Source organism: Cohnella rhizosphaerae, assembly GCF_029525575.1.
GTDB classification, from domain to species: domain Bacteria; phylum Bacillota; class Bacilli; order Paenibacillales; family Paenibacillaceae; genus Cohnella; species Cohnella rhizosphaerae.
This window is the reverse complement of sequence record NZ_JAPDIA010000008.1, coordinates 1,036,512-1,094,182: the sequence shown is the minus strand read 5'-3', so window position 1 is coordinate 1,094,182 and position 57,671 is coordinate 1,036,512. Positions and strand designations below refer to the sequence as shown.

The 57,671-nt window shown below is 52.4% G+C and carries 50 protein-coding genes and 6 pseudogenes (2 of these 56 cut by a window edge); 29 read left to right on the top strand and 27 right to left on the bottom strand.

Annotated features, from left to right (window positions below):
- Positions 1-773, top strand: the 3' portion of a protein-coding gene (locus OMP40_RS28615; protein ID WP_277536431.1) for an MGDG synthase family glycosyltransferase. It extends 409 nt beyond the left edge of the window; the window shows 773 of its 1,182 coding nt (coding positions 410-1,182); its start codon lies beyond the left edge, outside the window; it ends in the stop codon at positions 771-773.
- Positions 774-913: 140 nt separating this feature from the next.
- Positions 914-1,277: pseudogene (locus OMP40_RS28610) on the top strand (glyoxalase superfamily protein).
- Here OMP40_RS28610 and OMP40_RS28605 read toward each other — a convergent pair.
- Positions 1,272-1,532 (bottom strand): hypothetical protein, encoded by a 261-nt coding sequence (locus OMP40_RS28605; protein WP_277536428.1) that lies wholly within the window; start codon positions 1,530-1,532, stop codon positions 1,272-1,274. The pseudogene OMP40_RS28610 and the gene OMP40_RS28605 overlap by 6 nt on opposite strands.
- Here OMP40_RS28605 and OMP40_RS28600 point away from each other — a divergent pair.
- Both OMP40_RS28600 and ribD read left to right on the top strand, forming a co-directional pair.
- The gene (locus OMP40_RS28600) at positions 1,515-2,276 is read left to right on the top strand and encodes a GTP cyclohydrolase II (protein WP_277536425.1); all 762 of its coding nucleotides are present in this window, start codon (positions 1,515-1,517) and stop codon (positions 2,274-2,276) included. The genes OMP40_RS28605 and OMP40_RS28600 overlap by 18 nt on opposite strands.
- 1 nt (position 2,277) lies before the next feature.
- Positions 2,278-3,378, top strand: a complete 1,101-nt coding sequence (gene ribD / locus OMP40_RS28595; RefSeq protein ID WP_277538088.1) for a bifunctional diaminohydroxyphosphoribosylaminopyrimidine deaminase/5-amino-6-(5-phosphoribosylamino)uracil reductase RibD — start codon at positions 2,278-2,280, stop codon at positions 3,376-3,378.
- Positions 3,379-3,462: 84 nt separating this feature from the next.
- On the opposite strand, the gene OMP40_RS28590 is transcribed toward ribD, so the two are convergent.
- Complete coding sequence (locus tag OMP40_RS28590) at positions 3,463-3,996, bottom strand: histidine phosphatase family protein (protein WP_277536422.1); 534 nt, start codon at positions 3,994-3,996, stop codon at positions 3,463-3,465.
- 237 nt (positions 3,997-4,233) lie between these two features.
- Between OMP40_RS28590 and OMP40_RS28585 the strand changes: the two genes are divergently transcribed.
- The 3 genes from OMP40_RS28585 to OMP40_RS28575 all read left to right on the top strand — a co-directional run bounded on the left by OMP40_RS28585 (position 4,234) and on the right by OMP40_RS28575 (position 7,926).
- Positions 4,234-4,809 carry a dihydrofolate reductase family protein gene (locus tag OMP40_RS28585; RefSeq protein WP_277536419.1) on the top strand — a complete coding sequence of 192 codons (576 nt, stop codon included), beginning with the start codon at positions 4,234-4,236 and terminating at the stop codon, positions 4,807-4,809.
- 199 nt (positions 4,810-5,008) lie between these two features.
- Entirely contained in the window at positions 5,009-7,699 is a 2,691-nt protein-coding gene (locus OMP40_RS28580; protein ID WP_420872090.1) for a Ger(x)C family spore germination protein, read from the top strand.
- A complete protein-coding gene (locus tag OMP40_RS28575) occupies positions 7,696-7,926 on the top strand; it encodes a hypothetical protein (RefSeq protein ID WP_277536414.1) in 231 nt (76 codons plus the stop codon). Before OMP40_RS28580 ends, OMP40_RS28575 begins: the two co-directional genes overlap by 4 nt.
- On the opposite strand, the gene OMP40_RS28570 is transcribed toward OMP40_RS28575, so the two are convergent.
- Positions 7,915-9,018: a GerAB/ArcD/ProY family transporter gene (locus OMP40_RS28570; protein WP_277536411.1), complete on the bottom strand. Its 1,104-nt coding sequence runs from the start codon at positions 9,016-9,018 to the stop codon at positions 7,915-7,917. The two genes, OMP40_RS28575 and OMP40_RS28570, sit on opposite strands and share 12 nt — an antisense overlap.
- 195 nt (positions 9,019-9,213) lie before the next feature.
- Here OMP40_RS28570 and OMP40_RS28565 point away from each other — a divergent pair, with 195 nt between their 5' ends.
- The 9 genes from OMP40_RS28565 to OMP40_RS28525 all read left to right on the top strand — a co-directional run bounded on the left by OMP40_RS28565 (position 9,214) and on the right by OMP40_RS28525 (position 20,316).
- The gene (locus OMP40_RS28565; RefSeq protein ID WP_338131254.1) at positions 9,214-9,852 is read left to right on the top strand and encodes a DeoR/GlpR family DNA-binding transcription regulator; all 639 of its coding nucleotides are present in this window, start codon (positions 9,214-9,216) and stop codon (positions 9,850-9,852) included.
- Between the two features lie 249 nt (positions 9,853-10,101).
- The gene (locus tag OMP40_RS28560; RefSeq protein ID WP_277536408.1) at positions 10,102-10,440 is read left to right on the top strand and encodes a hypothetical protein; all 339 of its coding nucleotides are present in this window, start codon (positions 10,102-10,104) and stop codon (positions 10,438-10,440) included.
- Positions 10,425-10,952 (top strand): GRP family sugar transporter, encoded by a 528-nt coding sequence (locus tag OMP40_RS28555; RefSeq protein WP_277536406.1) that lies wholly within the window; start codon positions 10,425-10,427, stop codon positions 10,950-10,952. Before OMP40_RS28560 ends, OMP40_RS28555 begins: the two co-directional genes overlap by 16 nt.
- A gap of 37 nt (positions 10,953-10,989) precedes the next feature.
- Positions 10,990-11,520, top strand: a complete 531-nt coding sequence (locus OMP40_RS28550; RefSeq protein ID WP_277536404.1) for a metallophosphoesterase — start codon at positions 10,990-10,992, stop codon at positions 11,518-11,520.
- Positions 11,521-11,527: 7 nt separating this feature from the next.
- Positions 11,528-11,734, top strand: a complete 207-nt coding sequence (locus tag OMP40_RS28545) for a hypothetical protein (RefSeq protein WP_277536402.1) — start codon at positions 11,528-11,530, stop codon at positions 11,732-11,734.
- An 11-nt stretch (positions 11,735-11,745) separates the two neighbouring features.
- Positions 11,746-12,054, top strand: a complete 309-nt coding sequence (locus OMP40_RS28540; RefSeq protein WP_277536399.1) for a hypothetical protein — start codon at positions 11,746-11,748, stop codon at positions 12,052-12,054.
- A 358-nt stretch (positions 12,055-12,412) separates the two neighbouring features.
- Positions 12,413-14,464, top strand: coding sequence for a right-handed parallel beta-helix repeat-containing protein (locus tag OMP40_RS28535; protein ID WP_277536396.1), 2,052 nt, complete (start codon positions 12,413-12,415; stop codon positions 14,462-14,464).
- Positions 14,412-15,803, top strand: coding sequence for an Ig-like domain-containing protein (locus OMP40_RS28530; RefSeq protein ID WP_277536393.1), 1,392 nt, complete (start codon positions 14,412-14,414; stop codon positions 15,801-15,803). Before OMP40_RS28535 ends, OMP40_RS28530 begins: the two co-directional genes overlap by 53 nt.
- 133 nt (positions 15,804-15,936) lie before the next feature.
- Entirely contained in the window at positions 15,937-20,316 is a 4,380-nt protein-coding gene (locus tag OMP40_RS28525; RefSeq protein WP_338131333.1) for a right-handed parallel beta-helix repeat-containing protein, read from the top strand.
- 167 nt (positions 20,317-20,483) lie between these two features.
- Here OMP40_RS28525 and OMP40_RS28520 read toward each other — a convergent pair whose 3' ends face one another.
- Positions 20,484-20,885, bottom strand: coding sequence for a GNAT family N-acetyltransferase (locus OMP40_RS28520; protein ID WP_277536392.1), 402 nt, complete (start codon positions 20,883-20,885; stop codon positions 20,484-20,486).
- A 143-nt stretch (positions 20,886-21,028) separates the two neighbouring features.
- On the opposite strand from OMP40_RS28520, the pseudogene OMP40_RS28515 reads away from it, so the two are divergent.
- The 12 genes and pseudogenes from OMP40_RS28515 (at position 21,029) to OMP40_RS28460 (ending at position 35,333) form a co-directional block, all read left to right on the top strand.
- A pseudogene (locus tag OMP40_RS28515) lies at positions 21,029-22,824 on the top strand (glycoside hydrolase family 35 protein).
- Positions 22,825-23,200: 376 nt separating this feature from the next.
- Complete coding sequence (locus tag OMP40_RS42425) at positions 23,201-24,808, top strand: ABC transporter permease subunit (RefSeq protein ID WP_420872089.1); 1,608 nt, start codon at positions 23,201-23,203, stop codon at positions 24,806-24,808.
- Between the two features lie 360 nt (positions 24,809-25,168).
- Positions 25,169-25,498, top strand: a complete 330-nt coding sequence (locus tag OMP40_RS42420; RefSeq protein ID WP_420872088.1) for an extracellular solute-binding protein — start codon at positions 25,169-25,171, stop codon at positions 25,496-25,498.
- Positions 25,386-26,492, top strand: a complete 1,107-nt coding sequence (locus OMP40_RS28500) for an extracellular solute-binding protein (RefSeq protein ID WP_277536389.1) — start codon at positions 25,386-25,388, stop codon at positions 26,490-26,492. Before OMP40_RS42420 ends, OMP40_RS28500 begins: the two co-directional genes overlap by 113 nt.
- A 194-nt stretch (positions 26,493-26,686) precedes the next feature.
- Entirely contained in the window at positions 26,687-28,420 is a 1,734-nt protein-coding gene (locus OMP40_RS28495; RefSeq protein ID WP_420872087.1) for a sensor histidine kinase, read from the top strand.
- Complete coding sequence (locus OMP40_RS28490) at positions 28,381-30,822, top strand: response regulator (RefSeq protein WP_277536384.1); 2,442 nt, start codon at positions 28,381-28,383, stop codon at positions 30,820-30,822. Before OMP40_RS28495 ends, OMP40_RS28490 begins: the two co-directional genes overlap by 40 nt.
- Positions 30,823-31,021: 199 nt before the next feature.
- Complete coding sequence (locus tag OMP40_RS28485; protein ID WP_277538084.1) at positions 31,022-31,588, top strand: sulfurtransferase TusA family protein; 567 nt, start codon at positions 31,022-31,024, stop codon at positions 31,586-31,588.
- Between the two features lie 29 nt (positions 31,589-31,617).
- Positions 31,618-32,767 (top strand): annotated as a pseudogene (locus OMP40_RS28480) (MBL fold metallo-hydrolase).
- A 49-nt stretch (positions 32,768-32,816) separates the two neighbouring features.
- Positions 32,817-33,608: a sulfite exporter TauE/SafE family protein gene (locus OMP40_RS28475; protein ID WP_277536382.1), complete on the top strand. Its 792-nt coding sequence runs from the start codon at positions 32,817-32,819 to the stop codon at positions 33,606-33,608.
- 90 nt (positions 33,609-33,698) lie between these two features.
- Positions 33,699-34,173: pseudogene (locus OMP40_RS28470) on the top strand (DsrE/DsrF/DrsH-like family protein).
- A 70-nt stretch (positions 34,174-34,243) separates the two neighbouring features.
- A complete protein-coding gene (locus OMP40_RS28465; RefSeq protein ID WP_277536378.1) occupies positions 34,244-34,513 on the top strand; it encodes a metal-sensitive transcriptional regulator in 270 nt (89 codons plus the stop codon).
- Positions 34,514-34,604: 91 nt separating this feature from the next.
- On the top strand, positions 34,605-35,333 hold the full coding sequence (locus tag OMP40_RS28460) for a rhodanese-like domain-containing protein (RefSeq protein WP_277536377.1): 729 nt from the start codon (positions 34,605-34,607) through the stop codon (positions 35,331-35,333).
- Between the two features lie 289 nt (positions 35,334-35,622).
- On the opposite strand, the pseudogene OMP40_RS28455 reads toward OMP40_RS28460, so the two are convergent.
- The 22 genes and pseudogenes from OMP40_RS28455 to OMP40_RS28350 form a co-directional block, all read right to left on the bottom strand.
- Positions 35,623-36,124, bottom strand: a pseudogene (locus OMP40_RS28455) (UxaA family hydrolase); the annotation flags it as partial.
- Between the two features lie 62 nt (positions 36,125-36,186).
- Positions 36,187-36,525, bottom strand: coding sequence for an SDR family NAD(P)-dependent oxidoreductase (locus OMP40_RS28450; protein ID WP_277536374.1), 339 nt, complete (start codon positions 36,523-36,525; stop codon positions 36,187-36,189).
- Positions 36,425-36,676 (bottom strand): SDR family NAD(P)-dependent oxidoreductase, encoded by a 252-nt coding sequence (locus tag OMP40_RS42415; RefSeq protein ID WP_277536371.1) that lies wholly within the window; start codon positions 36,674-36,676, stop codon positions 36,425-36,427. Before OMP40_RS42415 ends, OMP40_RS28450 begins: the two co-directional genes overlap by 101 nt.
- On the bottom strand, positions 36,643-37,467 hold the full coding sequence (locus tag OMP40_RS28440; protein WP_277536367.1) for an oxidoreductase: 825 nt from the start codon (positions 37,465-37,467) through the stop codon (positions 36,643-36,645). The genes OMP40_RS42415 and OMP40_RS28440 overlap by 34 nt, the downstream gene beginning before the upstream one ends.
- 197 nt (positions 37,468-37,664) lie before the next feature.
- Positions 37,665-39,095: an aldehyde dehydrogenase family protein gene (locus OMP40_RS28435; protein WP_277536365.1), complete on the bottom strand. Its 1,431-nt coding sequence runs from the start codon at positions 39,093-39,095 to the stop codon at positions 37,665-37,667.
- Positions 39,096-39,114: 19 nt separating this feature from the next.
- The gene (locus tag OMP40_RS28430; RefSeq protein WP_277538082.1) at positions 39,115-40,224 is read right to left on the bottom strand and encodes an MFS transporter; all 1,110 of its coding nucleotides are present in this window, start codon (positions 40,222-40,224) and stop codon (positions 39,115-39,117) included.
- Between the two features lie 103 nt (positions 40,225-40,327).
- Complete coding sequence (locus OMP40_RS28425) at positions 40,328-41,152, bottom strand: oxidoreductase (protein ID WP_277536363.1); 825 nt, start codon at positions 41,150-41,152, stop codon at positions 40,328-40,330.
- Positions 41,153-41,407: 255 nt separating this feature from the next.
- Positions 41,408-41,779: a hypothetical protein gene (locus OMP40_RS28420; protein ID WP_277536361.1), complete on the bottom strand. Its 372-nt coding sequence runs from the start codon at positions 41,777-41,779 to the stop codon at positions 41,408-41,410.
- A complete protein-coding gene (locus OMP40_RS28415) occupies positions 41,733-41,972 on the bottom strand; it encodes a TetR/AcrR family transcriptional regulator (protein ID WP_277536360.1) in 240 nt (79 codons plus the stop codon). The genes OMP40_RS28420 and OMP40_RS28415 overlap by 47 nt, the downstream gene beginning before the upstream one ends.
- Before the next feature lie 112 nt (positions 41,973-42,084).
- Positions 42,085-43,512, bottom strand: coding sequence for an aldehyde dehydrogenase (locus OMP40_RS28410; RefSeq protein WP_277536357.1), 1,428 nt, complete (start codon positions 43,510-43,512; stop codon positions 42,085-42,087).
- Between the two features lie 406 nt (positions 43,513-43,918).
- Complete coding sequence (locus OMP40_RS28405) at positions 43,919-44,047, bottom strand: hypothetical protein (protein WP_277536355.1); 129 nt, start codon at positions 44,045-44,047, stop codon at positions 43,919-43,921.
- A gap of 78 nt (positions 44,048-44,125) precedes the next feature.
- Positions 44,126-44,455, bottom strand: a complete 330-nt coding sequence (locus OMP40_RS28400; RefSeq protein WP_277536354.1) for an antibiotic biosynthesis monooxygenase family protein — start codon at positions 44,453-44,455, stop codon at positions 44,126-44,128.
- A 396-nt stretch (positions 44,456-44,851) separates the two neighbouring features.
- Positions 44,852-45,193, bottom strand: a complete 342-nt coding sequence (locus OMP40_RS28395) for a hypothetical protein (protein WP_277538079.1) — start codon at positions 45,191-45,193, stop codon at positions 44,852-44,854.
- A gap of 19 nt (positions 45,194-45,212) precedes the next feature.
- Positions 45,213-45,416 carry a TetR/AcrR family transcriptional regulator gene (locus OMP40_RS28390; RefSeq protein ID WP_277536353.1) on the bottom strand — a complete coding sequence of 68 codons (204 nt, stop codon included), beginning with the start codon at positions 45,414-45,416 and terminating at the stop codon, positions 45,213-45,215.
- Positions 45,417-45,840: 424 nt separating this feature from the next.
- Positions 45,841-46,830: a copper amine oxidase N-terminal domain-containing protein gene (locus OMP40_RS28385; RefSeq protein ID WP_277536352.1), complete on the bottom strand. Its 990-nt coding sequence runs from the start codon at positions 46,828-46,830 to the stop codon at positions 45,841-45,843.
- Between the two features lie 321 nt (positions 46,831-47,151).
- Positions 47,152-49,695 carry a discoidin domain-containing protein gene (locus tag OMP40_RS28380; protein WP_277536350.1) on the bottom strand — a complete coding sequence of 848 codons (2,544 nt, stop codon included), beginning with the start codon at positions 49,693-49,695 and terminating at the stop codon, positions 47,152-47,154.
- Between the two features lie 515 nt (positions 49,696-50,210).
- The gene (locus tag OMP40_RS28375) at positions 50,211-50,672 is read right to left on the bottom strand and encodes a GNAT family N-acetyltransferase (RefSeq protein ID WP_277536347.1); all 462 of its coding nucleotides are present in this window, start codon (positions 50,670-50,672) and stop codon (positions 50,211-50,213) included.
- 143 nt (positions 50,673-50,815) lie between these two features.
- Complete coding sequence (gene arfA / locus OMP40_RS28370; protein WP_277536345.1) at positions 50,816-52,324, bottom strand: arabinosylfuranosidase ArfA; 1,509 nt, start codon at positions 52,322-52,324, stop codon at positions 50,816-50,818.
- Between the two features lie 47 nt (positions 52,325-52,371).
- Positions 52,372-53,220 (bottom strand): carbohydrate ABC transporter permease, encoded by an 849-nt coding sequence (locus OMP40_RS28365; protein ID WP_277536344.1) that lies wholly within the window; start codon positions 53,218-53,220, stop codon positions 52,372-52,374.
- 3 nt (positions 53,221-53,223) lie between these two features.
- Positions 53,224-54,166: pseudogene (locus OMP40_RS28360) on the bottom strand (carbohydrate ABC transporter permease).
- Between the two features lie 70 nt (positions 54,167-54,236).
- Positions 54,237-54,584, bottom strand: coding sequence for a type 2 periplasmic-binding domain-containing protein (locus OMP40_RS28355; protein ID WP_277536341.1), 348 nt, complete (start codon positions 54,582-54,584; stop codon positions 54,237-54,239).
- 245 nt (positions 54,585-54,829) lie between these two features.
- The gene (locus tag OMP40_RS28350; RefSeq protein ID WP_277536339.1) at positions 54,830-55,573 is read right to left on the bottom strand and encodes an ABC transporter substrate-binding protein; all 744 of its coding nucleotides are present in this window, start codon (positions 55,571-55,573) and stop codon (positions 54,830-54,832) included.
- Between the two features lie 293 nt (positions 55,574-55,866).
- On the opposite strand from OMP40_RS28350, the gene OMP40_RS28345 reads away from it, so the two are divergent.
- The gene (locus tag OMP40_RS28345; protein ID WP_277536337.1) at positions 55,867-56,781 is read left to right on the top strand and encodes an ArsR/SmtB family transcription factor; all 915 of its coding nucleotides are present in this window, start codon (positions 55,867-55,869) and stop codon (positions 56,779-56,781) included.
- 109 nt (positions 56,782-56,890) lie between these two features.
- Here OMP40_RS28345 and OMP40_RS28340 read toward each other — a convergent pair whose 3' ends face one another.
- Positions 56,891-57,671 carry the 3' portion of an S-layer homology domain-containing protein gene (locus OMP40_RS28340; protein ID WP_277538077.1) on the bottom strand. The gene runs 206 nt beyond the window's last position, so the window shows 781 of its 987 coding nt (coding positions 207-987); its start codon lies beyond the right edge, outside the window; its stop codon occupies positions 56,891-56,893.

The window sequence follows — 57,671 nt, the reverse complement described above, 5'->3', positions numbered from 1 at the left end:
TTATAACGGATTACGAGCTCCATACCCGCTGGGTTCATCCCCGTACGGACGGCTACTTCGTGGCCGCGGACGAGTTGAAGACGCAGCTTGCGGGCATGGGCATCCGCGAAGATCGCATTCACGTCACGGGTATTCCGATCCGCGGGCAATTTCTGGACCAGCGCCGCTCCAGGCGCGACATTTGCGAGGAAAAGGGTCTCGATCCCGACCGGACCTACATCCTCGTCATGCTCGGCGCGCTGGCGGAGCCGGATCGTCTCGTTGCGTCGCTGTTCGCGCAGGCGCAGTCAGCCACGCTGCTGCTCGTCGCCGGTCGCGACGATAAGCTCTGCCGCAGGCTGGCCAAACGCTATGAACGCCAAACGCGCGTGCGCGTGATCGGATTCGCTGATCACATCGAAGCGTATATGTCCGTCGCGTCCTGCATCGTGACGAAGGCAGGGGCGGTGACGCTGACCGAGGCCCTCTCGCTGGGCGTGCCCGTCGTCGTATACAGACCGATACCTGGGCAGGAGCAAGGCAATGCGGAATATTGGCAACGAAGAAGCGCGCTGCGCATGGCGACGAATGCGTCGTCCCTGCGCGCTGCCGTCGACAGCGCGCTCCAAAGCGCCGCAAGCAAACCTGCTTGCCCGAATGCGCATGCGGACGCTTCGCGCGTCATCGTAGACGAGGTGCTGCGCGGCTGCGGTTCGCGCATCCGTTACGGCTCGGCGACGCTGACCGAACGCGCGCAAGCCGGCCGTTCCCGTCGCCGACCGATGCGGTCATGAGCAGGCAGGGGACCGTCTGCGCCAGCGTTTTGCTTCCGCTTGCGTGAGCGGCAAGCTGATCGCACAGGAAAAAACGGAGACGGCGGCGAATTACTCGAAGGTGAGCAAGCCAATTCGACACGTACGGAGGCCGGTCCATGATGCAATTTTCGCATGTCATTCCGATTCTGCGTATTTTCGACGAAGCCAAAGCAAGGACGTTTTACATCGACTTTCTCGGGTTCTCGGTGGACTGGGAGCATCGGTTCGAGCCGGAAATGCCGCTGTATATGCAGATATCCAAAGGCGGCATTCAGCTTCATCTGAGCGAGCATCATGGAGACTGCTGTCCCGGCGCAGGCATTCGCATCAATATGAACGGCGTGAGGGAGCTGCAAAAGGAACTCGTCGGCAAACAGTACGCATACGCCAGGCCCGGCTTGGAAAAAAAAGCCGTGGAATACCGAAGAATGCACGGTCACGGATCCTTTTGGCAATCGTCTTGTGTTTTGCGAATATTTATAAAACCGATGATAGCCGGGATCCAGGTGCATGCCTCATCGCTTCACGGCGGCCGGTTCGCTCGACTTGGCCCGCTTCGCGCAAGCGCCAGGCTTTATTGACAAGTCCGTTTTCGTCCATCAAAATGGCGTAGACCGGCAGCCTCGCGCTGGCGCGCCGGACATCCAAATTAAAAAAGCCGACATTTCGCGCAACATAAATCGAAGCTTCATCGGAAAACCATTCAAAGGAGTCCTTGACATGCCGGTCGCGCAGCATTTCGATTCCCAAGTTCTGTCCCTTCTGCAAGGCAAAGTGAAGCTGATCCACACCGATAAAGGCGCCATTTATTTGGTCGGGCCCATCAAGCTTCCCGTCAATCTGTTCGGGGAAACGGTCGAATTCAAATGGTATTGCTGGCTGAACTGCGAGGAAGTGGCGGACGACTTCGAACGCATCATCGCCAAGCTGTCTTCCGTCAATCTGGCGGAAATGCAGCAGTCGAGCGTGCTCGTGCACGGCGATTTCGAAAATGCCGAACACGCGCTCATCCGGTTCCACTCCATCTGCCATACCGGCGATATATTCGGCAGCAAGCGCTGCGACTGCGGCTACCAACTCAAGCAGTCGATGAAGCATGTCGCCGAGCACGGCAGCGGCGCGATTTTTTATTTGGCGAATCATGAAGGCCGCGGAATCGGCCTGTTCAGCAAGGCGCTCGCCTATATCCTTCAGGAAAACGGATACGACACGGTCGACGCCAATCTGCAGCTCGGCTTCGTGGACGATTCGCGCGATTACGGCGATGCGATCAAGGTGTTAAAGGCGCTTCGCGCCAAGCCGGTCACGCTGATCACGAACAATCCCAAGAAGCTCGAAGCGCTTCGCCAGGCCGGTCTTGACGTGGAGGATCGCGTACAACTGTGGGGAGACGTCTCCGAGTACAACGAGAAATATCTCAAAACGAAGATCGAACGCGCAGGACACTTGAACGAAGGCGAAGGCTGCTGCAACAATGACTAACATGACCAGCCACGAATTTTACATGCAGCTCGCCTTGCAAAATGCGTCGGCTATGAAGGGTCAGACGGACCCGAATCCGCTCGTCGGCTCCGTCATCGTGAACGACAACCGGATCGTCGGGGTCGGGGTCCATATGAAAGCCGGGGAGCCTCACGCCGAGATTCATGCGATTCGGATGGCGGGCGAGCATGCGCGCGGAGCGACGATCTACGTCACGCTCGAGCCCTGTTCGCACCACGGCAGGACGGGACCTTGCGCGGTGGCGATCGTGGAAGCGGGCATTCGGCGGGTCGTCGTCGCTACGCTCGACCCGAATCCCTTAGTGTCGGGCCGGGGCGTCGCCATATTGCGGGAAGCGGGCATCGAGGTCATCGTCGGCGTCTGCGAGGAGGCGTCGCGGCGGATGAACGAGGTATTCAACAAATTCATCGTCAGCGGACTTCCCTTCGTCACGCTCAAGTCCGCGATCACGATGGACGGCAAGACCGCAAGCCGCGTCTCCGACAGCAAATGGATCACTTCGGAGGCTGCGCGCGAAGACGTTCATCTGCTTCGCAATCAGAACGCCGCGATACTCGTCGGCGTCACGACGATCATCAAGGACGACTCCCAGTTGACGACCCGGCTGCCGAACGGAAGAAATCCGGTCCGCGTCATCCTGGATTCCACCTTGCGGCTGCCGCTGGACGCGCGGGTCGTCACGGACGGGGAGGCGCCGACCTGGGTGTTCACGACGCCCGCGTACGATCGCGAAAAAAAGAAGGCGCTGGAAGCGGCGGGGGTAGCCGTCTTCGTAACCTCGCAAAGCGGCAGAGTCGATCCCTCGGAAGTCGTCCGCACGCTGGGCGAACGGATGTTGTCTTCGCTTTTGATCGAGGGCGGCAGCGAGATCAACGCTTCCTTTTTCGAAAGCCGGCTCGTCGATAAAGTCGTGATCTATATCGCGCCCAAGTTGATCGGCGGCCGCGATGCGCCAACGTTTTTGGAAGGAACAGGCATTGACAAGATGAACGATGCCGTCGAGATTAACGACCTTGGCGTAGAGAAGCTGGGGAAGGACTTTAAATTTACCGGATATCCCGTCTATAAAGAAGGACGATAAGGCAAAGGCAGCCGGAATCGCGCCGCAGCATCGCAAGATAGAAGCAGGGAGCAGGGCGATTCCTGCTCCCTTTGCGTTGTATCCTTAGCCGCCGAGACGGTTAAATTCCTCCAGGGATAGCCTTGCGACCACATCGAACCCCTTTCCGCGGCCATGGGGTCTCACGACAACCGTTCCCATGTCGGGGATTGGACCGAGTCCCACGCCTGCCGGGAAGCTATGCGAAATGATTACTGTGTTGCTCCCCTCAGGCGGCTGCGCTTCCAACGTCTTGCCAAGGTCGTTTAATATGCGCGATCGTTCCATCTGATCCAAATTGCCGCTCAAACGATAGATATCGTAACCTAACGGATCGACTTTCATATTATCCGTTCGGAAGGCCAGCGCAGCGGTTTCGATTGCTCTGCAAAACGGACTGACCACAATGGGAAGCGATACGGGAATCCTTCGCCTCTTAAAGATATCTCCATACAACACAGCCTGCATTCTTCCCAATGCGGAGAGATTGCGTTGGGTCGTACAATCTTGAAAGCTTAAATTCGCCTGGTCCGAGCCTTCGGTCGCTTCCCCATGCCTGGAATAGAAAATGTAGCCTCCTTCTCGAAGCGAATCCAACAATCCCCGTTGAAAGGATCTTGTCCGTGGGACGCCATATGGGTCTGTCAACGTGTAGCCCCCCCCCTTAAATTGGCCGATTTAGGTGTTGTGACATCTATACGGTATGCGCCTTGACGCCGCGGGGTCATTTTTACGCTCGACATACGCGCAGGTCATATTAGCAATCCATAAGAAACAAGCCGAACGGAAATATCTTAAAATATCGTATAAGAACAGCGATTGGAGGGCGTTTTCGAAATGGCTAAACTGATCTACGTTGCTAATGTATCTTTGGACGGCTACATGGAGGACGAACGCGGCAATCTGGATTGGTCGATCTCGGATGACGAGGTATTTGCGTTCTGGACGGACTTCCAGCGGCCGATCGGAACTTACCTGTACGGGCGTCGCATGTACGAGTCGATGGTGTACTGGGAGACGGCGAACGTCAAATTGAACCCTTCCACCGGCGATCAACCCGATATGATGCGCGACTTCGCGCAGATTTGGCGAGCCGCCGGGAAGATCGTTTATTCCCGGACGCTTGAGTCGGTTTCCAGCGCCAGCACGAGGATTGAGCGCGAATTCGATCCCGACGCGATCCGCAGACTGAAGGCGTCGTCAGAAGCCGACTTGACGATCGGCGGCCCCGAGCTTGCCGGGCAAGCGATGAGCGCGGGACTGATCGACGAATGTCATCTGCTTCTTAATCCGATCGTCTTGGGCGGAGGCAAGCGAGCATTGCCGGACAACCTCCGCGTGCGGCTCGAGTTGCTCGGTGAGCGCCGCTTCCGATGCGGCGTCGTTCAGCTCCACTATCGCGTGATCGTCTGATACGAACCCTTCTGAATGAAATCCCTTGGCGCAAACGAGATCGTTCGTTCGCGTCAGGGGGATTTCGCTTTTTTGCGCATCGCATATTTTCACGCGGCGGTTGGGAAAGTATAGCTATCGCGGTTTTCTTTGGGGAGGGCCTCTCGGTTTGAAACGACTGAGAAAATGGATGCGTGGGAAACCGAAGCCGCTCGTCGTCATGGGAACCGAAGGCGCAGCGGGCGGGAAGCTGACGGAGTCGCTGGAGCAAAACGAGGCGTCGTTACGGGATATATTCAAGGACTGCTCGGATATGGTCTTCCGCAGCCTCGCGCGTACCGGAGAGGCGCGGCTTGCGGTTATTTATATTTCCAGTCTTGTTGATGAGACGATCGTCGACGAACATATTTTAAGGCCGCTGACGGCGCGCGGCGCCTTTCCGGCAGCCGGCCGCGAGACCGTCGGCGCGGAGCCGCTCGGGATTCAGCTGATCACGGCGGGTTCCGCGAAGCTGTCCTCGGACGTGGGCGAGATCGTGCGTCAGCTGTTGAACGGCCAGGCGCTCGTGCTTCAAGACGGCGACTGCGAGGGTTTGCTGGCGAAGGCGGACGGCGTCAAGCAGCGGAGTCTTGAAGAGCCCTCATCCGAACCGGTCATCCGAGGACCGAGAGACGGATTTATCGAGCGTATTTCCACGAACATGGGCTTGCTGCGCAACCGGCTGAAGACGCCCCGGCTGAAGCTGGAGTCGGTCGCGATCGGGGAGCTGTCCCGCACGGACGTCGTGCTCGCTTATATCGCGGGAATCGCGGCGGATTCGCTGGTCGGAGAGGTGCGAGAGAGAGTAAGACGCATTCGGATCGACGGCGTGATGGATTCCGGTTACCTCGAGGAGTTCATCGAGGACTTGCCGTACTCCCCGTTTCCCCAGACGCACAGCACCGAACGGCCCGACGTCGTCGCCGCCGAGCTGCTGGAGGGCAAGGTCGCGATATTGGTCGACAACTCGCCGTTCGCGCTGATCGTACCCATGACGTTTTGGACCGGCCTGCAGGCGAGCGAGGACTATTATACGCGCTGGCCCGTCGCCACCTTCGTGCGCTGGGTTCGCTTCTTGTTCATCTTTATCGCCATTTTCGCGCCTTCCTTGTATGTGGCAATCACCACTTTTCATCAGGAAATGATCCCGACGAACCTGGTGCTGAGCATCGCATCCGCCAGAGAGGCCGTCCCTTTCCCGGCTTTGTTCGAGGCGCTGTTGATGGAGATCGTCTTCGAGGCGTTGAGAGAGGCAGGCATCCGGCTCCCCAAACAAATCGGACAAGCGATCAGCATCGTCGGCGCGCTCGTCATCGGCCAGGCGGCCGTGCAGGCCGGCATCATCTCCGCGCCGGTCGTCATCATCGTATCGATCACGGGCATCGCTACGTTTACGATACCGCGGTACAGCTTCGCCAGCGGCGTACGGCTGCTCCGGTTTCCGATGCTATTCCTGGCAGGGACGCTCGGCTTGTACGGTATCGTGCTCGGATTTTTATGCATTGTCCTGCACCTGGTTTCTTTGCGCTCCTTCGGCGTTCCCTATCTGGCGCCGCTCGGTCCGATTCAGTCGAAGAGCTTGAAGGACATCCTCATACGGGCTCCGATCTGGGCGAAAAGACATCGTCCGCAAGCGACGGCGACGGCCGATCGGGTTCGCGAGCCGGCAGGACAGCAGCCGAATCCGTATCGGGGGGAACCGGTCGTGAGACGCGCGTTGCAGGCTAGCTGTCTGTTGTCCGCATGTTTGCTGAGCGGCTGCTGGGACCGTACGGAGATCAACGATCTGGCTTTTATAACCGGCAGCGCGTTCGATCTGACGGACAACGGCGACTATTTGCTGTCGCTTCAGATCGCCATACCTTCTTCGACGCCCGGCGGCGCTGGCGGCGGGCCGCAGCAAAAATTTTTCGTCGTATCGGCCGCCGGCAAAAACGCGAACGAAGCCTTCGAAAAGCTGCAGAAAAAAAGCTCGCGCAAGCTATTTACGGCTCATCGCAGCGTGATCCTCATCGGCGAAGCGCTGGGCCGGCGCGGAATCGAAGGCGTGATCGACGTGTTTGCGCACGATCCTCGCCAACGGTTGCGCACGTACATCATGGTCGTAAAGGGGGGACAAGCGAAGCAATTGCTGCAGACGAAGTATCCCTTCGACCAGGTACCGATGGAGGCGGTCAAGGAAATGGAAGGACAGCGCAGCGAGATCGCGGTTAACCTGAGAGATTTTTTCATAGCGTCTTCAAGCGAAGGTATCGACCCCGTCATGGGCGCCATCGAGGTTGAGCCTGAGGGAAACGATCCGGCGAAGAACGGCATGTTCAAGCTGGCGGGTTCCGCCGTTTTTAAAAAGACGAAAATGGTCGGAAAGCTGGACGAACGCGAGACGGACGGTTTGAACTGGGCGACCAACCATATGAAGGACAAAAGAATCAATGCGGCGCTGCCGGGCGGACAAGGGAACGTGGGCATGCTTGTCACGCACGCCGAGCGAAAAATCGCGGCCGACGCAAGCGGGGACCGCATCCGCTTCAAGATTCTGCTGCAAGGAAAGGGCGCTTTGTTCGAAAACAATACCCGTCTGGACGTCACGCGGCCGAAAAATATCGCCATCGCGAAGGCGGCGCTGGAAAAATCCGCGCGGAAGCAAGTGGCGGACGTCTTGCTCAAGCTGCAGAAGGAATACGGCGCGGATGTCGTCGGCTTCGGACGGCTGCTCCATCAGAACAAGCCGAAGCGATGGAAAGCGATCCAAAGCGAGTGGAACCGCAAATTCGTCGAGGCGGAGATCGCGGTCGATGTCCGCCTGGACATCAGCGGCGCGGGCATGGCGGGCCCGCCGTTGCAATGGAACCCAAAGGAGATCCGAAAATGATCGCTTACATCGCAGCATACGCATTAATCGGAACGATCTGGACGATCGTGCGTTTGACAGCGCTGCTGGAGGGCCGAAAAAACAAAGAAGCGGCCGTGTATGGCGGGACGATGGTCATCTCTCTCGTCATCGGTTCCTTGCTGCTTGCCCGAGTGAAGCTGCCGAGCTTTGCGATGGCCGCGCAATGGCTGCTTGCCCCCGTCGGGCACTTTTTGTTACGGCAATGAAGGGGCGGCCATTCGTTTGACGCCGTCCACGATCAGAAGCGCGAGCGGAATGAGACTCTGATTCAGAAAGGCCAGGACGGGGAACGTAAAGACGAGATAATCGAGCAGCGCGGCGGCGTTGGGGAATACCCAAACCGTTCCGATCAACGAAAGCAAGGTGAGCGGAAATACGAGGTCCCGGTAATTCCGGATTTCGAACAGGTGGCTGACGCATACGCTAAAAATAAACAGGGATACCGCGACTTTAATGAAGCAGCCGATCACCCATGTGGACACCGCGATCGCTTCCAGACGTTCGAACGAACCTTCGATTCCGATATACTGCACCACGCTCAAGAACGAATAAGTCAATTTTCCGGTTAGAGGACCGAGGATCATAAGCGTAAGCATGATCAGGCTGACGGACATCAGCGTTACGCCGGACAGCGCAAGCAGCGAAGCTTGGCGCGCCTTGGCGACCGAGGACCGGAAGTAAGGGAGGAGCCACCCTAGAATAAACACCTGGTTCATAAAGCCGCCTCCGGGATTAACCGCGCCTTGCAGAACCGGCAGCCATCCGTTTTCAAGAACCGGCTTGAGCAGATGGGCATCGGCTTCCGCGATCGTTAGCACCAACAGCGGAATAAAGAGTCCCAGCAGCAGCAGCGTAAGAAATTCGTTGGATCTCGAGATCACTTCGATGCCAAGCCAGGCGGCCGCGCCGCTCAAGGCAAGAAAGGTCAGGCTGATCACGAGGAAGGGACTTTCCGGAAGCAAAAGCGTGCTGATAAACCCCGTATGCTGCATCGTAATGGTCGTTATCGATATAAACCAATAATAGGCGTAGTTCGCCGACGTTAATTTACCGAGCCATTTCCCGACGATGCGGGCGCTGTATTGTTCGACGGACAGTCCGGGGTACCGCCTGGACAGCTCGCACATGACCCAAATGCCGACGAATCCGGTCGCGGACGCGAGCAGCTCCGAGATCCAGGCATCCTGCATCGCGAACATGACCGAGAGCGAAGGGACGGTCAACAAATTCGTCGATATGATAAACGTAAAAATTAAAAAACCGAGCTGCGTGCCGTCGATCTTTTCCGAATCTTGCATGCGAGAACTCCATTTCCTGGCAGATATGTTCCAAGTATTCGCCGTGCGGCCGACGTTTATACAATCTATCGGATATGTTAAACTGACACCAGGTAAACGAGAATGCGTAGGAGGCTCGGCATGCTGGCTCGCGAAAGGCATAATAAAATCGTTCAAATGCTGCATCGTCAGCAATTCGTCAAAGCGAACGATTTGATGAAGGCATTCGGCGTTTCCTTCGAGACGATAAGAAGAGATCTGGAGCGTCTGGAAAAGGAAAGATATTTGGTCAGAGTGCACGGCGGAGCAACGCTGCCGGACAATGAATATCGAAACGAGCTGCCCTTCACGGTTCGGGAACAAGAGCAGAAGCAGGAAAAGAGAGAACTGGCGACGACGGCATCCCGCTTCGTTAAGGAAGGCCAATCTCTCATTCTCGATGTCAGCACGACCAATACGGAATTTGCCAAGGTGTTGTGCGAGAAGTTCGAACGGCTCACGGTCATGACGAACTCATTTCCCATTGCCAATCTGTTGATGAACAAGCCGTCGTTTACGATTATTTTCGTAGGCGGCGTCGTACGCAATTCAGAGCAAAGCGTCGTAGGGGATTTTGCGGAATCGTTTGTCGCGCAGTTCCATGCGGATACGTTTTTTTATGAGCGCAAGCGGTATCTCTCTGTCGGAAGGAATCACGGATTACGGTATCGGGGAAATTCAGCTAAAGGCGAAAATGCTGCAACGCTCCAAAAAAAGTCATCGCGCTTGCGGACAGCAGCAAATTCGAAGTCGTCTCGCTATATCCGGTTTGCGCGCTTCGCGATATCGACAAAATCGTCACGGATTCCAGGGTAGCGCCGGATCTCGTTCGATTATATAAGGATAAAGGAATCGAAATCGTCTGTTCCTGAGCTTGCGCGTAGAAGCCGCTGCATCTGATTGCAGCGGCTTTATTATGTCTCGACCGACCTTCCGACACCCAAGTTCGCGATTAAAGGGAGCGAGACATTCAGGGTTGACGCTGATCTCGTACGATGATAATATTCATCGTGTTGTGTGAAATGTTGTGTTTGTGTGTAATAAATTGCGTATTGGGGTGGTTAATTGTCGATATGGTTCGTATTGGCCTCGGGAGCGGCGCATGCGACGTGGAATTTGCTCGCCAAGCGCAGCGGTCATAAACAAGTATTTTTGCTGCTCGTCCTTTTGCCGAGTACGCTGCTTTTATTGCCGGTTCTGGTTGCCGAATTGATCAGCAGAGGGATCGCCGGCCAAAGCGGATTGTTGTTGACGCTATCCATGGCTGCGCAAGCCGGATATGGGTATTTTTTTGTCCAAATCGCTGGAGCAAGGAGACGTCTCCCAGGTTTATCCGATGATGCGGGGAATGAACGCATTATTGCTTCCACTCATCGGAATCTTTTTTTTTGCATGAGACGTTGACGGGGTGGGGGTGGATCGGTCTGCTATGCATTGCGGCCGGGTTCTTTCTGTCCAGCGGCATCGGCGCCCGGAGGAACCGGCAAGCCGTTCCATTGAACGCCGTTCTTTACACGGTAGCGGTAAGCCTTTGCACGTTGTCTTACATATTGATCGACAAGCTGAACCTGCAGCACTATACGCCGCTCAGTCTGCTGGAGGTGTCCAATATCGGATTTTTGCTCGGTCTTATTCCATTTGTCCGATTAAGGGAAATCCGAAGGTGCTTGAAGGACAAGCAACGCCTGCGTGAGCTGGCGATCGGCTCGGTGCTGTCTCCGGGCTCTTATTTATTGTTTTTGTTGGCCATGAATGCTTCGAAGCTGGCTTATATCGCGCCTCTTCGAGAGATCGGGACGGTGTTCGGCGCGTTCGCGGGCATCTATTGGCTGAAGGAGCGCAAGGAAGCCGCGCGCATCGTATCCGCCTGCGTCATTTTTGCGGGCATCTTGCTGCTCGGAATTGGCGGGCGCTAGCTATTCTGCATCGATTCGGTATGAAGGAGATGAGCGCTTGGAAGACATCGATGAACGATATGGCCATGCGGTAGACCTGGCTGTAGAAGCGTTAACGGACAAGCAAACGAACGAGACGTTGAATTTGATTTTCGTCACGGACTTGCATCATACCTGCGGCGGCAACCAGCTCAGAGCCGCTCGGGCCATACGCGAATTGACTTTGCGCCTCCCGTTGGATCTGGTCGTGAACGGAGGGGACAGCGCCGCGAATGAGACGAAGGATCGGACATTGGCTTCGCAAACGGAGATTTGCCATGCGCTTCGAACGCCGGGCGTGCCGGTCCTGAGCGTCAAGGGCAACCATGACGACAATTCGATATATGGCCATGACCGGGAGGAACTCCGAGGCCGGCATGTCATTTTTCCTTCGGAGACGAGACGCTTGATTCAAGACGGCGTTCTCGATGCGGCGAGGTGGGATACGACGCGTTCCGACGGTCTTTATTATTTCGCGGACGTCGAAGCTAAAAAAAACAAGAGTGATCGTACTCGATACGATCGATATTCCATACGCGGATCCGGATAGCGGCACAATGGAGCATTTCGGACAGTGGGAATACGCGTTCTCTCCGGAGCAGCTGAACTGGCTTGCGAACGAAGCATTGCATTTGCGAGGCAAGCCGGACTGGCGGGTGCTGATCGTTTCCCATGTGGCAATTTTGCAGGATGAGGTATTCGGAGCGGATTTCCCGGTGAGAAACGGCGAAGCGCTATGGGGGGATTGTATGCGCATTCCGTGACGGAGGTTCGTATGACGCGGAAGTCGGCGAGGGGGGAACGCGTGCGCCGGGTGGCGGCCGACTTTGGGCAACAAGGTAAACGTACGGTTATCGGCTGCTTGTTCGGTCACGTTCACTTCGACCAAACCGTGTATCGGGATGGAATCCCGATGATATCGACGCTGAACGCATGCACGAATCAGGATTTCCCGGAAGCGCCCGAACGTAAGGTCGGGACTTTGAGCGAATCGGCCTTTGATATCGTGACGGTGAACTTCGGGCAATCGCGCGTCGATACCTACCGATTCGGCGCCGGCGAGCATCGTTCGATCTCATTCTGATTCGTTTTGTTTTTCATGAGCCTGCCGTCAAGGGCGGGCTTTTTTGCGCTGCTCCGGTTTTTTCGGGTCAGAAAAAAAAACAAGCGAAACGAATTTTTGTGAGCATCCTTGCGCCTCTTCGGAGTCGGAGCCAGGGAAACCCCGCAAAAGAAGCGATGGGCGGCTTGACATTGTAAGAACTCGCCAAACGCCGCTGCCGATCCTGCATTTCAAGCTTCATGAACCCGATTGACAAGGTTGTTTTTCTGGATTAGATTACTAGAATAGGTTCCAAACCTATCCTACAAAAATATGTTGGGAGGAACAAAGATGAAGCCGAAGTTCAACAGAGCGATCGCGGCTCTGCTGGCCATCCTGCTTGTCTGTACGCTGCTGCCGCAGAAGCCGGCGCTCGCGGGCGGAACGGGGGGAAGGAGAGACGTACTACGTCGCCAACGATGGGGACGATGCGAATGCGGGAAGCGCGGAAGCGCCGTTTCAATCGTTCGCCAAAGGCGTCGCGCAGCTGCAGCCCGGGGATACGCTGGTTATTCGAGCGGGTTCCTATTCGGAGGCGCTGGTGCTGGACGGGTTGACGGGCACGGCGCAAGCTCCGATTACGATCCGCGGAGAGGAAGGCGCCAACATAACGGCGAGCGCCTACGTGAACGCGCCATTTTGGAAAAACTTCGCGTTAAGCGTGACGAACAGCGAATATGTCCGGATCAGCAATCTGAACCTGACGTTCGGCGGCACGCCGTCTACCGGGGACAGCTACACGGCAGGCATCAGCAACGCGAAGCATGTGACGCTGCAGAACAACCGCCTGGTCGCCGACGGCCCGGCCTACGCGGTGTTTTATCTGAATACCAACAACGAATCGCTTGTGCTTGATTCCAATTACGTCGAAGGCTCGGATAATGCTTTCTACGGCTACGGACTCGAGCATACGACCGTCACGAACAACATTTTTACGCAATGGTGGACCTTTCACTTTGAATCCGGCACTTCGGCGAACAATATCGTCAGCAACAATGTGTTCGCGGGTACCGGAGAGCATTTTTACGGCGGAACCTACGAGAACAGCATCATCACGAACAACATTTTCTTAGGGAATCCATCCTTGTCGCAAGGCGACGGCAATACGATCGGTTGGAACAGCGTGACCGGCGAAAGCGATAAAACTTCCGAATCCGATGTCGTGGCCACGGCCGAAGAGCTGTTCGTATCGGCCTCCGATTATCATCTGAAGGACGGAAGCCCCGGCATCGACGCGGGAACCGGGACGGGCTTGCCGGCAGCCGACAACGACGGCAGCGTTCGCTACGGCGCTCCGGACATCGGCGCATACACCTACGGGCAAGTCTACTACTTAGACGGCAACGCCGCTTCGGGCGGAGACGGACGAAGCGAGGCCACCGCCTTTAACCAACTGGCGGAAGCGAACGCAGCGGTCGTACCCGGCGCGACGCTCCTCATCAAGCCGGGAACCTATGCCGGCAGTCTCTCGATCGCGGGCACGGGCGCCTCGGATTCGAAGCCGATCGCGATCCGCAAGCTGGGCGAAGGAACGGTTCAAATCAATGGCGGCTCCGGTCCGGCCATTGCCCTGACCGATATCGCCAATGTCAGCATCGACGGCTTGTCGCTGGCGAGCGACGGCAATTCCGCGCTGCTGGCGGACGGCCTCGTTAACGGCGATATCTCGAACTCGACGTTTACGACGGCGGTACACGGGATGGAGATAACGGGCCAAACCAGCGGCTCCCGTTTCCACGGCAACACCTTTAAGCAGACCGATCAGAAGGGCATCCTGCTCAAGGACTCCTCCAACAATCAAATCTACAACAATGTCTTCGATAACTACAAAAATATTTTGAACGAAGGCGGCAGTTTCACAAATACCCGAATCATGAACAACGTTTTTATCTCTCATTACGGCGACGGCGCCAACGTCATTCTGAAGGGAACGAATACAGGCAATACGATCGCGAACAATATTTTCAGGGCGGAAGGGCCCGTTGCCGTTCAGGCGCCCGCTTCCTTTTTCGAAGCGGAATCCGGCAATTCGGTCGACTACAATTTGTACGACAGCACCGGCGCGGGTCTGACGGGCGGCAAGCCCGCGAACGAAGCGAACAGCGTGTACGGCGATCCGTCGTTCGTCAGCGATACGGACTTCCATCTGCAAATGGGAAGCGCTGCCATCAACAGAGGGACGAGCGCGAATGCGCCGCCGCAGGACCGGGACGGCAACGTTCGGTTCGGCGCGACGGATATCGGAGCCTATGAATACGCGGGCGATACCTCGGCTTTTTTATGTGATCGCCCAAACGCCTCAAGGAACCGGGAACAGCGTCCAATCCAAGATCGATATCGTGTTGTCCGAGAAGACGAACGACGACAACGGAAATATCGCGGGCAACATTGAAATATCGACGGTCGTAGACGGCATTGCCATGGCCGTGCCCGGCAGCTTCGGCGCGGCTGACGAGGGGACCGGCACCAAGATCACGTTTACGCCTAGCGTTCCGCTGAATTACGATTCGACGTATACCGTCAAGATTAAAAAGGATCTGATGAGCGAGAACGGCAATTATCTCCCGGCAGACGTGTCTTGGAATTTCGGCACCGAAGCTTTTATTATGAACGAATATTTCATTTCCCCGAACGGCAGCGACGCCAATCTGGGGACGATCGACAGTCCGAAAAAAAACGTGTCGACAGGCTTGATCGCCAAACTGAAGGCAGGGGATACGGTCTATTTCCGGGAAGGCGCGTATAACGGCATCATCGTTCTGCAGTCGATATCCGGTACGGCGGACAAGCCGATCACCTTCAAAAGCTATCAAAACGAGAAAGCCGTCTTAACGTCCGATCACGCGGACTACATCATCTACCTGGGCCACAGCCAGCATATTCGCATCGAAGGGTTGACGTTCGCCCCGAACGCCTCGCAAAACGGCTCGCGCGGCGTAGCGGTTCGTATCGACAACCATTCGGCGGGCGGCAAGCAGAGCTCCGGCATCGTCGTGACCGGCAATCGCTTCGAGAATTGCGGCACGGCCGTCGCGACGCGCGACCTGGCCAACGTCGGCTATGGCGATTTCGAATTTTCGAACAATACGGTTTATTCGAACGACAGCTGGGGCTTTTACTTCCAAGAGGTTAGAGTCAAGGCCGGCAGCTACGGCAAAATATTCAACAACGTCATCTACGGCGCATCCCGCAGCCTGAATTTATGGGGAAAAAGCGCCAATCTGCTCTTTTACAACAATACGTTCGCCGATTCGTACGATCCCGTCGGCGGGAGCGGCCGGTTCGATATTTACCCGGTACAGGGTACGTACGACGCGGTCGCGAATCCCATCAACATCTCGAAGGATCTGGTATTCAAAAACAATATATTCACGAAGCCGATTCGCACGCAGCTGGAGGGCGGAAAAGCGATCATCGACGCGTCGCAAAACGTCGCGTTCGACCATAACGTCTATTCGATCGCAGGCACTTCGCGCGTCACCTTCAATTATGGCGGCGAAGGCCCGAATCTGACGCTGCCCGAATTGCAGAGCGGCACCGCATGGGCCAATCAGGGAAGGCCGCTTGAGACGGGGGGGAAGGACGGGCGAGGTCAGATTCGTCGATACGGCGAGCGACGCCCGGATCATCTTCGGCACGAACCCCGCGATCGGAGCGGCCGTCGCCGAGATCGTACCCGGCGTCGAAGCGCCGGCGACCGATATAAACGGCAAACCGCGGACGCAAAATGAAGCGGGCGCCTTCGCGTTCGACCAAACCTTTGCTTTCGTCGGAAAAAACGCGGGAGAAGCCGACGGCTCTCCGCTGCATCCGTATCCTTCGATCGAAGCCGCGCTGCATGCGGGCGCCAAAAGCATCCAGGTGATGGCGGGAACGTATGCAGGCGCCGAGCAGCTCGATATGAGCGAATCGACCGGAGAAGGAGACGTGACCGTCGAGCCTTACAATGGCGACGTCATTCTGAACGGAGCGGTAGACATTGTCGGGTCGGCGGATAAGGCGATCACGCTGCGCGGACTTACGCTGGCCGGGAACGTCGCCGTGAGCGGTCAGAAGGTTAGTCTGGACGGCAATCGGATCAAGGGGGCCGTGACCTTGAATCAGGCGGACGAGGCGGCGGTGACGAACAATGTCTTCGCTCCGGCAGCTTCGGCCGCGATAACGCTCGTCGGCACGGTCAACGCTTACGTGGCGAATAACGTCATTTACGATAGACAGTCGGCCCTGCGGCTGACCTCCGGCTCGTTGCACAATCAGTTTTACAACAATACCTTTTACGAAAACGACGAGGATGTCGCCCTGAGCCAAGACTCGACGGGGAACGCGTTCAAAAACAACGTCTTCTCGACGCTGCCGGACGGCTTCGCGAACAATTCGTTCGATTACAATCTGTACAATGCGGACACGATCGGGCAAGCCGATCTGAGCGCTATCTCGGAAGCGCATGCCGTCAAGGCCCCGGCCGAATTCATCAACGCCAAGGCGAAGGACTTTCGCATTTATAAAGGAAGTCCGGCCGTCGGCGCGGGCGTCATGGATGCGAATACGCCTTCGAAGGACATCAACGGCATCGCGAGAAAAACGCCCGTGGACATCGGAGCCTATGCGGCGGCGGCGGTGCAAGTGACGTATTACGTCGATCGTGCCGCGGGCAACGATAACGATGCGGGCACGCAATCGGCGCCGTTCGCGACGATCGCCGCAGCGCTCGGCGTCCTCCGGAACGGCGAGAAGGTGCTCGTCAGAGCCGGCACCTATGACGAGGATATCGTCCTTGCCGACAGGACGGGGCAAAATGCCGGCGATTATGCGATCCAAGCGGAAGGCGATGTCGTGCTTAACGGCAGCATCTCGTTGAACAACGCAACCGGCGTGACGCTGGAAGGCTTCACGGTGCATCCCGGCAGCGATGAATCCGCGGTCACGATCGTCGATTCTCCGAAAACGACGCTGAACCGTCTTGCGATCGCCGGCGCGAAGTACGGCATCGATGCGACGGGAAGCCCTGAGCTGAGCGTCGGCGGCGTACGCGTGCGGCAAGCGGAAAAGGGAATCGTACTCGAAGGCGGCGACGCCGCGATGAAGGCCTCGGTGACGCAATCGATCATCGACGGGGCAAGCGTACGCGCGATCGAAGCGAACGACGGCGTCTCGTTGACGGTAGATACGAGCGTAATCGCCAATTCGGGCGAAGGCGCGGTCGGCACGAACGCCGCCGAACTGTTCCTGTACAACAATACCTTCTATAACAATATCGGGTACAGCCTTTCCGCTGCAGGCGCGAATCGCCTCCAGCTCGCCAACAACATTTTCGCCAGAAGCGAAAAAGACCAGGGCGCTTTGGTCTCCTTATCCAATATTGCGGAGCTCGTTTCAGACTATAACCTGTACGACGCAGCGGAGGACGAGAAGATCGTCCGCTTGGACGGCAACGAGCTGACGCTGGCGGCATTCGCGGGCAGCGGCGCGGAGCAGCATGGCAAAATCGGAAATCCGGCGTTCAAGGATGCGGCAAACGGCAATTACAAGCCGGGGAAGGGCAGCGCCGCGTCGAGAAACGGCGTTAAGTCGATCAACGGACAGACGGCTCCCGCCGCGGATCTGGAGGGGACGCCTTATAGCGCGCTCGGCCAGGACATCGGCGCCTACTATTCGCCTTACAGCATGAAGACGATCCACCTTGCCGGCGACAACGTCGGCTCGCTGACCGGAGACGGCTCGGCCGAGCATCCGTTCCGTACGTTCGCCCAAGCGATCGGCGCGGCGGATTCCGGAGACACGATCATCGTCCATAAAGGCATCTATAATGGACGATACGACATCGTAGACAAGCACGGGGTCGCCGATGCGCCGATCGTGATCAGGGCCAGCACGGATCCGAACGATCCGTTGGACCTGCCGAACGCTTCGCTGCCGGGACCGGTCTTCACGAGCAAGGCGAACTATCAGGATCGAGACGAAGAAGCGTCGGCCGAAACGATGTCGCAGATCGCCGACAGCTCTTACCTGACGATCGAAGGCCTGTACGTGACCGGATACCGCGGCGCAGGCATCTGGACGATGAACAGCGACCACCTGACGCTTCGCGATCTGAACATTTGGGATATCGATACGCCGCAGGATATTACGTCCGGGGTGCAAGGGCTGCTGATCAACTATACGACGAATTCGCTGTTCCAAAATATCCGTGTCTGGGATATCGGCCAGACCCGCAAGAGCCAAGCCGATCACGGCGCCTATATCGGCCACAGCTCGGCGCTCGTTTTCGACGGCATGATGGTATCGGATTCGCCGGGCGGCGGCATGCAGTTCTATGCGGGGGACAACTACGATATTCAAGCGGAGGATGTCGTCATCAAAAACAGCGTGTTCGCCGGATCCAAGTACGGTCTCATACTCGTCGGGATTCAGGGGTTCACGATTACGAACAACACGTTTTACAATAGCTGGTCCAACGATCTGTACCTGGACTGGAACGTGCGGGGCAATCTGTTCCAGAACAATATTTTTTACAACGATCGCACGGAGCCGTACGATTCGGTCGACGGCCTGGTGAAGCCGGTCATCGTCGGATACCAGTACAATGTCGTTCGAACGAACCCGGACCAATCGACGACCGACATGGTCGTGAACAATACGTTCCGCAATAATATGTACGATTACAAAACGTTCTCTCCGAATGCGCAATTCCGCTCCGACGTCATGCCGATCGCCGAATTCCTATCGGCCGAGAACGCGGCGGAAACGAACAATCGCTATAGCAGGATGTTCGCCGGAGAAGCAAGCTTCAAGGGTTCGACCGCCGGCGCCGCGGACGATTACGAGGCGGCCCAACGAATTTTCGAACATGTGTTGGACCTGAAGGACGACAGCGACGCGATCGACGAAGGCGTGACGGAATTCGCGCCCGTTAAGGACATCTTGGGACGCGACCGGGCAGGCTTGCCGGATCTGGGCGCGTACGAGAATCCGAACGGCGGAAGCGATAACAACGGCAACAACGGCAACAATGGCAACAATGGCAACAATGACAACAACGGAAATTCTAGCGGCAACGAAGGTTCGGGTCCCGTCATCGGCACGATCGCCAATCCATCGCTGGATGTCAAAACGGGCATCGCCTATGCGCGAATGAGCGATCTGGAGATGGAAGCGGCGCTGAAGACGGCTTCGACGGGCGCGAACGGCGGAACGTCGATTCAAATCAAGCTGCCCCGGACGCAAGGCGCAAGCGCATATTCCGTCGAGCTGCCCAACCCTGTCTCCTTTGCGACAGGTTCCGTGCAGCTGGTCGTGAACACGTCTTCGGGTACGGTCACGATTCCCGGCAAAGTCCTGAATGCCGCCGGTGCCGGCCGCTTGACGCTAGTCATCGGTTCGCCGTCATCGTCGTCCGGCCTCCTGACGGCCGAGGTGACGCTTGCCTTGACGCAAGACGGCAAGCCCGTCTCGCAGTCGACGGGGAATACCCGTGCCGACAAGGTTAAGGTCGAACTGCCATATACGCCGACCGCCGAACAGCGCAAGCACCCCGAGACCATCGCGGTGTGGCGATCCGGCAGCCAAGGCAGCGCGATCGTCGTTCCTAGCGCCTTCTACGATGCTGCGGCAGGCGCGATCGTCTTCGAAGCGGATGCGCCGGGCACCTATCGGATAACGGACGGCTATAAAAGCTTCAAAGATATGGCGAGCGCCGACTGGGCCAAGCATGCCGTGGAGATTCTTGCATCCAAGGGCATCGTTAACGGCGTATCGGCTGATGCGTTCGCGCCTTCGGCGACCATCCGCAGAGGGGACTTCGTGACCCTCCTGGTTCGGGCGCTGGGCCTGAACGCCGAAGCGGCTCAAAACTTCGACGATGTCCAATCGGGAGATTATTATGCCCGGGAGATCGCGATCGCCAAAAGCCTCGGCATCGCGAAGGGCGCCGCCGACGGCAGCTTTAACCCGAAGGCCGGCATCAGCAGACAGGATATGATGGTGCTCGCATACCGGGCATTGCAGGCTGCCGGCATTACCATGGCAAACGGAGCGGGCGATGCGCTGGGCGCGTTTTCGGACAAGTCGGACGTCGCTCCCTACGCGCTCGACAGCCTTTCGGCGCTGGCGGCCGAACAGCTCGTCAAGGGCTCGGGCGGCAAGCTGAACCCGCTTGCCGACACCTCCCGCGCGGAAGCTGCGGTGCTGCTTTACAACATCTACAACAAGATATACATGGATTTGTCGTCTAGGACGCAACAGTAAGGCCAGGCCGAGAGTCCCGAGCGACAGGGGGCTCTCGGCTTTTTAAATCGAACCGGGGGGGATGAAAGGAGTCAATCAGGTTGGATTGTTTTGAAAAACGATTTCCATCGCGATACCTACGATTGCTTCACCAAGTTGGTTTTTTTAGTAGAAAAAGATCGAAAGGTTTAAATCCCATTTTTTTTGTAAAAGAGTAATCCTGTAATATTGGTATTGTGACAGATCAGTTGTAGCCTTCCCACTTTTAACTCCACTTTTGCTTGCCGAATCATCTCATGAACCAGTGCAACAGAAGCTCCCTTTCCTCTATTTGCCGGGTTTACTATAACATTGCCTAGGAAGCATTTTGCATTCTCTTCGAGTCCATAAAAGTTTGCATAGCCGACTACCGTTTTGTCTTGCAAAACGACCGTTGGATTCAGCCTGCTTTTGACAGACTCTACTATTTGTTCTGGTGTCAGAGGATATTTCCCGGCGGGAAACATTGAAAACAATTCCAGTTCATTTTGTGGGAACTTACAAATTATCGGGTGATCATCTGGTTCGAGTGTTCGGAATGTAAAATTCAATTAAAATCCCCCTCAAGTCATATAAAATTGAAAATTATAACTTAATACATCTTAACATCTACTCAGTTTTTGGTATAGGTTTAGAACAATGATCACTTATCGCTACAATTGATTGATAAAAAATAGTAGAAAGGACGGTCGCGATGAACAAAGCGACATTTGGCATTGAAGCCGGACATTTTGTCTACAACGGACAGAGAATCCGGTTGATCAGCGGCGCGATGCATTATTTTCGGATCGTGCCGGATTATTGGGAAGACAGACTGCGCAAGCTGAAGGCATGCGGATTCAACGCGGTAGAAACCTATATCCCTTGGAATCTGCACGAGCCGAAGGAAGGCTGCTTCAACTTCGAGGGGATGGCGGACATTCGGCGATTCGTCGAGCTGGCGCACGGCCTGGACTTGTTCGTTATCGTGCGGCCAAGTCCTTACATTTGCGCGGAATGGGAGTTCGGAGGACTGCCGGCTTGGCTGCTTGCGGACGCCAACATCCGGCTTCGCTGCATGCACCGGCCTTTTTTTGGATAAAGTGGATGCTTATTACGATGTGCTGCTGCCGTTGCTGAGACCTTTGCTCTGTACGAACGGCGGTCCGATCATCGCCGCGCAGATCGAGAATGAATACGGCAGCTATGGCAACGACAAAGCCTATTTACAATATTTAAGAGAAGGATTGATCCACCGAGGGATCGATGTTTTATTGTTTACGTCCGACGGTGCGGAGGACGGCATGCTTCAAGGCGGCGCCTTGTTCCCGCAAGTGCTTGCGACGATTAATTTCGGTTCCAAGCCGGATGCGTCCTTCGAGAAATTGGCGCAATATCAGCCCGATCGGCCGATGATGTGCATGGAGTATTGGAACGGATGGTTCGACCATTGGGGGGGAAGCGCATCACGTCAGGGAATTCGAAGACGTAGCCGCCGAATTGGACAGCATGTTAAGTGCGGGAGCGTCGGTCAACTTCTACATGTTCCACGGAGGAACGAACTTCGGTTTTTATAATGGCGCCAATTACTTCAATCGATACGAACCTACGGTTACAAGCTACGATTACAATGCCTTGCTCAATGAAGCGGGAGAAGTGACGGAAAAATACTTGGCGATCCGCGAGGTGATTGCCAAACACGTCGAAATACCCGAAAATCTGCTGCCCGAACCGATCAAGAAGAAATCCTTTGGCGTTATCCGATTAACCGAGCAAGCGAAGCTGCTTGAACAGTTGGAGTCGCTGACCCAACCGATATACAGCGTCTACCCCGAGACCATGGAGAGACTGGGGCAAAATTACGGTTTTATTTACTATCGAACGAAAGTATCGGGTCCCAGAACCAAGAGCAAGCTCGTCATTCAGGAAGTGAGAGACCGGGCTTTGGTATACCTGGACGGCGAATACAAAGGGGTCATCGACAGAAACGAGCATGACATCGGCTTGGATATCGGCGAGCGCGATATCGTCGTAACGACGCCTTCCGAAGGTTCAAGCCTGGGCATACTGGTTGAAAATCAGGGCCGGGTTAATTACGGTTGGATGCTTAAGGATGCCAAAGGAATTACCGAAGGGGTAAGACTGGGCGGGCAATTCTTGTTCGGATGGGATATCTTCACCCTGCCGATGGACGACTTGAGCGCGCTAACCTTCGAGCCCGTCCCTTCGGATCGCGAATGTCAGTCCGACCTCGCTTCTCCGATTTTCTATAGAGGCTCGTTCGAAATTACGGCGCCCGCCGATACCTTCTTAAAGCTAGAGGGATGGGGCAAGGGAAATGTCTTTATCAACGGATTTAATCTGGGACGGTACTGGAACATCGGTCCGCAAAAGACGCTATACGTTCCGGGGCCGCTGCTTAAAGAGGGACAAAACGAAATCATCGTGCTGGAGCTGCACGCGGTGAGCGAACCGGTCGTTCAGTTCCAGGAGCATATGGAGCTAGGCTGATCTTAGCGGGGAGATACACGGGAGGCACGCCGACATAAGGCGTGTCTTTTTAATTTGCGCCAGAACGCGCGGCAGCCGGTACCGAAAGTGAAATTAGAACGATAAAAAAACTGAAATTCGTTGTATAGGCGCCTTCGTCTCTTGCCGTGGAGGTCCAATGCATAATTTTGTGTAACGCGATGCCTAGTTTTATTGATTACATCGCGCCGGCAGGCGCGTTATCTTAATTACAAGAGATGTAATCAATCGAAAGAAGGGAATCGCCGTGAATCATGTCACCTCGTCCGTACAGGCATCCGCTCGGAGAGAAAAGAAAGCCGCGTTTGAGCGGCGCGCGTTATGGCGCGAAATATGGCAGAGCAGAGCTTTGTATTTCATGCTGCTGCCGGGTCTGATCTGGTATGCCGTATATAAATACTTGCCCATGTACGGGCTGACGATCGCGTTTAAAGACTATAGTATCGTAGGCGGTCTGTGGTCCAGTCCGTGGGCGGATCCGTGGAACAAATATTTTCTGCAGTTTTTCCACTCTCCTTATTTTTCGCAAATCTTAATGAACACGGTGCTGATAAGCTTTTATAAGCTGGTTTTCGGAACGATACCGCCCATTTTGTTAGCCCTTTTATTCAACGAGTGCAAAAATCGTTGGCTGCGAAAGTGGGTTCAGACGCTCAGCTTTATGCCTCATTTCTTGTCGTGGGTCATCATTTACGGCATAGCCATCGCTTTGTTATCGGAAACGTCCGGCGTCGTGAATCGTTGGCTTGTCGACAGCGGGTGGAAAGCCATTCCTTTCATCACTTCTACGGAATGGTTTCGAACCTTGCTGGTCGGCAGCGACATTTGGCAGAACATTGGATGGGGAGCCATTATATATATGGCGGCCATGGCGTCGATCGACACTTCGCTTTACGAGGCTTGCCGGGTGGACGGCGGCGGGCGTTTTCGGATGATCTGGAATATTACCTTACCCGGCATTCGCAGTACGATCGTGCTTTTGCTCATTCTGAAGATCGGCTACGTCATGGACGCCGGCTTCGACCAAATTTACGTCATGTACAATCCGCAGGTTTATGAGGTAGCCGACATCATCGATACTTGGGTATATCGGACGGGACTGCAGCAGATGAATTTCAGCTTGGGATCCGCAGTGGGATTATTTAAGTCGCTGATCGGCATCACGCTTATCGTATTGTCCAATCGAATCGCCAAGCGATGGGGGGGAGTCCATATGGTAAGGGGACGTTCGGACCGGATATTCGATGTTTTGGTTTATGCCGTTTTGTTGGCGGTGGCGTTAACGGCCGTTCTTCCTTTGCTTTATGTGTTGTCGATCTCTCTTACGCCGTACACCGAAGTGTTAAAAAACGGGGGATTCATTCTTTTTCCAAAGTCCATTACGTTTGAGGCTTATAAGGAACTGTTCGCCGATGCGGCGATTCCGAAGGCTTTCGGCGTGACGATCTTCGTGACCGTTGTCGGTTCGATCATTAACTTGGCGTTAACGTTGCTGATGGCCTATCCATTAAGCCGCAAGAAATTGCGAGGGCGCACGTTTTTTCTGATGGCCGTCGTTTTCACCATGCTTTTCAACGGAGGCCTCATTCCTACCTATTTGATCGTAAGGGAGACGGGACTGACCAATACGCTTTGGTCGATGATCATACCGGGCGCGATCTGGACGTTTAATCTGTTGATCATGAAAAGCTTTTTCGAAAATCTGCCGGAGGAATTGCACGATTCCGCCAGAATCGACGGCGCAGGAGAGACCCGGGTGTTGGCCAGCATCGTGCTTCCGCTATCTATCCCTTCCATCATGACCGTTGGCCTTTTTTTATGTGGTCGGACATTGGAACGATTTTTTTTTCGGCCGTGCTTTATATCACGAACAGGGATCTATATCCGCTTCAGGTTATCGTGCGCAACATATTGCTTGAGAGCGCGAATTTACAACAAAATACCGACGTCGTACTGCCGACGGTGACGATGCAGATGGCTGCCGTTATTTTTGCCAGCTTGCCGATCATCCTCGTCTATCCGTTTGTACAGAAGCATTTTACGAAAGGAATGCTGATCGGCGCGATTAAAGGTTGATCATTGGGGAGCCAATTTTCAATAATATCAAAATATAGAGAGGTCGTTGTGAGATGAACATGCAAAAAAGGGGCAACAAGCTTACTTATCCCCGTCACGATGTTGACGCTTGTGGTGGCAGGCTGCGGAGCGAATGACCAAAAGAATGCGACAAACGAAACGTCGACAGCGCCCATGAAGCTTGAAGTGATTAAAATCGGTTGGGGATCGAAATTGCCGGACAAAGGCGACGACTTCATCAAAAAAAGCGCTGGATGAAAAACTGAATATCGATATTACGCTCACTACGCCGGCTTCGCAGGATGATTTTAAAAATCAGCTGAATACGCGAATCGCGGCCGGAGATTACCCCGATATCATGGAACTGGACAACCGGAACACCTTGCAGTCTTTAGCTGAAAAAGGCGCCTTGCTCGATCTGACGCCCTATGTCGATCAATTAAGCGGAATCAAGACGATGGTCGGAGATGACGGATTCAAAAAAAGGCGTCGTCGGCGGCAAAATATACGCGATCGCCAAAACCCCGCAGCTTGTCACGTCAGCGTATTATATCCGGAAGGATTGGCTCGACAAGCTTGATCTAGAAATGCCGACGACTAGCGAGGAGCTATTGAACGTAGCCAAAGCATTTACGGAGCAAGATCCGGACGGCAACCATAAAAAAGATACGTTTGGCATCACCGGACTGGATTGGGCGGCGTTCTCTCCCGTCTTCGGGTCCTTCGGCGTACCGTCCGGCGTCGGGAACGGCGTTTATATGAAAGATGGAAAAGCCATCACTTCCGCCGAAGATCCTCAAATGAAAGCCGCGCTCGGCGAGATCAAGAAATTTTTCGATGTAGGCGTAGTCGATCCCGAAGTGTTCAGCAACAAAGGTACGGCGCATATCGACAAGGGAATTAAAGGGCAGGTCGGCATCGTTTATACGGACTGGAATGCATTTATCCGCAAAGAAGGCGCCGACAAGGTGAAGGCAGCCAATCCGAATGCAGAGTGGGTGATGATGCCGACCATTGCGGGGCCGGCCGGCCAGTTCGATAGCCCGTACGATATCGGTTCTACCGCAGGCTTAATCGCTTTGCCTGCCAAGCTTGAAAAGGATAAAAACAAACTGCAGAAAGTGTTCGACCTGCTTAATTACGTTTCTTCCCAGGAAGGCTCCTTATTGGTGCAATATGGCTTAAAGGACAAGCATTTTACGGTTGAAGGCGACAAGATCCAGATCACGGAGCTTGGAGCCAAAGAAGCGGGCTACATTTGGTTGTACCAATTTACCGGGCGTCCCGAAGCGCAGTATTTAGCCACTAAGTTTGGCTACGCGGCTTCGGATATCGAAAAAAGCTCCAAGCTGAATCGATTGCGTCTTTATAATGGTTTTATCGATTTGCCAGGCGAATTTAATTCGGCCGACTCTTTCCGGTATGCCAATGACGTAGCGCTGCAAATCATATACGGAAAAAAGCCGATCGATATCTTCGATCGACTGGTCGACGACTTGAACGGCAAATTCAACTATAAATTGTATACGGATCAGGCGAACAAGCAGCTCAAAGAGCTCGGTTACATTCAATAAAGGATCAAATCGGTTAAAGGCAGGGCGTACATGCGATGTACGCCTGTCTGTTTGAAAGCGTGCTATAATAAACAATCACGAAGCGCGGTCTAGCGGGGGGGATACGATTGTTCGGTTTGCGATGGTTGCTTCCTTCCAAAATCAAATACAAGCTTTTTTTCGCCATTCTTTTATTCGTATTCGTGCCTCTCTTTATGCTTCAAATTCGCAACTACAGCCAAATCGAGTCGATCATACGTCAAAAAATAAACGCGCAAACCGGGCTGCAAGTGGAGCAGGTGAAAGAGAATTTTAACCTCTTGCATACGAATCTGTTGAGAGCTGCCTTTGAAATCGAGAACAATCACCAATTTTACGATTGGCTAACCGAACCCGTAAATGACGAAACCGAAGGGGACACAAAGAAAAGAGAGATCGAAACCGAATTGGCCTACATCAATAGCCGCAGCATGCCGAACAGCGTTTTTGTCTATTTTGCGTTAGTCGACCTAAGCGGTCGCGTGTATACCTCCTACAATCCGCTACAACCGCTCCAAGCTGCCAGCGTAACAAAGGATCCGGGATTTGCGATGATGGCGGAGAACGGAGAGTCCTTCATTTGGCTGGATGAAGAAATGGGCGATATCGGCGTTTCTTCGCATAGCGAGCGACAGCTTGCTTTGTTATCCGTCTTGCGCAACGGATCGGACGAGCCCTTCGGTTTTCTGCGCATCAGCTTCGATTACGACAGCTGGTTGAAGTCGATCGTGCGGGATTTCTCGGTACTGCAAAACTATTTTATTCTCGACGCCGAAGGGAATGTATTGTCGCGAACCCGCAGCAGCGCGGTTCTGGATCCCGAATGGATCGAACGGCTCCGGCAGCAGCGCGGTCAATTGAAAGATTACTTCGATCGTGGCTCCAATACGTTGTTGAACGTACAGCAGTTAACGGATATGAATTGGAAGTTGGTCAGTCAATTTCCTTTCGATTCGTATATCGGAGATATTAATGAAATGAATCGGCGGTACTTGACGACGTTCACGCTTCTGATCGGCCTGTTCGTCGTAGTTACGTTCGTTATTTTGTCTCGCATGACACGACCGCTTCAACTGCTTCAGCGGAAAATGGAGAAAAGCGTAAGCAGTCACTTTCGAGATCGCATTCAGTTGAATCGGATGGACGGGGAAGTGCTGGCTTTGGCCATGAGCTTCAATCGAATGGCAAGCGATATTCAAGCGTTGATCGCCAAATTGAAGCTCGAAGAGAAGCAAAAGGAAGCGATGCATTTTCAAATGCTGCTCACGCAGATGAATCCTCACTTTTTGCTGAATACGCTCAATATGGTGAAGTGGCAAGCGGTCCGAAGCGGGCAGGACGATATCGCGGAAACCTGTTTAAACCTAGGAAAGCTGCTGGAAAACAGCTTGAATACGAATGTCGATTTAATCTTTGCCAAAGACGAACTGGAGCTCGTCCGCGCTTACGTTCAAATCATGCAAAAGAGATGGCGCTATCCGTTTGACGTGATTTATGAGTTGGAGCCTGCTTTAACCTATGTCCTCGTTCCTAAACTTAGCCTGCAGCTGCTGGTAGAAAACTGTATCCACCATGGCTTTTCCAAGCTTACGGATCAAGGGCGAATCGAGATCAGGATGCGTATCGTCGGACGCGAGCTTTGTATCGAGATCCGGGATAATGGAGTCGGATTGAAGCGCGCGGAAGAAATGAAGCGGCTCAGCAAACGCAAGCGAGACGGTATCGGCTTGAACAACTTGCGCGAAAGGCTGCGTCTTTTGTACAAGGGGGGAGGCGCGCTTTACGCTCGAAGAACAGTCCCGTGGGACGATCGCTCGGTTGACGATTCCGCTGCTTGTCTCGAATCCCTATACGGAAGGAGTGGACCCGCTTGTGGAAAGTCATTCTCGTTGAAGACGAAATTTTTGTGAGGGACTCGATCAAGCAGCTTGTTTCGTGGTCCTCTTTAGGCTTTTCTCTGGTTGGCGAAGCGGGTGACGGAACGGAGGCCATCGAGCTGATCGACAGCCTCGACCCCGATCTCGTCATCTCGGATATTGTCATGCCCGAGATGGACGGAGTGACGCTGCTGAAGCGGGTGCGCGAGCAAGGTCTCGATACGCGTTTTATTATGCTTACTTGCATGAACGACTTCGAATATGCCAGAGAAGCGTTGGAATTCGGCGCATCCGGATACATCTTGAAGCTGTCCATGAACATTCGCACGTTAGAAGATTCGTTGATCAAAGTGAAGCGGGAGCTTGAGAAATCGACCGATCTCCAATACAGAGAAACCCAGCTTATGCGCTTATCTGCGGCGTTTGAGCGAATCTGGAGGACGATTGCGTCCGCATCTGCGAACGCTTTTCGCTTGGATTTGAATGCGATCGAAGATGGACTGCTTAAGGCGGACATTCGTTTGAGCGGCTTGCTGGTCGTGCTGCATGGCGCTAACCCGCTTCCTTCTGCATTATTTGACTGGATCGAAGCTTCGGGGGAAGCCCGGATCTATACGGATCTGGGAATCTCGACGATCATGACCTGGACGCAGCATTCCGGCGATCTGAAGCATTTGTTGAACCAGGCATTTCCATGCCGTTATGTCTATGCCGATGTCCAAAGCCTGGAACAGATTCCCGATTTATGGGCGCTGTTGCTCGACAAACTAACCGATCGCTGGTATGGCGATCAAGATACGGCGAACATCGCAGATCGCAGCGGAGAAGCGGGAGGGGTCCTTTGGGAGACGGAACGGCGTTTGACCGATGCGATGGAACGGGGGCTGTCCGAGGAAACGGAGGAAATGATCCGAAAAGTATGGGACGAGATGAAGCTGCTGCGGCTTCCGCTGCATAAAGTAAAGCTTATGGCCTCGCATTTCATGAGTCAATATTATCGCGTCACCCATACGGCTTTCGAACAATCTGCCGCCTCTGATATTGAATCCTCGATCTCGCATGAACAACTGCGCGCGGCGACGATCGTCGCCATCGTAGACGATATGAAGCGCAAGGATTATAGGGCGGCGCCTGTAACGGATCACCCCGAGGTCAGAAAAATTTTGTCTTATATTCACGAGCATTATGCGGAGAACGAGATCGGATTGCGAACGATGGCCGAATACGTAAATATGAACGAGAACTATTTGAGCAGCTTGTTCCGCAAGAAAACAGGCGAATCGCTTATTCAGTATCTTCAGCACGTTCGAGTGAAAAAATCGCTTCGATATTTGGAAGCGACGGATTTCACGATCAATGATATCGGTTTGCTGGTCGGATTCGGCAACGACCATTATTTTATAAAGGTGTTCAAAAGATTCATGGATATGACGCCAAACGAGTATCGCAAATCGTCCAGGGGGAGTGAGCCAGCATGGGGGGTTCCAACGTTTAAACTGTCTTATAACGGCTTCGCTTCCGGCGGTTCGCTTGTTTGCAGCGGCGAAAATGGGGAAGAGGATCGCGCGTATTTTGAAACGACCGTTGAGTCGGATTCCTATTTCAGACGGCTTGGAGCGGAGATTATGCTCCAATCATGGGCATTTTCCAAGTACGGACCGCAAGTTGCGATTGAAAGTCACATCGTGACCGAGCGGCAAGTTCCCGTGCTTTATTGTTATCCCAAAAACGCGGAGAAGCTGCCCGTCGTGTTTTTTAATCATGGTTCCAGCGGAGAGGCGCTCGGGATATTGTCGAAGGGCATCGCGCTGGCGCAGGCCGGCTTTTTCGCCGTGCTCGTAGACGCCAGGCTTCACGGCCGCCGCCGGATGGCGCGATTTAATGAAACATTTTCAAACCGCAGCACTTATAAAGGAATGTACTTAAAAATGCTGCTGGAAACAGCCGACGACATCTCTGCAATGATCGATCATCTCGCCGTCGACGGCAGAGCCGATTCGCAACGCGTCGGCATTTCGGGCATCTCGCAGGGCGGGTTCGTGTCTTTCGTTGCCATTACCCGGGATAAACGAATTAAAGCGGCTGCGCCATTAATCGCGTCTCCGGATCTTGAAGATACATGGGGGCACAGTCCGGCGTTCGAGTCGTTGGATGAGGACTTGAAAGCGGATATCGTCCGGCACAGCCCTTTGCGAAACTCGCATTTCATCCCGCCAGCGGCTTTGCTCGTCCAAAACGGCAATGCGGACAGGATCGTGCCGGTCGGCGGCGTTAGAAAGCTGGATAGCATTTTGAAGCAGCTGTATAAAGATAGGCCCGAGCGATATCGGTATCTCGAATACGAAGGTCAAGGGCACGAGATACAAATCGAAAACAGTAAAAATCCCAATAAGATGATGGATGAAGTCGTAGCCTGGTTTTTAAGGTTCCTGTAACTTTCACGGTTTATTCAGTTTGGAAGTTCATTTTTTTATAAAGCGACTTCGAGTCGCTTTTTTTGTGAAAATTAGTCGCCGTTTAAATGGATCAGATGAGGTTGACAAAGAGAAGATGCGCCGTTAATATACCTATAGGGGTATGCGTATTAGAATAAAATTTAGTAAATCATCAAGGAGGTTTTTTTCATTGTCCAATATGATGTCGAACCAAACGCTGGATTGCAAAGGTCTGGCCTGTCCGATGCCGATCGTAAAAACGAAGAAGGCGATGGATCAGCTTGAAGCCGGTCAGGTGCTTGAAGTTCAAGCAACGGATAAAGGATCGCTGGCGGATATTCAAAGCTGGGCGAACAACACAGGCCATCAGTATCTCGGAACTGTCGTGGAGGGAGTGGTACTGAAGCATTTCCTTCGCAAATCCATACCGGCAGAAACAAAGCAAGAGAAAAAACATCCCCGCGTGATCACCAATGAACAATTGCAAATCAAGCTGACAAATGGCGAAAACGCGATGGTTCTCGATGTGCGGGAGCCGGCGGAACATGCCTTTAACCGTATTCCGGGCGCCCTGTCCATTCCGCTGGGCGAACTCGAGGGCCGTCTGAATGAGCTGAAGCCTGAGGACCCTATTTATGTCGTCTGCCGCACCGGCACACGTAGCGATATGGCCTGCCGGCTGCTGACCGAGAAAGGCTTCAAAAACGTGGAAAATGTTGAGCCGGGAATGTCCGAATGGAACGGACCTACGGAAAATAACCAATAACCTTTAAATACGAAGGGGGGAACCGCAAGATGGAAGCTTCAACCGGATTGAGCCCCATGACGGCCAAGGAACTCGCCCGAATCGTTCTGGCCAAGGAAGAACTGTTCATTCTCGACGTACGCAACGAAAATGACTTTATCGACTGGAAAATCGAAGGCGAACGGATCGATACCATCAATATTCCCTACTTTGACCTGCTGGACGGCGTTGATGCTGCGCTAGGTCAAATTCCGGACGGCAAAAAAACTGCTCGTCGTATGCGCGAAGGAAGGCTCCTCGAAGTTCGTTGCGGAGCAAATCGTCGAAGCGGGCCGTACCCAAGTGCATTATCTCGAAGGCGGCATGAAGTCGTGGAGCGAGCACCTGGAGCCCGTGAAGGTCGGGGATCTCAACGGCGGCGGAACGCTCTACCAGTTTGTCCGAATCGGTAAGGGATGCCTCTCCTATATGGCGGTCTCGAACGGAGAGGCGGCCGTGATCGACGCGCTGCGCATGACGGAGGTGTTAGAGCGATTCGCCAAAGCGCAAGGCGCTCATATCAAGCATGCGCTCGATACGCACCTGCACGCCGACCATATTTCTGGCGGACGAAGATTGGCCGCGCAAACCGGCGCAACCTATTGGCTGCCGCCGAAGGATGCAGACGAAGTGACGTTCGATTATGAAAGGCTGGAGGAAGGACGAGACATTACGGTAGGCAGCACGACGATTCGGATTCAGCCGGTCTACTCTCCGGGCCATACGATCGGAAGCACGTCGTTTATCGTTGACGACCGGTACCTGCTGACAGGGGACATCTTGTTTATCGACTCGATCGGCCGTCCCGATCTCGCCGGCAAAGCCGACGATTGGGTGAGCGATCTGCGTGAGACCTTGTACCGCCGGTACAAGTCGCTATCCCAGGATCTGCTTGTGCTGCCGGCGCACTTTGGAAAAATAACCGAACTAGACGAAGGCGGCAGGGTGATGGCGAAGCTGTCCGATCTATATCGCAATAACCCTGGCTTAAATATGAAGGAAGAAGCGCTATTCCGCCGGACGGTAACCGAGAACCTGCCTCCGCAGCCTAACGCCTACCAGGAGATCCGTCAAACGAATATGGGCAAAATGACGCCAAGCGAAGACGAGCAGCGCGAGATGGAGATCGGTCCGAATCGCTGCGCCGTCCACGATCGTTAAAGTTTCAACTCGTCTAAGACAATGGATATGCGTAGAAGAGAGGAGGCTGATGGCCGTTTTGCTATATATCGTCATGGTGATGCTCGGTCTAGTTGGTTCCTTCTTTTCCGGCATGCTTGGGATCGGCGGAGCGATCATCAACTATCCATTGCTGTTATATATTCCGTCGCTGTTCGGAGTCGCTCATTTCTCTGCGCATGAAGTTTCTTCGATCAGTATGTTTCAAGTCTTTTTCGCTTCTCTTGCAGGCGTGCTGGCTTTTCGGAAAAAAAGCAATAACGACCTTTCCGTCATACACAAGGGGCTCGTTATGTATATGGGCGGCAGTATCCTGTCAGGAAGCCTGATCGGCGGATTCCTATCCGGCACGTTAAACGGCAATGGCATTAATTTGATCTATGGTATCCTTGCCGTGCTCGCGGTTATTCTCATGCTCGTTCCGCAGAGGAGTAAGAAAGACGCGGTTTCGAATCAACTTCGATTTAATAAATGGATTGCGGTAGCTGCCGCCTTTGCGGTAGGTATCGTGTCGGGGATCGTGGGAGCCGGCGGCGCGTTTATTCTAATCCCGATCATGCTGACGGTGCTAAAGGTCCCGACCCGCACGACCATCGCTTCTTCGCTAGCCATCGTTTTTATATCGGCGGTCGGCGGCATCGTCGGAAAAATCGCCGTCGGCGAAATTCCGCTTTGGCCAACCGTGTTTACCGTTATCGGGAGTCTGATCGGAGCGCCGCTTGGTTCGAAACTGAGCGCGAAAATCAATACGAAGGCGCTGAGATACGGTTTAGTCGTGTTGATCGTCATCACTGCGGTAAAGGTTTGGATGTCCATCCTGTAAAGCACAATCGATAAGGCGTTGTGCATTTTTTTAGGCCTTATGTTATACCCATAGGGGTAATGGTATATAAGAAAGAGGCGATATTGTAAAATGGCAGATAAATCGACGATCGTGCTCTTCAGCGGCGATCTTGATAAAGCAATCGCCGCATTTATTATTGCGAACGGCGCGGCAGCCTACGATCATGAAGTGACGATTTTTTTCACCTTCTGGGGGCTCAACGTTCTTCGGAAGGACGAGGTCGTTAAAACCAAAAAAAGGCTTGCTGGAGAAGGCGTTTGGCTGGATGATGCCGCGCGGCGCCAGGAAGCTGGGTTTGTCAAAAATGCAATTCGGCGGGCTTGGACCGCAAATGATCAAGCATGTCATGAAAAAGCACAATGCGCTGACGCTGCCGCAACTAATAGAGCTGGCGCAAGAGCAAGGCGTAAAACTCGTCGCTTGCACGATGACGATGGATCTGCTTGGCCTTCAGCAAGAGGAGTTAATCGATGGACTTGCCTATGCCGGCGTAGCCGCATATCTGGGGGATGCGTCGGACGCCAAGGTCAATTTGTTTATTTAATCGGTGTTGATTTGCTTTTTTTTTGCTCTATACTATACCTATACCGGTATGACGAGAGGAGCAAAACAAGATGGAATATAACTACACGGATTCAATGAAAACGCGTCTTCGCCGAATCGAAGGGCAGATCCGAGGCGTATTACGGTTGATGGAGGAAGGGCAGTCGTGTAAGGACGTCGTTGCGCAGCTGTCCGCCGTACGCAATGCCTCGGACAAGGCGATTGCGCAGATCGTAGCGGAGAATCTGCAAAAGTGCATATTAGCGGAACAATCCGCGGGTAATCACGATACCGGTAGAATGGTACAGGAAGCCGTCGAGTTGTTAGTGAAGAGCCGTTAATCCAGCAGAATTAGGCGCACTGCAGCAGCTGTGTCATCGATCGGCTGCTGCAAAGCTTTAGAAGGATTCAGAGCGAAAGGACGTGGGGATTTTGGACAAGGGTACGATCCTTAATCTGGTATTCATCGTGCTTGTCGTTTGGTTTGCGTATACGAGGTTTAAACCGGCTAAAGGTCTCCGCAATCTGAACGCCCAAGCTTTTCAAACGGAATTGGCGACGCGAGGCACAGTCATCGATGTCCGTGAGCCCAATGAATATAAGAGCGGGTTCATTGCCGGGGCCAAAAACATTCTCAAAGATCCTCATCTGAAGAAAGTTAATAAAGAATTTTATGAGTATTTTAACGGTTTGACACATGACGATACTGCAATAATTTTATCAATAATGTACATTGGCAGAGACGAGAAAGACCCGGATGAATATGAACGTCGTAGACAAGAGTTTGAGGTTGAAGGTTATGAATTCGATGAGCCAGAGGACGGGGTATTTGACAGCCCGCAAAAGAAAGTGTTTGATTATCTGAGGTATATTAAAATGTCGAAGACTTCGAAAGATGAGATTATAAGCATCATGATGGAGAAGTCAGATCTGCCAGAGTACTTACTGGATGGATTGCAAATCTTAAGAGTTTATCTTACAAAAAAAGTACTGAACTACGTGAGTATCATTCATGTAACTCAAATCTGGTTGATGGATAATGGTATTTATTTTGAAAAAAAATCAAGAGGTAACGTTTATATTGTTCAGTCAAAATGGATTCATAACGGAACAGGAGAATCTGAAAACGGTGATATCAAAAAAGTTTATTTCAGGAACTAAGGCGATCAGTGACTTTAACCATTTAAGATTCAAATTGTTACTATCTTTTTCACAAAACCCGTATTTTGCACATATGTACGTCAGAACGCTTTTATGCCGAAACACATATCCGTTCTTTTTTTTCCAGCGGATCTGCTCTCAGGGAAATGAATTCCAGCTTCAATAAGGAACATGGTGGCGCAACCTGGAACCCTAGCTATATCTACTAGAACTTATTTCTCGTTGTGTTGCGGCTCATCCTGTCGTGAAGCAGACGATAATAAAAAAAAGCTTGATCTCTCAGCTTTTTATGGACACCTCCCGCAGCCATTCCGGATACGCACTCGATATCATTGCCCGGCGAATCCATGAAATAAAGGCCGCCCTTGGGCACCGGACTCCGCGTATTCGATGACGCCCGCATTTACTGATGCAGCCCAGCGATTCTCCTCGATCGTAGACAATCCGCCAGCAATGTTACCTGGGCTCGGATTCCCTCCGCACATGTCCTCGTCCATCCGAGCCACCTCCTGCTCGAAACGGTTTACAATCTCGTAAAGCTTGGCTTCGATGGCGGGATCTTCGCAACGTTCGGCCAACACATGCTCGGCGCCGATAATTTCGGTTGTTTCTCCGATTACGACCGTCCCTCCGTTCGCGATCATCTCGTTGGCCGCCTGACCGAGCGCAGGATTGGAGGCCATACCGGAAGTCGCGCCGGATCCTCCGCATTTGACGGCGACTTTCAATTTGCTTAAAGGAACCGGCGTTTTTGCCTGCTTATTCCACTCTTCTTGCATTGTTCTCGCCAATACGACGCTATATACACCGTTTGCTTAAAGGAGAAGGAGCCGTTAGATCAAGAAACCGCCGTCTACGACGACATGCACATCGCGATCACTTTAGCTACTTCGCACGGTTGCCCCATTCTGCCTAGCGGAATGGATTTCGCGATATGAACTGCTTCTTCACCGCCGGCATCGACCATCGGAGTTGCGATTACCCCGTGCTTGCTTGCCGTATAGGCAGCGCGCTGAGGAAGCGCCTTAGAGGAAAATACGGAGGCCACGTTTACGATCGCGCCGCCTCCAGCGTTTAGAATAGCCGGTATTTTATACTTCATACTGTAGAATACGGAATTCAGGTTCACGTTCATGACATAGTTCCATGCATCCAGAGGGGGGCGCGATTCTTCGCCAGACCAACGCGACATTTATTCCCCGTTTGGCTAATTCGACTGCGGTAGCAGCTCCGATGCCGGTTTCTGCTCCCGTTATCAACGCCGTTTTACGACCTGCTTGTCCTTCCAATTCGATCCACTCTCCCCTATTTAGAAGTCCGTCGATACGCTCAATTGTTCCCATCGTTTCGTTTCATCAAGTTTAGCCTGATCCACTATATTCGCAATTTTCACCGCGTCGCTACCCATTAGCAACCGAAGAGGAGGATTTTCGGCATTTGCGACGGTTACGATCGCTTTTGCGCCTTTTACAGGGTCCCCAGGTTGTTTGCCGCTCGATTCACGGGTGCGTTGAAGCATCAGCCCAACGGTGGATTTATAATTATCGCCCGGTTCAACGTGTTGCATGGAGGAGCCGGCCCAATCCGTACGGAATCCGCCCGGTTCAACGATCGTCACTTTTATTCCAAGAGGCGCGACTTCTTTGGTTAACACTTCGGAAAATCCTTCTACTGCCCATTTAGCCGTTTGATAAGCCCCGAGGCCTGGAGCTCCCGTCCGACCGCCCACGGAAGATATTTGAATGATGTGCCCAGATCCTTGTTTGATCATATAAGGAAGAACGGCTTTGGAAACGTTGATGACGCCCCACATATTGGTTTCGATCTGCGCTCTGAAATCTTCATCTGAAGTTTCTTCGATCGCGGAAATATTACCGTACCCCGCATTATTCACAATCACGTCCAACTTTCCAAATACTTCGATCGCGGTTGAGATTGCCTTCTTTACTTCTTCCGGCTTGGTTACGTCCATCGATACAGGATGAACTTGAGATCCGTACCGTACAACGAGATCTTGAAGTTGGTCGGCTTTGCGTGCCGTAGCGATTAATTTATCGCCGCTAGCCAGTACCTCTTCCGCCAATTGACGACCTAAACCTCGAGAGCTGCCGGTAATGAGCCAAACTTTAGACATATCTAATCACTTCTCCCTTAAGATGAGATATTTTAGTTTATCCTGCTGAAAAACTTTCAAAAGTATCTTTACTCAAAGTTAGTGACCGGCTATAGCCGAAAACAATTCTCGAGCGGAACTTGTGTGCAGTATTCCCTCAATTGCACTTGCGAACAAGTTCTTGACTTAGAACTTGGTTTTCAAAGAGCAGCCGCGAGTTACATCGGCAAATCGTAGCCAGTGATCGTCTTCGTTTCCAAGCAGTCTTTCAGACCGTGAACGCCGTACTCGCGACCAATACCGGAATGCTTGTAGCCGCCGAACGGAGCTTTCATCTCGAAGCCGGCGCCGTTGATGAGCACCGAACCGGCTTGAATCCGGGTAGCCAGCTCGTTCGCTTTCTCCAGGTTGCTCGAGTTGATATACGCGCCAAGGCCATAGTCCGTGTTATTCGCCATTTCGATGGCTTCTTCTTCGGTTTTGAAGGTCAGGATCGAAAGTACCGGTCCGAAAATTTCTTCCTTCCCGATCGTCATGTCTTCCCTAACGTTGGCGAATACGGTCGGTTTTACGAAATTACCTTGCTCCAGTCCTGCTGGGTGGCCTGCGCCGCCGACCACGAGCTCCGCACCTTCTTGAAGGCCGACGTTAATATAGTGCTGAACTTGATTGTATTGCTTCTCCGACACGATCGGACCGAGATTCGTATCGGCTTCGGTCGGCAAGCCGACTTTCATCGATTCCACCATTGCGCGTGCCAACTGTTTTACTTCTTCCAAGCGATGTTCGGGAACGAGCAATCTCGTGCCGGCAACGCAAGCTTGGCCGTTGTTCGAGAAGCACGATTTGACGGCGGCCGGAATCGCTTTGGAGAAATCCGCGTCGTCGAACACGATATAAGGCGATTTTCCGCCCAGCTCCAAAGTCACGCGTTTCATCGAGTCTACCGTCGCTCTGCGGATTTCTTTGCCGACCCGAGTCGAGCCGGTGAAGTTGACCATCGCGACGTCCTTATTACGAGTCAATTCCGCCCCGACCGTTGCGCCAAGACCGTTAACGACGTTAATGATGCCTGCAGGAATACCGGCCGCATCGAAGCATTCGGTCAACAGCTGGGTTTGCAAGCCGCTCATTTCGCTCGGTTTAATGACGACCGTGCAGCCCGCGGCGATAGCGGCACCAAGCTTCGCCGTAATTTGCGAATAGCTCGCGTTCCATGGCGTGATGATCCCCATGACGCCGACAGGCTCGGATACGACTTTGGCTTTGCCGATATAATGAACGAATTCGAATTCCTCGAGCGCTTCTTTGCTGATCATCAAGTTCATCGCGGCCAGTTGCACGCGAGGAACGGAGAGCATTCTGGGAGCACCGTATTCGAGAATGTTGGCTTCCGCCAGTTCGTCGGTTCTCGCCAAGATGGCATCGTTCAGACGTTGCAGCATATCCGCTCTTTCTTGCACGGTCGTTCTGGAGAAAGCGGGGAATGCAGCTTTGGCAGCCGCGATCGCAAGCTTAGCATCTTCCTCGTTGCCGAGCGCCAATGTCGCGAATACTTCCCTCGTCGAAGGATTCACCAATTCTTGGCGCTCCGTGCCGCGCGGGGTTACGAATTCGCCGTTAATATATATTTTGTCAATGTGTCTCATTAGGAAGCACCGCCTGTTATTAGTTATTTGTTGCGGATAGCAACGTTGCGCGCATCTTGTTGCGGGAAAAAAGCAGGAATCCGACGGCAACCGCGGCCAAACCGACGGCTACGGCCGTGAACACGTCGCGGGTCGAATCCGAACGAAGCAGCGCTTCGACGCCTTTTACGAATAACGGGCTCAGGAATTGACAAGTATATACGCACGCGAGCAGCAAGGAAATGCCCGTCGTAACGATTATCGTCGGAACGACTTCCGACGTTTTAATGAAGGATAACGGGAAGAGCACCCCTTCGGCCAAACCGATCATGAACACCGCCAAGGCGACCGTCCATACCGCGTGGGTCGAAGAAAGGAGCATGAAACCTCCGCCCATCAAAATTAAAACGAGCGGAACGAGCATTTTTTTGAATGCTTTGGTTACTCTCGTTACGGAAAGTCCGCCGATAAAAACGCCGACTAACGAAAAGGCAATCAAGTAACCCGCCGACGATACGCTGCCGATTCCATTATTCGCGATGAACAGCGAAAGATTCGTCGGAATCAACGCAAACATCATCGTATGCAAGCCGCCCGCGATCGCGACCGCGATGAAAAACTTCGGCAGCTTGGCGGAAGACTTCGCCGATTGACCGGTTTGAAGCGGTGGAAATTTAGGAAGAAACGCGATTACCAAGATCAGCAGCACGACAGCGTAGAAATACGTCATGAAGACGTCTCTCCACCCCAGCGATGCGATGAAACCGCCGATCGAAAGGAAAATGGCGCCGCCGATACCGTTAATCGACGTTTGAATGCCGTTCATCCGCGACCGCGCTTCTCCCTGGAAGTTTTCCGCGATCAACGAATTGAAGGTCGGCGAGATTAAGCCGATGCTAAGGCCCAAGATCGCCCTGCAAACCAAGATTAAATCGAACGAATGCATAAAAGCCGGGCCGACGCCTCCGATCAAATACAGGACCAGACCCGTGATCAGAATCGATTTACGATTGAATCTTCTGCCCAGCGTTCCAGATAAAAATAAAGTCGGCAATATGAATAAAGAAGATATTGTAACGACCCATTGTACCAATAGAGCGTCCGTATTCGGGAACGCCACGGCCAGCGGTTTAAGCGCCGGTGCGGCCATCATCGTTCCGAAGGTAGTCGTAACGACCAACGACAATAATGCGATTCTTGCGCTTGCTTTCAATGACGAAACCTTCTTTCGCCCTTAGGGATTGTTTTAGAAATCAGAAATCGGTCGAGCGGCTGATCGCTTCCCATCGTTTCGTTTCTTCCAGCTTTCCGTTGTCCATCGCGTTCGCGAGCTCGACGGCTTCGCTTCCGAGCAGCAAGCGAAGCGGCGGGTTATCTTCGTTCACGATCGTGATGATCGCTTGCGCGGCTTTAGCCGGATCGCCTTTTTCCTTGCCGGTATTTTCGCGGAAGTGCTTCATCATGTAGCCGACCGTGTTTTGATACTCGGCGCGAGGCTGGACTTGTTGCATCGAGGAGCCTGCCCAGTCGGTACGGAATCCGCCTGGCTCGACCAACGTCACTTTGATTCCAAGCGATCCGACTTCTTTGGCCAATACTTCGGAGAAGCCTTCGACCGCCCATTTCGCGGCTTGGTAAGGCGCAAGGCCCGGCACTCCGATACGGCCGCCGATGGAGGAGAACTGAACGATGTGGCCGTGTCTCTGTTCTCTCAGCAAAGGCAATGCGGCCTTCGTCACGTTGACGACGCCCCACAGGTTCGTTTCCACTTGAGCGCGGAAATCTTCCATCGACGTTTCCTCGATGGAGGAGACGTTGCCGTAACCCGCGTTGTTCACGAGCACGTCCAGACGACCGAACGCTTCGAACGCGGCTTTGATAGCCGCCTGAGCTTGATCGTACTCATTAACGTCCAGCGTAACGAGGCGAACCAGGTCTCCGTAGCGCTCCGCCAAATCGGCGAGCAGCTCCGTTTTCCGAGCCGTTGCGACGAGGCGGTCGCCTTTCGCGAGAACCGCTTCGGCGAGACTGCGGCCGAACCCGCGCGAGCTGCCCGTAATCAACCATACCTTTTGCATATTCATGATCTCCTTTGCGCCGATGTTCGGAATGTTTGTTCCAAAGAAAGTATAGCTCTTCACCCTCTCATGAGTCAATGAAAAATGGAATATATATTCCAATTAATCCGGTAAAAATTATACTTCCCGCGATTTTCTCATGCATTTATGAGGAGTTTGATCGTTTATTACATTGCAAGCGTCAAATTAATCTTTTCAATCAAGTGCGATAGGTGGAATTTATATTCCGCAAAGTATTTGGGATATCATGGCAATTCAAACAAGCAACGCTTTCCAGGACGACTCCAGGACTTGCTGCGTTTGGCTCTCGTTTAACGGATATTTCCGCACGTAATAGCCTTTCAGAATCGAAGACACAATGCCGTGAATGAATTGATGGCACAGATGGGTATCCATTTCTTTGAATAGGCCTTGCTTTTGGCCTTCGACGATCAGGGAAAGCACGACTTCGACCGAATTCCGGGAATCGTCCATGTTGCGGAGCTCGGGTGATATATACGGCGAGAAGGAAAAGCTGTCGATAAACAGAAATTCCTTCGGATAATGAATGCCGAAGCGCAGCCTGTTCAACTGAAGGCATTTAAACCGCTCGTAAAGGCTTGCCGTCGGATCGTAACCTTGTAGCATATATTCCCCCCATTAGCATTCGCGCTTCCTTATAGACGGCGTTGACCAATTCTTCTTTGTTCGAAAAATAATTATAAATCGTGCCTGATCCGACGTCCGCTTTCTTAAATATTTTCGAGAAGGTCACCGACTGCAGCCCTTCCTCGTGAATCAAGTCGAGCGTGGCATCCATAATATCTTGTCTCTTGCCCATTCTCTCCACCTCTCCTTAAAATGAATGCCCTTAATCGCTCCTGCCGGAACGACTAAGGGCAAATGGGTTTGCTGAGCGGCCGGGATTTACGCCATTCGCCCGTATCCTTTAATTAGATGTTGATCGCCTTATACTCGACGAACGCGCCTAAGCCGATGACGCCGAATTCGCGGCCGATGCCGCTCGCTTTATAGCCTCCGAACGGACCTTCGTATGACGCAGTCGCGCCGTTGACGACGAAGTTACCCGTGCGGATTTGACGAGCGATTTCCACACCGTGTTCCTTCGTGCCCGACCAGACGCCACCGCCAAGGCCGTAAGGTGAATCGTTCGCGATACGCACGGCATCGGCTTCGTCTTCGTAAGGAATAACGACGAGCACAGGACCGAAGATTTCTTCTTGCGCAATGCGCATGCTGTTGTCGACGTCCGCGAAGATGGTCGGTTTGACATAGAAGCCGCCTTCCAAGCCCGCGGGAACTTCCGTTCCGCCTGTAACGAGACGCGCACCTTCTTTAATTCCCAGTTCGATATAGGATTGAACGCGTTTTTGTTGATCTTCCCGTACCATTGGACCGATGAAGGTCGCAGGTTCCGCGGGATTGCCCACGACGAGGCTTTCGGTCATCGTTCTGATCAAGGCGACTGCTTCTTCATAACGTTTTTTGGAGACAAGCACGCGGGTATGCGCGACGCAGCTTTCTCCGTTGTTCACGAAAGACGTATATTTCAGGCCTTGAACGGCGGATTCGAGATCCGCATCGTCGAGAATGATCGTCGCTGATTTGCCTCCGAGCTCCAAGCTTACACGCTTGAGCTGCTCGCCCGCGATCGAAGCGATTCGTCGACCGGCTCCGGTCGAACCCGTAAATGCGATTTTGTCGACGCCTGGATGGGAGACGAGATATTCGCTTGTTTCGCGGCCAGCCGGCACGATGCTTACGACGCCTTCGGGAAATCCGGCTTCGGCGAAGATTTCGCCCAGCAAGAGCGCGTTAATGGACGTTTCCGGCGATGCTTTAAGGATGACCGTATTGCCGGCAAGCAATGCAGGAATCATTTTGGCAAGAGCGGATTGGTGCGGCGCGTTCCAAGGAATGATCGCGGCGACGACGCCGACAGCTTCGCGGCGAATCATCGGACCTTTGCCGTCGTTCAGCGTTTCTTCCCAAGCGTACGATTTTGCGGCGCGAAGATAAGCGTTCGTTTGCTCGGACAGAGAGTGCTGCAGTCCGTTCGTGAACCAGCTAGGCGTGCCGTTCTCAGAACTGATTAGAGCCGCGATTTCGTCCGCGCGTGCGGCATGCAATTCATTGAAGCGAGCGACGAGATCTTGGCGTTCGCCCGGCGTCATTTTCGGCCAAGGACCGTTATCGAACGCTTTTCTGGCCGCGGCAACGGCCAAATCGATATCAGCCGGAGAAGCTTGAGCCGCTTTGCCTACAACGGATTGGTCATGCGGGGAACGAATTTCGATGACTTCTTGGTTGATTGGCGCTTTCCATTGCCCGCCGATAAAGAGTTTGTCGTATATTTTCATTTTCGTTTCTCCTTTAGGAACGTATAGTTTTTGACTCTATGGCATGGCGGCAGAGTGACGAGTCTTTCGATTATTCGTCTTCGCTGTATACCGTTCGCCTCCTCTGTACCGCATTAATATGGAATGTTTGTTCCACGAGACCTAGTATACCTCTCCGCCGGATGTTAGTCAAGCAATTATGGAATGAACGTTCCATTTGATTTTATAAACAGTGAACATCGGCCGTTCAACATAATACTTAAACACGTTCAAATTTGAGAGTCCAACATCATATCGGAACATAAATTCCAATAAATTAGGTTTCGGACATTACGGTTTATTTTTTGCATTCCCGATCGTCTTTAGTTGCAAGAAAGACCGATTCGCTATGGAATCGGTCTTTCTTGCAACTAAAGACGTATGCGGCTTACAGAAGCATGCCGCCCGATGCCTCGATTCTTTGCGTGATGACCCAGCCCATCTCCGGAGAGCAAAGTGCGGCGACGACGCCTCCGATATCGTCGGCTTCCCCCTGCTCTGCCGAGTGCCGTAACAAGTCGCGTTTTTTCCTGCAAAGCTCCGTTAAAGTACTCGCCGGAGTGCTCATATCGCGGGAACTTGTTTCACTTCATCATTATTCTTTCGTATATTCAAATGTTTTTACGACCTCATACATACCCGATTCAAAAGTAGCGATTGTCAGGGCTTCTTTAAAGAAAGGCAGCGGCTTCGGATCATCGCGCATTGCATCATAATGCTCCTTGCTTCTCCATTGCGCGTACATCGTAACTTTCGTTCCATCCGTGCTTTTGTGTAGCGCGCAAGAAATGAATCCAGGGGCATATTTAACCGATACTTCAGTCGCCTGGGTCAGCAGTTCGACGACACGCTGTTGGTTTTCTGGCTCAACTTTGAACACGTTAATAAACGTCAGTATGGGTTCGTTCGCTTTAATTTGTGTCATAATGTCTCCTCCTCGTTATGCAAGTAATTATAAGTTATCCACTTTATGCTCAAGATATGCAAAGTCATGAAGACGTCTCTCCACCCTGGCGAGGCAATGAATCCACCGATAGACAAGAACAGAGCGCCGCCGATGCATTGATGGAAGTTTGAATGCCGTTCATTCGCGCCCGAGCCTCACCCTGGAGGTTTTCAGCGATCAACGAGTTGAGAGTCGGCGAAATTATACCGATGCTAAGGCCCAAAATCGCCCTGCAAACCAAGATCAAATCGAACGAATAAATCTCGCTCTCCGTCTCTTCCCTTGGAATGAAACATAAATGACCCACAAGATAGGACACTTTTTTCAAAGTACCTTCTTGTGGGTCAAAGTTTAAATACGTTCTCAGAGCTCTTTTTATACGAGTATTGCTTTCCATGATGCCTCGATTATTTGTTGAATTTGTACTTCGTTTAAAGGATATTTATTTACATAATACCCTTTCAAAATTGATGAAATGATGCCATGGATGAGCTGATGGCACAGATGCGAATCCATTTCTTTAATGATCCCTTGCCTCTGACCTTCGACAATCAAGTCCCTCACGATTTCACTTGAATTGTGACCATCATCTTTATTTCGCAACTCCGGCGATATATATGGCGAAAAAGAGTAACTATCGATAAATAAAAACATCTTCGGAAAATGTATGCCGAACCGCAACCGATTTGATTGCAGGCACTTGAATCTTTCATACATACTAGCGTTCACATCGTAATCATGTAGCAGGTATTCCCCCCATTTTTTCACGCGACTCTTTATAAACTTCATTTACCAATTCTTCTTTATTCGCGAAATAGTTATAGATCGTGCCCGACCCTACATTCGCTTGCTTGAATATTTTGGCGAAAGTGACCGACTGTAAGCCCTCTTCGTGAATTAGATCGAGCGTAGCCATCATAATATCATTTCTTTTGCTCATTTCCCCACCTCATAGTCTAATTGTAAACACAATTCCTCAATTTCGTACAGTGGCGATTTACGGATAAAGAACACGCTATCATTATCGGCCAAGAAGTCAGCCAAGTATGCAGGCATCGTATGTTACCGTCGGGATTGACATCAAGTTTGTTTATTAGTGTTATTCTCCTCGCTTGAAACTAGCCCAAAATCCTTATTGGATTTTGATCTTCGATACCAGTTACGTTGGACTGATTCTCCTTCACGACGAGATCCCTTAAAAAAAAAGCCGGACTAATGCGGCTTTACTGGGACAATGTTCTTGACCTCCGACACTTGTCCTCTGACATCAGTTTAAATAAAAAAAACCTACTTTATTGTAGGCTTTTTTGTTTGGTTTTTGTTTCATTGTTCACATCGTATAGATAATTTTCTTATTCACATCATCAATTTGCATAGCAATATTCATACCCAGTTGTTGCAATATTAAATTTATCGGAAGAAACGCCCGATCCCCGACAACGACAAAACCTTTTTTTAGATTTGGAGCTATATTCATATTGTTTAGTGTTATCTAAATTATGGATAATAACAAAAGAATCCCAATCAGTTTCGCTTCGAATTTCATCTCTTACTGAAGTATAATCAAACGCCGATCTAACTTCGATGAAGCCATCAACATTAGGCCATTCTGTCGTTTTAATGGGTAAAAGATCGTAGTATATTGACATTAGTCCACCTAATATTTCAGTCCTATCAATAAGAATTGTGCCCGAATCCATCTTCCCATCTTTACTAACATAACCTCTATATCCGTCTCCTACCTCTGTTGCTCTTTTCATCGGTGTAGGTATCGGTGTTACTATAGGTGTCGGGGTTGCTGTGGGCGTGGGCGTCGGACTTGGTGTTGCCGATGGTGTTGGCGTTATTGTTTGTGTAGCTGTCGGCACTGGAGTCGGGCTTGGAGTTGGAGACCCTGATGGTGTTATCACTGCGTTGCCTATTGCAATCGTCCGTGTGTTACCATACCACATAACCGTTCTTCCGCTGGTTTCACTCACAAACCGAAGTGGAACTAATGTACTACCATTTATGATGGCTGGAGCTTTCTCCAACGATACTTCTACATTGTTTATATATGCCTTTTTCACATTAATATAGAGCACAATTGTAGTTCCTTCTTTAAATGCAGTAACAGACCTATTGCTCTGATTCCACTTCACTGAGTATCCTAATTTCTCAAAAATTGTTCGAAACTGAACAAGCGTTGTTCCTTCTTGATTTACGGGTGGAACATCAAAATTTAACTTCTGTTGATCCATATATACCTGAATTTGTCCTTGCGTGGAAGAATTGCTCCCTTGTGCTGATGCTGTGGCTGGTAACGCTATAGCTGCTGCCAATAGCGAGGCCAGTAAGGCATTCATTCGTTTCATTTTTGGGCAATCCTTCCTTTTATGGTTGTTTATATTATGGTATTCTTTCTTCTGTATTATTTCAATATTAATTCCCTCCCTTACCAAACTCGCTAGAACGGCAATGATTTTGGCTGACTCGATTCTCCAGATTCCCTTGCCCTTTCATTGGCCACTAGTGACTCAACGAACGGTACACGCCAGAATCGGATTCGCACCACAACCGCAAAAAAAAAGGAACATCGGAGACTCGGTCTCGGATGCTCCTTTTTTCGATTGTCGATTTCCTTCCGTACGGTCTGTCAATTTCCTTTAACTTCAAGACTATTTCTTTCGTGCTTACTATATTCCGTATGCTTCAATCTCATCCACGAACAGCCAATCTGCATTGCTTCCATAGGTCTTGGTCGCCTTTACCTTGACATATCTGGCAGTGGTATCAGCAAACTTTACTTCGTACCAGCCATTTACGGCTGAAGTGGACTGACCTTTTTGAGTGAAATTGATTCCGTCCGTGCTAGTGTATACAGTTATGCTGTCCGGCGCATAGTTTTGGATGTTGCCGCTTTGTTTTAAAAATTTGACAAGTCTTAATGTTTTATTCGCGCTTAAATCCATTGTGAAATCAACATTAATCGTTTGACCGCTTGAAATATTGTAACCGTAAGATTTCCCGTCGCTGAAGGGACCTGCAATAATTCCGTTGGTTGATTCGGCATTGTCAGTATCCGGATACGATGAACTTGGTTGAATGGATTTCGTATAGGATTTCCCGGCCGACATTTTGATGAGCGTAGAAGGATTGGCTTCAGTTACCACAAAAGCATCAACATCTACATAGGTTCCGCTTTTCTTTATACCCTTTATGGTATGCGTGCCCGCGGTTAACCCGGTTTTCGTGTAAACGGACTGTTGCACGAGAGTCGATGTATTGAAACAATTTACCGTTTGCTGGAAAACGCCGTCGATATAAATATCTACGGTTCCGGAATTACTCCTTTTGTCCGTGATATAACTTACGCCTGTACCGGTAAACGTAAATTCAAAATAATCGTTGTTTTCGGTCATAAAATGGATATCATCCTTAAACTCTCCAACGCCTCTATCCCGGTCATAGCCCCAGCTTAAGCCGCTATATAAAATTTTTCCGTCGGTATCGTTGTGTTTGAAAGTGGTCGCAACCGGTACTAACTCGGAAGTCGGAACCGCCGATGTAAAGACTTTGATGGCATCCACATTGATATAGCTTCCGCTTTTCTTTACGACTTTTATGGTATGCGTGCCCGATGTTAATCCCGATTTGCTGAACAGCACCTGTTGAGCAAGGGTAGATACGCGATAACAGTCCACGGTCTGCTGGAAAACGTCGTCAATATAAACATCCGCCGTTCCGTGGGTAGCCTGCAGATCTCCAATAAATTGCACGCCGGTTCCGTTAAACGTGTATTCGAAATAATCGTCATTACCGCTCATGTAATGTACATCGTTGTTGTATTGACCGCTTCCGCTATTATTGCCATAGACCCAACTGGAACCGGTATATATGATATTCGTGTCGGTATCGTTTACCATGAAGTCATTCGTGATCGACCCGGTTATCGCATACAGTTTACCTTCTCCAGGTAGGAACGTGGCAGAGATATTACCTGTCGAACTGTTGTAGTTCGTAGCCGCCTCAAGTCCCGTCGTTTTGGAAACCTCGGTAATACCGGATGGCTTAGATGGAATATTGAAGCTTAGCGTCTGGCTGCTTGAATAATCATCATTAACGACCATTACATAGTTCCTGCCGGCCGCATTTTTAAAATGCGAGATGATATGGTTGTTAACGTTATTCGTAGGCTGCCAGAAATAGCCGCTTGGAACGGGATTGGTCCCGAGGGGCAACCACGAACCTGCATGGTATACCTCGAGCGAATCCAAACCGATAAGCGTCGGTCCCAACTTTTCAATCTCCGCATTTACATTCTGCAAGTATAAATATACGGGCGATTGAGTCCCGTCCTTCGCAATAACGGCATAAGGCATATCCGTGTTGGATTGCGGCAACCACCAAACAAATGTAAAATACCCTTTAACTCCATACGCTACATTCGTATAAATATTCCATCTCACTTCATTCTGATTCGGCAAACGAACGCCGGGAAAATTGCCGGTTTGTAAATAAGCCATTGTATTCTTGATACCGTACTTTAAAGCTATCTCTCTAAATATTTCCGCATTCTGGAAATAATCTGAGGCTGTTCCACCTCCGGCCGGGAAGGGATAGAAGTCGTAACTCAAGCTCTTTAGATTTTGCGCACCTGCCGTATTAATTACGCGACTCACGTAATCTCTATACCCTGTATATCCCATACCGCCATAGGCATATATCGGCAGTAAATTTAAGCTGTTATTTGCATTCGGCATGAAGGATAGAAACTTTTTATTCGCATATCCGGCCCGATCGATATCTTTCGTTGTATTTCCCGGTTCATCGAAAGCGACATATCCATCCGTGGCAGGATAGCTGCTATAACTGGAGGTTACGTCGCCTATAATGGAATCGATCTGTGCATGGGTTAAATCCTCATACCACCAGGGTCTCATTCTGATATCGGAAACCTGGACTTTAATGCCGTATTGATTAGCCAGTCCCAGTATTTGCTGTACAGGGGTTGCAGTATTGGATTGATCATACCCCCAAGAAAGCTGTATTTCATTGACATGAGCGTTATTGAGATACTGAAATTGCGTTGCGTTTATATTCGCTCCCTCGGGATTACCGTATGCGCCTATGATAAACCGATCAATAGAAGCCGAAGCCTGCGGAGCCGAAAAACCTAACGCGCCTATAACCCCGGCTGCCAAAGTCATAAATACCTTTAACTTTACCTTTTTCTCCATACCTCTTTACCTCCTCATAAATAATCCGTTATCAAACTTCACATTTTAATCTCAAAAAATCTCGCGTGTCCTCTGGCAGCTAATTACGATGAATTTAGAGCATGAATAAAATAGCCCAACATCCATACCTCCTTTCCATAACTTTTGTAAATCCTTCCAGTGATTTTGAGAAAATTCCAACAACCCGCCGTCCTTGACGCAAACGCCTGCCATGATGCCGCTTTCATACAAGGAATCGCCGAGATATCCCTGATAGAACAACATCAATCTACCTTAAGAGAATCAAGAATACACTGTGCCCTTAAGTCGATTTGTAGGACATAAACTCCATAATTTATTTTTATGCAGGATATTTCCTCCATTATACAACGGTCTCTCCGGTTTTGCACTTGATTTTTGTTGTGTTCAGTGAAACGGGAAATAAACCCGGCAGCGGCTTACCTGCTTCCGGGCTTATCCGTTACTTTAATCCTTGTAGAAAATACTATGACTTTGGCACTGAATTTATTGGCTCTCTAGGCCTTTAGAAAATAATGATAACATTCTTCATCTCTTACATAGCCACTTTTTTCATAAACCCCTTGTGCTCTTACATTATCAATCGCTGTTGAGAGTGTTAATCCCTTGGCTTTGATACTTCTTGCATAATCTTTTGCAGCTTCTAATAATGCCCGCGCAGTTCCTGCACCTCTAAAATCTGAAAGTACATATAGATCATTTAAAATCAAAGATCTTTTCATAGAAACTGAAGAAAATGAAGGGTACAGTTGAGTAAACCCGATTATTTTATTGTGATTCAGATCTTTAGCAACGAAGATAATGGATTCTCTGTGTTCAAATCGTTCAAATAAGAACGTCTTTGCAGCTGTGATATTTGATTCCTGATTGTAAAACATACGATATTCATTAAACAAAATTGTTAATTCATCAAGATCATCGATTGTCGCCATTGATATGAGAAAAGTTTTACTGTTCATATCATTCAGTCCTTTATCTGTTTTAAGTCCATTTTATCATCAATGTCTTTATACGATTGCGCTAAACTATTGCATTATGGGACTGCTCAAATCCAGCATGGCCTCCTTGCTCTCTTCAAGTCGGGTGGTAATGTCGACAAGCATCAGCTCCGGCTCTTCGCGAGCCTGATGACATGCCACGAATGCTTCGGCAGCACGGCCGTTACCCTGCCCTCGCTGGCCGACGATCGGCCGTTGGCATGCGGACGCACGCGTTCTTCTTGCAGCGTATTGACGGCCTTCAGATCATCGTGCTCCAGCACGATATGCTCGGCTACGCGGTAGTCGCCGAAGCTCCGGATGTCGCACTCGAGCGCGAGGGAATCGTTCAGACTGCGGTTAACCGCGAAGACCGCGATCTCCTCCAGTTCCGGATTAAAAACCGCTACGCTGTCCAGGTACGGAACATCGGTGAACGCCTTGGAATCGTACTTCGGGGAGGATACGACCGGCTGCAGCGCGATCCCGCGTCCATAGACGGACGCATGCAGATAAGGGTAGTAAATGGTCTGCCGCCACGAGCCTCCGCCGTTCACGGTCATGATCGGGGCGATGACATTGACGAGCTGCGCCAGACATGCGATCTTCACGCGATCCGCGTGCTTCAGAAGCGTGATCAGCATGGAGCCGACCAGCAGCGCGTCTTCGAAGGTATAAATATCCTCCAGCTGCGGAGGCGCGATCGTCCACGGCTCGATTTGTTTGTCCGCCTCGTTGGAGTGGAACCAGACATTCCATTCGTCGAAGCTGAGATACATCGTCTTCTTGCTTCTTTTTTTCGCCTGGATATAATCGCACGTCGACTTGATCGTCCGGATAAAATGGTCCAGATCCATCGAATAAGCGAGGAAGCTGGCCGTGTCATTGGTTCGGTTGCCGTAATATTGATGCAGCGATACGTAATCGACGGCTTCGTAGTTCAGGTCCAGCGACGTTGCTTCATATTCCGGAAAAGTCGGCATATTCGTGTTGGAGCTGCCGCAGGAGACGACTTCGATCGTCGGATCTACCCACTTCATGACCTTCGCCGTCTCGAGGGAAAGACGCCCGTATTCCTCTGCGGTTTTGTGGCCGATCTGCCAGGGACCGTCCATCTCGTTGCCGAGACACCACGTCTTGATCGCGTGCGGCCGGGCGTAACCGTGCTGCTTGCGCAGGTCGCTCCAATACGTGCCGCCGGGATGATTGCAGTATTCAATGAGGCTTCGCGCCTCGTCTATGCCGCGGGTGCCCAGGTTCACCGCCATCATCACCTGCGCGCCGACGCTTCGGGCCCAATCGACGAATTCGTTCGTACCGAATTCGTTCGTCTCGATCGTGCGCCAAGCGAGCTCCAGTTTTCTCGGCCGATTCTCTCTCGGTCCTATGCCATCCTCCCAGTTGTATCCGGACACGAAGTTCCCGCCCGGGTACCGGACGATGGGCACCCGCAGATCCGCGATCAGCTTGCTCACGTCCCTCCGGTAACCTTTCTCGTCGGCATCCGGATGGCCGGGCTCATAGATCCCGCCGTAGACTGCCCTTCCGAGATGCTCGATAAACGAGCCGTAGATGCGAGGGTCGATCTCCGCGATCGTGAATTCTTTTTCCAGGGTCATTTTCGCATTCAGCATGTCGCCTGCCCTACCTCCTGTTTACTCGATGACCGGCTGCGGCTGGATTAGCCTTTAACCCCGCCCGCCGTCATGCCTTCGATAAAATACTTTTGAAAGAATAGGAATACGGCCAGAATGGGAAGAATCGCGAGCACCGCGCCGGAGATCAGCATGTCGAAGTTATTGCCGTACGGCGTCAGCAGCGTGGACAGTCCGATTGGTATCGTCAACTGCTCGTTGGTGCGGAGAACGATGAGAGGCCACAGGAAGTTGTTCCAGCTGAACAGTGCCTGCAAAATGGCCATCGACGAGAATGCCGGCGCCATCAAGGGCATCATGATCCGGAAAAACATGCCGAGCTCTGTACATCCGTCCACGCGTCCCGCATCCAGAAAGTCCCGCGGCAGACCGGATGCGTATTGCCGAAAGAAAAAGATCGGCAGCGGGGCGACGGCAAACGGAAGAATAATGCCCCACATGCTGTTGATGAGCTTGAGCGAGATCGACAGCTTATACAGCGGAAGAATGATGATCTCGATGGGGATCATCATCATCACGAGCACGAGGACGAATACCAGGTTGCGGAGCCTGAACCGATAGACGGCGAGCGCGTAGCCGACCATCGACGACAGCAAGAGGCACAGCACGGTGAATATTGCCGTGATCAGCAGGCTGTTGCCGTACCAGGTCAGATAGAGCGATTCGCCGGAGAACAAGTAGGTATAATTTTTGAACGAGAACAGTTCGGGGTCGATCTTCAGATTCAGTCCGTAGCGCATCAATTCCCGGGCGGGCTTGAAGGAAGCGATGATCAGCGTGACGATCGGAAATACCGCGAATGCGCCGAACAGGGTAAACAGCAGCACCAGGAGCACGGCAGCGACCGACCATTTGCGTTTTCCGGCGGTATGCACCGTTCATTCCTCCTTCCGGAACATGCCGAACAGCTTCAGCTGCACAATGGTGACGACGAAAGTGAGCAAGAGCAGCACGATGCCGACCGCCGAGCCGAGACCCAGATTGTTCTGCTCGAGCCCGTTGCGGTACAAGTAACCGACGATCGTGAGTCCGATATCGTTCGGCGAGCGGTTTCCCGCCCACAGCATGTAGCTCTCGGTGAACATGGAATAACCACCGTAAATGCTGATCGTAAATACATAGATGCTGATCGGCTTCAGCAAGGGCAGCGTAATGCGCATGAACTTGTTCCAGTTGTTGGCGCCGTCGATCTCCGCGGACTCGTATAGCTCCTTTGGAATGTTCTGGAGCCCCGCCATGAAGTACAGCAGGTTGACGCCGATCCACCGCCAGCTGGCCAGCAGCACGAGCGCGAACATGGCGAGCCCTTCCCGCCGAAGCCAGCGCTGCGGCTCGAACCCGAGCCAGCCGATAAAGGAATTCATGAGCGAACCGTCCAGTTCGCCGAAGGCCAGACGAAAAACCGTGCCGGCCACCACGACCGAAGTGAGCGCGGGAATGAACAGCGCGGACCGGAAGAAGTTTCGGAGCACCATCGCTTTCGAGTTGAGGAAGACGGCCAGCACAAGTGGCAAGGGGATCAGAATAAGCAGCGTATATAACGTATACTTGCTGCTATTGACGATGGACTTGAGGAAGGTCGGGTTCCACAGCTTGTCGTAGTTTTCGAAGCCTATGTATTCCACCTGACCGGGCAAGACCTGCTGAAAGCTCATATTGACCGCGGAAATTACCGGGTAAACGAAAAACAAGGCAAACGAGATCAGAAAAGGAAGAATAAAAAAACCACGGGGCGACTCGCTGCGAATACAGAAATCCGGTCAGTCTGCGTTCTTTGAAGGGAACCGGTTGCTTTGCCGTAGCCGGGGAGGTGCTCTGCATCAAAGACCCGCCTTTCGTATGCCGGCACCGCCTGCCCCATAAAACGGGCCGGGCGGTGCCGGACGTTATCCTATTTCAGCTGATTTGCGGCTTCGGCCAATACCTTGTCGACGTCCTCGTTGTCGAGGAGTATGCGCGTGATGACGCTCGTCTTGAAGGCATCCGAGATCGCCGGCGTTTTTTCGTTGACGACGACGCCTTCGATCTCATTCTTGACTTCCGTCAAGACGTCGAAGATGTTGGGGCCGAAGTAATCCGTGAATTTGTTCGATTCCTTCAGTTCGGGCGCATCCCATACATCCGAACGGAGCGGGTCGAAGCCCAGCTGCCTCCAGATCTCGATGTTGCCTTCTTTGGAGAGCTTGGCGTAGGCGAGAAAGGCCTTGGCCGCCTCCTGATTTTTGGACGTCTTCGTCACCGCCGTGCCGGTGCCCCCCCATGCCTGCGGAGCGAGGCTCGCCTTGATTCCAGACCGGCATCGGCTTAATGACGATCTTGCCTTTGAGGTCCGGCATGTAGTCCGTAAAGCGACCCATGTACCACATCGGCATCCAGACCGAAGCGGCTCCGCCGCCGTTCATCATGCCGTAATATTCTTCCGCGTGATGGTTGCCGCCCGGCGTCAGAATCGCGACTTTGGATTTGATCAAATTTTGCTGCCATTTAAGCGGTCCGGCTACGACCGCGCTCGTGATATTCAGCTGCCCGTCGGCGGTTTGCAAGTCGTCTTTGCCCGGAGCCTGCGCGACCTGCGGCATCAGCGACCAAATGTCGGACGTCTCGAGCGTCGTCATCGGGACGCCGGTGGCGTCCAGCACCTTTTTTGCCCGCCGCTTCGTAATCGGCCCAGGTTACGATCTCGTCGGGATTCACGCCCGCTTTGTCCAGAATTTCTTTGTTGTAGTAGATGACGGCCGCGCCGACGTGGAAGTCGATGCCGTAGTATTGGCCGTCCTTGGCGTAGATGTCCAAGCGGGATTTGACGAGATTGGTGATCTCCGGTTCTACGATATCGTTGAGAGGAATGAGCTGGGGTTCGCCCTTGAGGAAATTCGGAAACTTGTTGAGCTCGATATCGGCCAGGTCTGGCGCCCCGGTGCCTGACTGCAGGGCGACGAGCAGCTTGTTGTGCATGTCTTCGTACGGAAAGACGCTGACGCTGAGCTGGATTTTCTTGTCTGGATTGGCCTCGTTCCAGCGTTTGGCCATGTCGTCGTAGAACGTCTTGTGGAGCTCGTTAAACGTCCACATCTCCAGCTTGGCTTCCCCGGCCGGCGATCCGCCGGATGCGGAAGCCGACGACGAAGCCGAAGCCGAGCTATCCGGCTTGTTGCCGCTTGAACAGGCGGCGAGTACCACGACGAGCGCGACCATCAGAGACAACACCGATAGCACATGTCTTTTCACATCGTATCCCCCTCAAAATTAGGTTGGTACGCTTGCTTCCCGGAACGGGAACCAAGCCGGAGCCGATTGATGCATCAGACTGACCCGGATGTTTGTTTTAATAAAACCTAAAACTGTTTACCCTTTCATCATAAATAGAGGCGTTTAATCTTGTCAATATTTAAATTAAAACGCTTTCTAATAACTTTTGTGCTATTTTTCGCCATTTTTCGCATCATCGCAAGTCCCGCTATTCTCATCATTTCGCTTTAAGTTTATAATGAATGAAATGATAGGTACGGGAGGCCTTCCGGTTGATCCATATCAAAGACCTGCGATCCGGATTGAACATCTTCAAAGCCTTGAGCTCCGAGATCAGAATTGAAATCCTGGAGCTCCTGGCCACGCACAACAGCCTTAATCTGAACGAGATCGCGGAGAAGCTCGGGCTGACCAACGGCGCCATCACGATGCACATCAAAAAGCTCGAAGAAAGCGGACTCATCGACATCACGACGGCGGTCGGCAAGCACGGGCTCCAGAAGATCTGTTACCTGAACGATGACATGCTCACCGTCGAGCTGCATCGCGAAGGCGCAAGCCGCAATTTGTACGAAGTCGAAATTAAGGTCGGGCATTATACGGATTACAGGGTGGAACCGACATGCGGGCTGGCGACAAAAGACAGCATTATCGGCGAATTCGACAATCCCAGCTACTTCGCCCATCCCGAGCGGATCAACGCCGGCATCGTCTGGCTGACGCGGGGCTACCTGGAATACCGGATTCCCAACTATCTGAAGCCTCGGCAGCGCTTCAGCGAGCTGCAGTTCATCTTCGAGATCGGATCCGAAGCGCCGAGCTACAATAACGACTACCCTTCCGACATCGTCTATTCCGTGAACAACAAGGAAGTCGGCATATGGACGTCGCCGGGCGACTTTGGCGGCGAGAAGGGCAAGGTCGCGCCCAAATGGTGGCCGCCTCACCTGAATCAATACGGACTGCTCAAAATGATCCGCATCAATGAAAACGGCACCTTCATTGACGGCATCCGGTTATCCCAGACCACGATTAACGACATCGAGCTGCATCAGAACTCCGACATTCGGTTCCGGATCGGCGTCTGCGAGACCGGGAAGATCGGCGGGCTTACGATCTACGGCGCCCACTTCGGGAACTATAAGCAGGATTTGATCGCCAGGGTGCTTTATGACGTAATCGAGTGAGATGTCCATGTCGGCAGACGTTCGCCGGCTTGTCCGAAGCTCGCCGGCATTCCGAAATAACGGCACGCGTTAAAGGAGATCCCGCTCGCCTGGCGAGCGGGATTTTAGTTTACATCCGCTGGTATAGCCGGTATAGAATCACTGCGGCCTGCGCCCGATTGGCATGCGCTTTAGGCTGGAATTTTCCGTTCCCCGTCCCCAGGATCAATCCGCTCTTCTGCATGGCCTTGACGGCTTCCGAAGCGTAAGCGGACACGGCCGATTGATCGGTGAAAGGAACTGCGGACGCGCCTGCCACCAGATCCTCCCCGAGCGCCTCGGCCGCCTGGAAGATCATGACGGCCATATCCTGCCTCGCGATGGGATCGTTCGGGCCGAAGGTACCGTCCGTCCTGCCCTTCACGATGCCCAGCTTCTGCGCGGACGCGACCGCGCTTGCGTACCATGCGCCCGCCTCGACGTCGCGGAAGGTGACCGCCGCGCCTTCGTCGACCAGGTCGAACGCGCCCATGAGGAGCCGGATGAATTCGGCGCGGGTGACCGGACGGCTCGGCTCGAACGCGCCGCCTCCCGTTCCGGCAGCGATGTCCCGGGCGGCCAGGGACGCGATGCTCTCCTGCGCCCACGCGAAGCCGGTCAAGTCCTTGAAGGAGACATTCGCGTACGCCGCGGCAAAGCGACCTAAGCGTTTGGGATGCAGGACGACCGATGCGATGGATGAGTCGTAACGGGAATTTTTAACGACCTCCGCATGACCGTCGTCGCCAATATAGTAGGCGACCACCCTCCCGGGCGCTTCTCCCTGCTTCAGGCGATAAGGCAGCTCCAGTCGGATCGGCAGGCCATCAAGACCGTCGACAGGCACGCCGTCGACCGACAGCTTGAATTCA

Coding starts and splice junctions, on each gene's coding strand:
- OMP40_RS28430 (WP_277538082.1), bottom strand. CDS start 40,224: ATGGCCGCACCGGCGCTTAAACCGCTGGCCGTGGCGTTCCCGAATACG.
- OMP40_RS28385 (WP_277536352.1), bottom strand. CDS start 46,830: ATGAAACGAATGAATGCCTTACTGGCCTCGCTATTGGCAGCAGCTATA.
- OMP40_RS28580 (WP_420872090.1), top strand. CDS start 5,009: ATGGGAACCGAAGGCGCAGCGGGCGGGAAGCTGACGGAGTCGCTGGAG.
- OMP40_RS28425 (WP_277536363.1), bottom strand. CDS start 41,152: ATGCAAAAGGTATGGTTGATTACGGGCAGCTCGCGCGGGTTCGGCCGC.
- OMP40_RS28415 (WP_277536360.1), bottom strand. CDS start 41,972: ATGGGCAAGAGACAAGATATTATGGATGCCACGCTCGACTTGATTCAC.
- OMP40_RS42425 (WP_420872089.1), top strand. CDS start 23,201: ATGCTGCTGCCGGGTCTGATCTGGTATGCCGTATATAAATACTTGCCC.
- OMP40_RS28400 (WP_277536354.1), bottom strand. CDS start 44,455: ATGACACAAATTAAAGCGAACGAACCCATACTGACGTTTATTAACGTG.
- OMP40_RS28600 (WP_277536425.1), top strand. CDS start 1,515: ATGCCGGTCGCGCAGCATTTCGATTCCCAAGTTCTGTCCCTTCTGCAA.
- OMP40_RS28475 (WP_277536382.1), top strand. CDS start 32,817: ATGGCCGTTTTGCTATATATCGTCATGGTGATGCTCGGTCTAGTTGGT.
- OMP40_RS28380 (WP_277536350.1), bottom strand. CDS start 49,695: ATGGAGAAAAAGGTAAAGTTAAAGGTATTTATGACTTTGGCAGCCGGG.
- OMP40_RS28485 (WP_277538084.1), top strand. CDS start 31,022: ATGATGTCGAACCAAACGCTGGATTGCAAAGGTCTGGCCTGTCCGATG.
- arfA (WP_277536345.1), bottom strand. CDS start 52,324: ATGCTGAATGCGAAAATGACCCTGGAAAAAGAATTCACGATCGCGGAG.
- OMP40_RS28540 (WP_277536399.1), top strand. CDS start 11,746: ATGACGCGGAAGTCGGCGAGGGGGGAACGCGTGCGCCGGGTGGCGGCC.
- OMP40_RS28420 (WP_277536361.1), bottom strand. CDS start 41,779: ATGCTACAAGGTTACGATCCGACGGCAAGCCTTTACGAGCGGTTTAAA.
- OMP40_RS28395 (WP_277538079.1), bottom strand. CDS start 45,193: ATGTATGAAAGATTCAAGTGCCTGCAATCAAATCGGTTGCGGTTCGGC.
- OMP40_RS28545 (WP_277536402.1), top strand. CDS start 11,528: ATGGAGCATTTCGGACAGTGGGAATACGCGTTCTCTCCGGAGCAGCTG.
- OMP40_RS28500 (WP_277536389.1), top strand. CDS start 25,386: ATGACGGATTCAAAAAAAGGCGTCGTCGGCGGCAAAATATACGCGATC.
- OMP40_RS28605 (WP_277536428.1), bottom strand. CDS start 1,532: ATGCTGCGCGACCGGCATGTCAAGGACTCCTTTGAATGGTTTTCCGAT.
- OMP40_RS28375 (WP_277536347.1), bottom strand. CDS start 50,672: ATGAACAGTAAAACTTTTCTCATATCAATGGCGACAATCGATGATCTT.
- OMP40_RS28465 (WP_277536378.1), top strand. CDS start 34,244: ATGGAATATAACTACACGGATTCAATGAAAACGCGTCTTCGCCGAATC.
- OMP40_RS28450 (WP_277536374.1), bottom strand. CDS start 36,525: ATGTCGCGTTGGTCTGGCGAAGAATCGCGCCCCCCTCTGGATGCATGG.
- OMP40_RS42415 (WP_277536371.1), bottom strand. CDS start 36,676: ATGGGAACAATTGAGCGTATCGACGGACTTCTAAATAGGGGAGAGTGG.
- OMP40_RS28410 (WP_277536357.1), bottom strand. CDS start 43,512: ATGAAAATATACGACAAACTCTTTATCGGCGGGCAATGGAAAGCGCCA.
- OMP40_RS28525 (WP_338131333.1), top strand. CDS start 15,937: ATGGCGGGAACGTATGCAGGCGCCGAGCAGCTCGATATGAGCGAATCG.
- OMP40_RS28435 (WP_277536365.1), bottom strand. CDS start 39,095: ATGAGACACATTGACAAAATATATATTAACGGCGAATTCGTAACCCCG.
- OMP40_RS28495 (WP_420872087.1), top strand. CDS start 26,687: ATGCTTCAAATTCGCAACTACAGCCAAATCGAGTCGATCATACGTCAA.
- OMP40_RS28390 (WP_277536353.1), bottom strand. CDS start 45,416: ATGAGCAAAAGAAATGATATTATGATGGCTACGCTCGATCTAATTCAC.
- OMP40_RS28575 (WP_277536414.1), top strand. CDS start 7,696: ATGATCGCTTACATCGCAGCATACGCATTAATCGGAACGATCTGGACG.
- OMP40_RS28570 (WP_277536411.1), bottom strand. CDS start 9,018: ATGCAAGATTCGGAAAAGATCGACGGCACGCAGCTCGGTTTTTTAATT.
- OMP40_RS28440 (WP_277536367.1), bottom strand. CDS start 37,467: ATGTCTAAAGTTTGGCTCATTACCGGCAGCTCTCGAGGTTTAGGTCGT.
- ribD (WP_277538088.1), top strand. CDS start 2,278: ATGACCAGCCACGAATTTTACATGCAGCTCGCCTTGCAAAATGCGTCG.
- OMP40_RS28565 (WP_338131254.1), top strand. CDS start 9,214: ATGAAGGCATTCGGCGTTTCCTTCGAGACGATAAGAAGAGATCTGGAG.
- OMP40_RS28585 (WP_277536419.1), top strand. CDS start 4,234: ATGGCTAAACTGATCTACGTTGCTAATGTATCTTTGGACGGCTACATG.